This is a genomic window from Vibrio sp. 10N.286.52.F8, assembly GCF_041468745.1.
In the GTDB taxonomy this organism is placed as follows: domain Bacteria; phylum Pseudomonadota; class Gammaproteobacteria; order Enterobacterales; family Vibrionaceae; genus Vibrio; species Vibrio crassostreae_C.
On the sequence record NZ_JBFRJF010000025.1, the window covers coordinates 1 to 57,671 of the forward strand.

55 protein-coding genes and 1 tRNA gene (1 of these 56 running past the window's edge) are annotated in these 57,671 nt (G+C 44.5%); 23 read left to right on the forward strand and 33 right to left on the reverse strand.

Going from position 1 to position 57,671, the window contains the following annotated elements; genetic code table 11:
- Positions 1 to 117 precede the first annotated feature (117 nt).
- Together AB4133_RS13210 and AB4133_RS13215 are read left to right on the forward strand one after the other, a co-directional pair.
- A tRNA-Ser gene (locus AB4133_RS13210) sits at positions 118 to 208 on the forward strand.
- Positions 209 to 399: 191 nt separating this feature from the next.
- Positions 400 to 627, forward strand: a complete 228-nt coding sequence (locus tag AB4133_RS13215; protein ID WP_029236461.1) for a hypothetical protein — start codon at positions 400 to 402, stop codon at positions 625 to 627.
- 108 nt (positions 628 to 735) lie between these two features.
- Here the strand turns inward: AB4133_RS13215 and AB4133_RS13220 are convergent, their stop codons facing one another.
- Both AB4133_RS13220 and AB4133_RS13225 read right to left on the reverse strand, forming a co-directional pair.
- A complete protein-coding gene (locus AB4133_RS13220; protein ID WP_017069196.1) occupies positions 736 to 2,070 on the reverse strand; it encodes an MATE family efflux transporter in 1,335 nt (444 codons plus the stop codon).
- Between the two features lie 262 nt (positions 2,071 to 2,332).
- Entirely contained in the window at positions 2,333 to 3,307 is a 975-nt protein-coding gene (locus AB4133_RS13225) for an AraC family transcriptional regulator (RefSeq protein WP_017071579.1), read from the reverse strand.
- A 92-nt stretch (positions 3,308 to 3,399) separates the two neighbouring features.
- Between AB4133_RS13225 and AB4133_RS13230 the strand changes: the two genes are divergently transcribed.
- Positions 3,400 to 4,755 (forward strand): serine hydrolase, encoded by a 1,356-nt coding sequence (locus AB4133_RS13230; RefSeq protein WP_017060556.1) that lies wholly within the window; start codon positions 3,400 to 3,402, stop codon positions 4,753 to 4,755.
- A gap of 66 nt (positions 4,756 to 4,821) precedes the next feature.
- On the forward strand, positions 4,822 to 5,613 hold the full coding sequence (locus AB4133_RS13235) for a hypothetical protein (protein ID WP_017060557.1): 792 nt from the start codon (positions 4,822 to 4,824) through the stop codon (positions 5,611 to 5,613).
- A gap of 103 nt (positions 5,614 to 5,716) precedes the next feature.
- On the opposite strand, the gene ppsA is transcribed toward AB4133_RS13235, so the two are convergent.
- Positions 5,717 to 8,089, reverse strand: coding sequence for a phosphoenolpyruvate synthase (ppsA, locus tag AB4133_RS13240; protein WP_372224719.1), 2,373 nt, complete (start codon positions 8,087 to 8,089; stop codon positions 5,717 to 5,719).
- Between the two features lie 178 nt (positions 8,090 to 8,267).
- On the opposite strand from ppsA, the gene AB4133_RS13245 reads away from it, so the two are divergent.
- Positions 8,268 to 9,101 carry a pyruvate, water dikinase regulatory protein gene (locus AB4133_RS13245; RefSeq protein WP_372155758.1) on the forward strand — a complete coding sequence of 278 codons (834 nt, stop codon included), beginning with the start codon at positions 8,268 to 8,270 and terminating at the stop codon, positions 9,099 to 9,101.
- Between the two features lie 159 nt (positions 9,102 to 9,260).
- Here the strand turns inward: AB4133_RS13245 and grxB are convergent, their stop codons facing one another.
- The 3 genes from grxB to AB4133_RS13260 all read right to left on the reverse strand — a co-directional run bounded on the left by grxB (position 9,261) and on the right by AB4133_RS13260 (position 11,544).
- Positions 9,261 to 9,893 carry a glutaredoxin 2 gene (grxB, locus tag AB4133_RS13250; protein ID WP_102394180.1) on the reverse strand — a complete coding sequence of 211 codons (633 nt, stop codon included), beginning with the start codon at positions 9,891 to 9,893 and terminating at the stop codon, positions 9,261 to 9,263.
- Between the two features lie 347 nt (positions 9,894 to 10,240).
- Positions 10,241 to 10,399, reverse strand: a complete 159-nt coding sequence (locus AB4133_RS13255; protein ID WP_004733064.1) for a hypothetical protein — start codon at positions 10,397 to 10,399, stop codon at positions 10,241 to 10,243.
- 164 nt (positions 10,400 to 10,563) lie between these two features.
- Positions 10,564 to 11,544 carry a Gfo/Idh/MocA family protein gene (locus AB4133_RS13260; RefSeq protein WP_372155757.1) on the reverse strand — a complete coding sequence of 327 codons (981 nt, stop codon included), beginning with the start codon at positions 11,542 to 11,544 and terminating at the stop codon, positions 10,564 to 10,566.
- A 219-nt stretch (positions 11,545 to 11,763) separates the two neighbouring features.
- Here AB4133_RS13260 and AB4133_RS13265 point away from each other — a divergent pair, with 219 nt between their 5' ends.
- Both AB4133_RS13265 and AB4133_RS13270 read left to right on the forward strand, forming a co-directional pair.
- On the forward strand, positions 11,764 to 12,246 hold the full coding sequence (locus AB4133_RS13265; RefSeq protein WP_372224721.1) for an N-acetyltransferase family protein: 483 nt from the start codon (positions 11,764 to 11,766) through the stop codon (positions 12,244 to 12,246).
- Between the two features lie 2 nt (positions 12,247 to 12,248).
- Positions 12,249 to 13,022, forward strand: a complete 774-nt coding sequence (locus AB4133_RS13270; RefSeq protein ID WP_017064906.1) for a murein L,D-transpeptidase family protein — start codon at positions 12,249 to 12,251, stop codon at positions 13,020 to 13,022.
- Between the two features lie 104 nt (positions 13,023 to 13,126).
- Here the strand turns inward: AB4133_RS13270 and AB4133_RS13275 are convergent, their stop codons facing one another.
- The 7 genes from AB4133_RS13275 to AB4133_RS13305 all read right to left on the reverse strand — a co-directional run bounded on the left by AB4133_RS13275 (position 13,127) and on the right by AB4133_RS13305 (position 20,305).
- On the reverse strand, positions 13,127 to 13,864 hold the full coding sequence (locus AB4133_RS13275; RefSeq protein WP_017069205.1) for a sulfite exporter TauE/SafE family protein: 738 nt from the start codon (positions 13,862 to 13,864) through the stop codon (positions 13,127 to 13,129).
- A gap of 160 nt (positions 13,865 to 14,024) precedes the next feature.
- Positions 14,025 to 14,744, reverse strand: a complete 720-nt coding sequence (locus AB4133_RS13280; RefSeq protein WP_017067272.1) for a glycerophosphodiester phosphodiesterase family protein — start codon at positions 14,742 to 14,744, stop codon at positions 14,025 to 14,027.
- Between the two features lie 56 nt (positions 14,745 to 14,800).
- Positions 14,801 to 16,111: a sn-glycerol-3-phosphate ABC transporter ATP-binding protein UgpC gene (ugpC, locus tag AB4133_RS13285; protein WP_372224723.1), complete on the reverse strand. Its 1,311-nt coding sequence runs from the start codon at positions 16,109 to 16,111 to the stop codon at positions 14,801 to 14,803.
- A complete protein-coding gene (gene ugpE / locus AB4133_RS13290; RefSeq protein ID WP_372224724.1) occupies positions 16,101 to 16,943 on the reverse strand; it encodes a sn-glycerol-3-phosphate ABC transporter permease UgpE in 843 nt (280 codons plus the stop codon). The genes ugpC and ugpE overlap by 11 nt, the downstream gene beginning before the upstream one ends.
- 38 nt (positions 16,944 to 16,981) lie before the next feature.
- Positions 16,982 to 17,863, reverse strand: a complete 882-nt coding sequence (locus AB4133_RS13295; RefSeq protein WP_017060567.1) for an ABC transporter permease subunit — start codon at positions 17,861 to 17,863, stop codon at positions 16,982 to 16,984.
- Between the two features lie 242 nt (positions 17,864 to 18,105).
- The gene (locus AB4133_RS13300) at positions 18,106 to 19,398 is read right to left on the reverse strand and encodes an extracellular solute-binding protein (protein WP_372224726.1); all 1,293 of its coding nucleotides are present in this window, start codon (positions 19,396 to 19,398) and stop codon (positions 18,106 to 18,108) included.
- A 304-nt stretch (positions 19,399 to 19,702) separates the two neighbouring features.
- Positions 19,703 to 20,305, reverse strand: a complete 603-nt coding sequence (locus tag AB4133_RS13305) for a 2OG-Fe(II) oxygenase (protein ID WP_017071587.1) — start codon at positions 20,303 to 20,305, stop codon at positions 19,703 to 19,705.
- Between the two features lie 385 nt (positions 20,306 to 20,690).
- On the opposite strand from AB4133_RS13305, the gene AB4133_RS13310 reads away from it, so the two are divergent.
- On the forward strand, positions 20,691 to 21,479 hold the full coding sequence (locus AB4133_RS13310; protein WP_372224727.1) for an MBL fold metallo-hydrolase: 789 nt from the start codon (positions 20,691 to 20,693) through the stop codon (positions 21,477 to 21,479).
- Between the two features lie 146 nt (positions 21,480 to 21,625).
- Here AB4133_RS13310 and AB4133_RS13315 read toward each other — a convergent pair whose 3' ends face one another.
- Positions 21,626 to 22,054, reverse strand: a complete 429-nt coding sequence (locus AB4133_RS13315; protein WP_004740039.1) for a RimK/LysX family protein — start codon at positions 22,052 to 22,054, stop codon at positions 21,626 to 21,628.
- 32 nt (positions 22,055 to 22,086) lie between these two features.
- A complete protein-coding gene (rimK, locus tag AB4133_RS13320) occupies positions 22,087 to 22,992 on the reverse strand; it encodes a 30S ribosomal protein S6--L-glutamate ligase (RefSeq protein ID WP_004740040.1) in 906 nt (301 codons plus the stop codon).
- Between the two features lie 602 nt (positions 22,993 to 23,594).
- On the opposite strand from rimK, the gene AB4133_RS13325 reads away from it, so the two are divergent.
- A complete protein-coding gene (locus AB4133_RS13325) occupies positions 23,595 to 25,379 on the forward strand; it encodes an SgrR family transcriptional regulator (protein WP_372224729.1) in 1,785 nt (594 codons plus the stop codon).
- A gap of 187 nt (positions 25,380 to 25,566) precedes the next feature.
- A complete protein-coding gene (locus tag AB4133_RS13330) occupies positions 25,567 to 26,628 on the forward strand; it encodes an MBL fold metallo-hydrolase (RefSeq protein ID WP_029235615.1) in 1,062 nt (353 codons plus the stop codon).
- 111 nt (positions 26,629 to 26,739) lie between these two features.
- Here the strand turns inward: AB4133_RS13330 and AB4133_RS13335 are convergent, their stop codons facing one another.
- On the reverse strand, positions 26,740 to 27,165 hold the full coding sequence (locus AB4133_RS13335) for a MarR family winged helix-turn-helix transcriptional regulator (protein ID WP_017060573.1): 426 nt from the start codon (positions 27,163 to 27,165) through the stop codon (positions 26,740 to 26,742).
- A 97-nt stretch (positions 27,166 to 27,262) separates the two neighbouring features.
- On the opposite strand from AB4133_RS13335, the gene AB4133_RS13340 reads away from it, so the two are divergent.
- The 4 genes from AB4133_RS13340 (at position 27,263) to AB4133_RS13355 (ending at position 30,612) form a co-directional block, all read left to right on the forward strand.
- Complete coding sequence (locus AB4133_RS13340) at positions 27,263 to 27,754, forward strand: DUF2798 domain-containing protein (RefSeq protein ID WP_017081271.1); 492 nt, start codon at positions 27,263 to 27,265, stop codon at positions 27,752 to 27,754.
- A gap of 34 nt (positions 27,755 to 27,788) precedes the next feature.
- Complete coding sequence (locus AB4133_RS13345; RefSeq protein ID WP_017060575.1) at positions 27,789 to 28,094, forward strand: DUF3861 domain-containing protein; 306 nt, start codon at positions 27,789 to 27,791, stop codon at positions 28,092 to 28,094.
- A 205-nt stretch (positions 28,095 to 28,299) separates the two neighbouring features.
- The gene (locus tag AB4133_RS13350; protein WP_017060576.1) at positions 28,300 to 29,064 is read left to right on the forward strand and encodes a hydratase; all 765 of its coding nucleotides are present in this window, start codon (positions 28,300 to 28,302) and stop codon (positions 29,062 to 29,064) included.
- 189 nt (positions 29,065 to 29,253) lie between these two features.
- A complete protein-coding gene (locus AB4133_RS13355) occupies positions 29,254 to 30,612 on the forward strand; it encodes a Na+/H+ antiporter NhaC family protein (protein ID WP_017064890.1) in 1,359 nt (452 codons plus the stop codon).
- A gap of 201 nt (positions 30,613 to 30,813) precedes the next feature.
- Here the strand turns inward: AB4133_RS13355 and AB4133_RS13360 are convergent, their stop codons facing one another.
- The 3 genes from AB4133_RS13360 to AB4133_RS13370 form a co-directional block, all read right to left on the reverse strand.
- Positions 30,814 to 31,974, reverse strand: coding sequence for a multidrug effflux MFS transporter (locus AB4133_RS13360; RefSeq protein WP_065677369.1), 1,161 nt, complete (start codon positions 31,972 to 31,974; stop codon positions 30,814 to 30,816).
- Positions 31,975 to 32,283: 309 nt separating this feature from the next.
- On the reverse strand, positions 32,284 to 32,664 hold the full coding sequence (locus AB4133_RS13365) for a hypothetical protein (RefSeq protein WP_017060579.1): 381 nt from the start codon (positions 32,662 to 32,664) through the stop codon (positions 32,284 to 32,286).
- Positions 32,665 to 32,819: 155 nt separating this feature from the next.
- Complete coding sequence (locus AB4133_RS13370) at positions 32,820 to 34,532, reverse strand: RluA family pseudouridine synthase (RefSeq protein WP_017072196.1); 1,713 nt, start codon at positions 34,530 to 34,532, stop codon at positions 32,820 to 32,822.
- Positions 34,533 to 34,823: 291 nt separating this feature from the next.
- Here AB4133_RS13370 and AB4133_RS13375 point away from each other — a divergent pair, with 291 nt between their 5' ends.
- Positions 34,824 to 35,276 (forward strand): NUDIX pyrophosphatase, encoded by a 453-nt coding sequence (locus AB4133_RS13375; protein WP_016769103.1) that lies wholly within the window; start codon positions 34,824 to 34,826, stop codon positions 35,274 to 35,276.
- Between the two features lie 17 nt (positions 35,277 to 35,293).
- On the opposite strand, the gene AB4133_RS13380 is transcribed toward AB4133_RS13375, so the two are convergent.
- From AB4133_RS13380 to AB4133_RS13420, 9 genes are all read right to left on the reverse strand, one after another.
- Positions 35,294 to 35,731: a bifunctional diaminohydroxyphosphoribosylaminopyrimidine deaminase/5-amino-6-(5-phosphoribosylamino)uracil reductase RibD gene (locus AB4133_RS13380; RefSeq protein ID WP_017060582.1), complete on the reverse strand. Its 438-nt coding sequence runs from the start codon at positions 35,729 to 35,731 to the stop codon at positions 35,294 to 35,296.
- Positions 35,732 to 35,886: 155 nt separating this feature from the next.
- The gene (locus AB4133_RS13385) at positions 35,887 to 36,441 is read right to left on the reverse strand and encodes a nucleotidyltransferase family protein (protein WP_372224732.1); all 555 of its coding nucleotides are present in this window, start codon (positions 36,439 to 36,441) and stop codon (positions 35,887 to 35,889) included.
- On the reverse strand, positions 36,441 to 36,728 hold the full coding sequence (locus AB4133_RS13390; RefSeq protein ID WP_017085393.1) for a putative quinol monooxygenase: 288 nt from the start codon (positions 36,726 to 36,728) through the stop codon (positions 36,441 to 36,443). Before AB4133_RS13390 ends, AB4133_RS13385 begins: the two co-directional genes overlap by 1 nt.
- A 970-nt stretch (positions 36,729 to 37,698) precedes the next feature.
- On the reverse strand, positions 37,699 to 38,556 hold the full coding sequence (locus AB4133_RS13395; RefSeq protein ID WP_108180493.1) for a hypothetical protein: 858 nt from the start codon (positions 38,554 to 38,556) through the stop codon (positions 37,699 to 37,701).
- A complete protein-coding gene (locus AB4133_RS13400) occupies positions 38,556 to 39,410 on the reverse strand; it encodes an ABC transporter ATP-binding protein (protein ID WP_108122013.1) in 855 nt (284 codons plus the stop codon). The genes AB4133_RS13395 and AB4133_RS13400 overlap by 1 nt, the downstream gene beginning before the upstream one ends.
- A complete protein-coding gene (locus AB4133_RS13405) occupies positions 39,407 to 39,778 on the reverse strand; it encodes a GntR family transcriptional regulator (RefSeq protein ID WP_017079597.1) in 372 nt (123 codons plus the stop codon). The genes AB4133_RS13400 and AB4133_RS13405 overlap by 4 nt, the downstream gene beginning before the upstream one ends.
- A 223-nt stretch (positions 39,779 to 40,001) precedes the next feature.
- The gene (locus tag AB4133_RS13410) at positions 40,002 to 41,747 is read right to left on the reverse strand and encodes an EAL domain-containing protein (RefSeq protein WP_017066680.1); all 1,746 of its coding nucleotides are present in this window, start codon (positions 41,745 to 41,747) and stop codon (positions 40,002 to 40,004) included.
- Positions 41,748 to 42,582: 835 nt separating this feature from the next.
- Positions 42,583 to 43,062: a type II secretion system protein gene (locus tag AB4133_RS13415; RefSeq protein WP_017060589.1), complete on the reverse strand. Its 480-nt coding sequence runs from the start codon at positions 43,060 to 43,062 to the stop codon at positions 42,583 to 42,585.
- A gap of 250 nt (positions 43,063 to 43,312) precedes the next feature.
- Positions 43,313 to 44,824 carry a putative bifunctional diguanylate cyclase/phosphodiesterase gene (locus AB4133_RS13420; protein ID WP_372224734.1) on the reverse strand — a complete coding sequence of 504 codons (1,512 nt, stop codon included), beginning with the start codon at positions 44,822 to 44,824 and terminating at the stop codon, positions 43,313 to 43,315.
- Between the two features lie 59 nt (positions 44,825 to 44,883).
- Between AB4133_RS13420 and AB4133_RS13425 the strand changes: the two genes are divergently transcribed.
- Together AB4133_RS13425 and AB4133_RS13430 are read left to right on the forward strand one after the other, a co-directional pair.
- Complete coding sequence (locus tag AB4133_RS13425) at positions 44,884 to 45,573, forward strand: response regulator transcription factor (protein WP_372224735.1); 690 nt, start codon at positions 44,884 to 44,886, stop codon at positions 45,571 to 45,573.
- The gene (locus AB4133_RS13430) at positions 45,566 to 46,915 is read left to right on the forward strand and encodes a sensor histidine kinase KdpD (protein ID WP_017064877.1); all 1,350 of its coding nucleotides are present in this window, start codon (positions 45,566 to 45,568) and stop codon (positions 46,913 to 46,915) included. Before AB4133_RS13425 ends, AB4133_RS13430 begins: the two co-directional genes overlap by 8 nt.
- A gap of 137 nt (positions 46,916 to 47,052) precedes the next feature.
- Here AB4133_RS13430 and AB4133_RS13435 read toward each other — a convergent pair whose 3' ends face one another.
- Positions 47,053 to 47,589: a GNAT family N-acetyltransferase gene (locus AB4133_RS13435; RefSeq protein WP_372224737.1), complete on the reverse strand. Its 537-nt coding sequence runs from the start codon at positions 47,587 to 47,589 to the stop codon at positions 47,053 to 47,055.
- A gap of 226 nt (positions 47,590 to 47,815) precedes the next feature.
- Between AB4133_RS13435 and AB4133_RS13440 the strand changes: the two genes are divergently transcribed.
- Entirely contained in the window at positions 47,816 to 49,081 is a 1,266-nt protein-coding gene (locus AB4133_RS13440) for an HD-GYP domain-containing protein (RefSeq protein WP_029235617.1), read from the forward strand.
- A gap of 134 nt (positions 49,082 to 49,215) precedes the next feature.
- Here the strand turns inward: AB4133_RS13440 and AB4133_RS13445 are convergent, their stop codons facing one another.
- The 4 genes from AB4133_RS13445 to AB4133_RS13460 all read right to left on the reverse strand — a co-directional run bounded on the left by AB4133_RS13445 (position 49,216) and on the right by AB4133_RS13460 (position 51,959).
- On the reverse strand, positions 49,216 to 49,665 hold the full coding sequence (locus AB4133_RS13445; protein WP_017069228.1) for a PTS sugar transporter subunit IIA: 450 nt from the start codon (positions 49,663 to 49,665) through the stop codon (positions 49,216 to 49,218).
- Positions 49,662 to 50,918, reverse strand: coding sequence for a PTS ascorbate transporter subunit IIC (locus AB4133_RS13450; RefSeq protein ID WP_017069229.1), 1,257 nt, complete (start codon positions 50,916 to 50,918; stop codon positions 49,662 to 49,664). The genes AB4133_RS13445 and AB4133_RS13450 overlap by 4 nt, the downstream gene beginning before the upstream one ends.
- A 10-nt stretch (positions 50,919 to 50,928) precedes the next feature.
- Complete coding sequence (locus tag AB4133_RS13455; RefSeq protein WP_017064872.1) at positions 50,929 to 51,198, reverse strand: PTS sugar transporter subunit IIB; 270 nt, start codon at positions 51,196 to 51,198, stop codon at positions 50,929 to 50,931.
- 284 nt (positions 51,199 to 51,482) lie between these two features.
- Positions 51,483 to 51,959, reverse strand: coding sequence for a hypothetical protein (locus AB4133_RS13460; RefSeq protein WP_029235263.1), 477 nt, complete (start codon positions 51,957 to 51,959; stop codon positions 51,483 to 51,485).
- Between the two features lie 613 nt (positions 51,960 to 52,572).
- Here AB4133_RS13460 and AB4133_RS13465 point away from each other — a divergent pair.
- The 5 genes from AB4133_RS13465 to AB4133_RS13485 all read left to right on the forward strand — a co-directional run.
- Positions 52,573 to 53,781, forward strand: coding sequence for a NupC/NupG family nucleoside CNT transporter (locus tag AB4133_RS13465; protein WP_017060598.1), 1,209 nt, complete (start codon positions 52,573 to 52,575; stop codon positions 53,779 to 53,781).
- 321 nt (positions 53,782 to 54,102) lie between these two features.
- The gene (locus tag AB4133_RS13470; RefSeq protein WP_017060599.1) at positions 54,103 to 54,372 is read left to right on the forward strand and encodes a hypothetical protein; all 270 of its coding nucleotides are present in this window, start codon (positions 54,103 to 54,105) and stop codon (positions 54,370 to 54,372) included.
- A 114-nt stretch (positions 54,373 to 54,486) separates the two neighbouring features.
- Positions 54,487 to 55,905 carry a TolC family protein gene (locus AB4133_RS13475; RefSeq protein ID WP_017060600.1) on the forward strand — a complete coding sequence of 473 codons (1,419 nt, stop codon included), beginning with the start codon at positions 54,487 to 54,489 and terminating at the stop codon, positions 55,903 to 55,905.
- A complete protein-coding gene (locus AB4133_RS13480) occupies positions 55,902 to 57,131 on the forward strand; it encodes an efflux RND transporter periplasmic adaptor subunit (RefSeq protein ID WP_017060601.1) in 1,230 nt (409 codons plus the stop codon). Before AB4133_RS13475 ends, AB4133_RS13480 begins: the two co-directional genes overlap by 4 nt.
- A gap of 2 nt (positions 57,132 to 57,133) precedes the next feature.
- Positions 57,134 to 57,671: the beginning of an efflux RND transporter permease subunit gene (locus AB4133_RS13485; RefSeq protein ID WP_372224740.1), read on the forward strand. Its footprint extends 2,651 nt past the window's final position; the window shows 538 of its 3,189 coding nt (coding positions 1–538); its start codon is at positions 57,134 to 57,136; its stop codon lies off the right edge, out of view.

Sequence of the window (57,671 nt, forward strand, 5' to 3'; positions counted from 1 at the left end):
ATCGCCAGGCTTTAAATTTATTTTCACTTTTTTGAAAGGTGAAGACAAAAGGTATCGTTACTTGCATTAGCAAATAACAACCTCAACAGTGTACTAATCTGTTGATGACAATTTGTTGGAGGGATGGCTGAGTGGTCGAAAGCACCGGTCTTGAAAACCGGCAACCGTTAATAGCGGTTCTAGGGTTCAAATCCCTATCCCTCCACCACCATTGAAAAGCCCGCTGAGAAATCAGCGGGCTTTTTTTGTCTGAAAATCATATGAAAACAAGTGTTTATCTTTCAATGCATGTATTAGCATAGGGAATTCGGGTATTTAAAATAACTTCCTTTTAAAATGGTCCCGAATGAAACTGAAGTACTGCAGTTTTAGGCTGGTGAAGTACTTTGATACAATGGAATGATTAACTCATTTATGTTGATTGTTTTCGTTGGCAACCGCTGCTTAAGGCGTGCCGCCATACTCGATTGCGTTTGGCAACTGCGTCCTCGGTTTGATGCTCCTAGCTATGCCGGGCGATTAGAAAGCTTTGAATGGTGGCATTGGGATGATGAAACACTAGCAGAAATATTGCCACCATTCCAAAAAGATTGCGGTGAGTTTTTGGCTTACTTTGAGCAAGTCTAACCCCAATATATTTTAAGTCTGAAACTAAAAAAGCAGCCTAAGTGGCTGCTTTTTCGTTTAATAACTTTATAGCGGTTTAGCTGGCAAGCCGTTTAGTTCGCTAACTGATTAATTAGAAAGCTTAGCCTCGACTTGCCCAAGTGCGCGTTGGTACATAAACCAAGCACATGTACCGGCAAGCACATTACCCACCATGGCACCCCAGAACAGGCCTTCAATACCAGCAAGCTGCGAACCAATCCACAAGCAAGGCAAGAAGAAGGCGAACAGGCGCAGTGCTGATATCGTTAAGGCAGTATAAGACTTACCAAGCGCATTCGAGATAGAAACCATCAGCATACAGATACCCAACGGCCCTAAACTGATAGGAACGATAAGTAAGTGGTAGTTCAAAATGGTCGAGACTTCGTCTTCGCTGGTCATGAGATTTGCCAACCCGCCAGAGAACATCCAAGTTACCAGTGCGATCACCAATTGGAATCCTAATACAAACATCACGGCAATCTTCACAAGACTACGTATGTTCCCTAGGTTCTTTTCTCCCAACATTCGGCCAATCATAGGTGGCATCGACATAGTCAGAGCAAGCACTGCAACAATCGAAAAGAACTCAAAACGTGAACCTAGCGCCCAAGCTGCAACGGCTGCTGTGCCGTAGCCTGCAAGCAGTTTGGTGGCGAGCATCGAAGAGACTGGTGGCAGTAGCTGACTGATCATCGCAGGCCCCATGATGTTTCCTATAGAACGAATACTCTTGCCGATATCAAGATCGTGCCAGTCGAATGTCATCCAATGCTTCTTAGTTACCTTAGGAGCAACGATAAAGATACCCGCACCGAACGCCAAGATGGTCGCAATCGCGGCTCCGTTGATGCCCATGTCGAGCGTGAATATGAAAATCGGGTCCAATATCAAGTTGATGATGCTGGTCGCGATCATCATCGAACCGGGCAGCATGGTATTACCATTGGCACGACACACACTGTAGAAAAAGTAGAGCAGTGCGCCTGTCCAAGAGCTTACCAGCCAATAGATCCAGTAATAATCAATGATCGGTAGTACCGTCGGTGGTGCATCGAGGAGTTGTAAAATAGGACCACGCAACAGATAGATGATGACCGAGAACAGCGCGACACTCACACTGCCCATCGCAACGACTAATCCGCCGAGCTGTTTGGCATAGCGTATCTCGTTAGCCCCAATAGCTCTCGCGATCACAGCCGTTGTCGCGATGCCTAGTCCGACTTGAATCCCGATAATGATCATCTGAATTGGTAGCGTGAAGCCTTGAACCGCGAGCGGCAGTACGCCTAACTGGCCAATAAAAGCACTGTCTACAAGTTGGAAGCTCATCAGGGAGAGCACCCCAAACAGCATTGGCCATGTCATTGTATAGAGTTGTCGGCCAAGAGAAGGCGAGGGAGTTGCGGTCGTAGAATTCATAACACTCTTATCAGTCTTGAAGGTAGGTTTGTCGTAGTGACAATCCACTCAATGAAGAATTGCGTAAAGGATAACGTAACGTTAGCTCGATACCAATAAATGTCATTAAATCTATCGATATTACCTTTACACAGTTTCATCGGTATGTGAGCATTGTGCAATGTAACTTTATGCGTTCGCTTATTGAAATTTAAGGTGTCGTATCTTGTTTCTGAGTTTTATATTAGCGGATTGGGTCTAAAGGTTTTCCATTCGACTATTTCTAATGTTTCGCTTTATCCCGATAACTTGGTGGCGTGACTCCAACCCAACCTTTGAATGCACGATTGAAATTACTCAAGTCGCTGTAACCCACTTGCCAACTGATGTCTTGAACAGAAAGGTTGGTCTCTTCAAGTAGCTGTTTTGCTTTAGCTTCCCGAACTTGTTCTTTGGCTTGTTTAAAGAGAATGTTTTTGCTCTTCAGGTTTCTCTGCAGCGTTCGTTTTGTCATGCCGAGCATGGTCGCAAACCACTCAATATTGAACCAAGGTAGAGTCGCATAGGTGTCTATTAATATCTCGACAGCGTGATGCCAATCTTGGGTACTATTTCGTTCTGAAATGGCACGATAATCATCGGGCAGCGGAATCGAGAACGCACCGTATTGCTCTTCAAACTGAATATCAGAATCAAAGAAATGCTTAGGTAATTTACGTGCGCTGTTGTTCTTAGAGACCAACTTGGCGTGTGATGGTTGCCAGCGACTGTCAATGAACTTACGGCATAGGCTAATCACGGTCAGGGCGCGAAACCATTCTGCTTGTTCAAAACCTGAGGTCGATGGGTGATAGCAACTTCGATGACACAGCCACCACAATCCATCGCTTTTTTCCGTCCATATGGTGACGTGATTACTTAAGGTCGATATTTCAGTAATCAAGCAGCGTACCGCTTGCTCGAGAGAAGTGCATTGTTCAATTTTTCGGTCTAGCTCAGGTGACAATTGCTCTAGAGAGGCCTTACGTCCAACCTCAATCCCTATCGAATAGCCAAACTTACGCTCAAGGCCATGAATGAAGCGAATCACGTCTTGTGTAGGAAGCCATTGATTGGATTGTGTCAGTTCAATGGGTAGACCGCACGCAACGGCGACGGTGCGCCAATCCAGTCTATGTTTGTCACAATACTGAATATATGGAGCAATGTTACTGGTCGAAGTGAGCAGTATGCTGGTGGTGTTCGATGATGCTTTCATTGTTTTGTGCCTACCATTAAATGTCATCAAGTGACCTAATTAAGTGTAGCGCATCTCCCTATACTTTTCCTAACCCAAACAGGAGAACAATTATGAAACTTAAACACATTGCCGTTCTAGTATCGTTAGCGACCCCATCATCATTTGCTCTTGCAGCAAACCCAGTTGAAGAAGCTCTGAAAGTTGAAGGTGCTCAAGTTACCTTGACCGTGAAAGAGGCGAGCACAGCATTTACCCCAAGTTTTACTGACTCAGCTCGTGAGTTATTCAATAACTTTCATTGGCAGATGGGCGGCGACCACAGCGTTTACTACAACATGCACATGAGTGAGTTTCTACCAACGGCACTGGCGGCTCCAAACGAAGAGTACAAGCCTTTAGTCAAAAATATCGACCCACGACTCGCTGCACTGAAAGTTGATACTGAAAGCAAAGGTCAGTTGACAATGGATGAGTACTTGGCGGATGAACAGTTCCGTACCCAAGGCTTTATGTTGATTCACAAAGGGGAGATCGTTTACGAAGCTTACCCAGGTATGAAGCCGACAGATACGCACGTTTGGGCATCTACAGCAAAAACGACGGTTGGCACAGTGATCGCAATGTTAGTGGAAGAGGGCAAAGTCGACCCTGAAAAAGAGATCGCTGAGTATGTTTCTGAATTGAAAGGAACGAACTGGGATGGCATCACAGTACACCAAGTTCTGAACATGTCGACCGCGCTAGACAATGAAGAGACATTAGAGTCTATCTTGAACCCAGACTCTGATGTGGTGCGTTTCTTTGCGGCATCGTTTAACTCACCTCGTGCAAAAACGGGTGAAATGGAAACTTGGATGGAAGTGGCTCAAGGTGCACAGAAACTGGAAGGTGAAAAAGCCGGTGACCATTTCCGTTACGCATCTATCAACACCATGGTGCTGACTAAGTTAGTTGAAAACGTTGAGAACAAAACTTGGACTCAAGTATTCGAAGATCGTGTTTGGTCAAAAGTGCACGCACGTCAACCAATGCAATTCAACTTGACGCCAGATGGCATGGCGATCGCGGTTGGCTTGGTTTCATCAACGGTAGAAGACATGGCTCGCTGGGGAACACTATTTACACCTAGCTGGAAAGCGGTGGCTGATGAGCCAGTGGTGTCACAAGCTGTGATTGATCGTATCCGCAACGGCGGTGATCCAAAAGCATTCGTAGGTACTAGCAAAGAGAGCAGTTCACTGCACGCATACAACGAAAAAGCAGACTACAACGCATACCAATTTGATTTCATTTTCAATGACGGTGCAATGTCGAAAAGTGGCAACCTAGGCCAATTTATTTACATCGATCCTGCACGTGACTTTGTGGGTGTGATGTTCTCAACCAACCCATACCACTCAGGTTTTGGTGAGAATAAAGGCCCTGCACTAATGCGTTCGGCAGCAAAACTACTTGCTGACAAGTAATCTATTTATTACCTAACAGGATGTTCCAGGCTTCAAGGAGGAAGCAAACGACTTTCGAGAGATATAATGAAAAAGTTTGCTCTATTAATCCCGTTGAGTTTAGGTCTAGCCCTTCCTGCACATGCCGATTCAGATTCCGAACGTGTTATCGATCCTGCTGATGTCACTAAAGTTTATACTCAAGCTGCATTGATGCTGAATGGTAGTTCAGATATCCAATTTCAAGGGCAAGTTTCTGGCGGTTTAGAAAACGGTCAGCAGTTTGCCCTACTGGCCGAAGGGACGTTTGTCGATGAAAGCAACACAGCGCTTCGCGATCCAGACAAATTCGGTACAGAGTACAGCAACTCTAGAATTCAGTACTTCCACGTCTTTGAAACAGGGACGAAAGCTACGCCTAAAGTGGGTCTTTCATTAGATTATATTAATACGCGCAACAGTATTAAAAATGACTTATTGTCGGTTGGCGGTGTTGTTGCGATTAATCCAGCTTATACCGGTGGATTCCTGGTATTTCCAAGAGCAGGACTGATGACTGGTAGTATGGAGATCCCTGGCGTCACTTCATCTAAAGATGATTTAACGGGATACTCGCTTGGTTTGATTACCGCGAAGCATCTCGGTGACTCTGGCGCTTATGTGTCTTTGGTTCCTGAGTGGCAAGATCTTTCTGGTGATGATATCGACATGCAAAACTTCTCATTTAAAACATCGTTAAATGTGCCGATGAACACTGCAAGAACTTGGTGGTTGAATACGCGCTATGACATTACCAAAGCGGATGTTGATGTGAAAGGTGTGCCAATGCCGAATGGTTGGCAAACCGAAGCTTGGGTTGGTGTGAGATACTACTTCTAGCGCTCTAGCCAGCTAATTTGCAAAGAACCTAAAAAAGCCAGTCAACGTGACTGGCTTTTGTCGTTAAGGTACCGCGTGAAGCGTTACTTATTTACTTATTTACTTATTTATTAGCAACGTTACCTAGCTTCAACCACGTATCGATAACCGTATCCGGGCTTAGTGAAACAGAGCTGATGCCTTGCTCCATTAACCACTCTGCTAGGTCGTCATGGTCAGATGGGCCTTGGCCACAAATGCCCACGTATTTACCCGCTTTGGTTGCTGCATCGATCGCCATTTTCAGCATTGCTTTCACGGCTGGGTTACGCTCATCGAAGAGGTGTGCCACGTCACCTGAATCTCGGTCTAGGCCAAGCGTCAGCTGTGTCATGTCGTTTGAACCGATAGAGAAGCCATCGAAGTACTTCAAGAACTCATCAGCCAAGATTGCGTTCGATGGTAGCTCACACATCATGATGACTTTCAGACCTTGGTCGCCACGGCGAAGGTCGAATTTAGCCAGAATGTCGATAACCGATGCCGCTTCGCTTGGAGTACGAACGAATGGGATCATGATTTCAACGTTCTTAAGGCCCATTTCGTTGCGAACGCGTTTGATCGCTTGAGTTTCTAGCTCGAAACAGTCTTCGAATACTGGTGAGATGTAACGAGATGCACCACGGAAGCCCAGCATTGGGTTCTCTTCATGCGGTTCAAACGTTTTACCGCCGACTAGGTTGCTGTACTCGTTCGACTTAAAGTCAGACATACGTACGATCACACGCTTAGGCCAGAATGCAGAAGCGATAGTCGCGATGCCTTCTGTTAATTTGCTTACGTAGAAATCGATAGGATCTTTGTAGCCACGAATACGTTCGTTGATTTCCGCTTTTAGCTCATCCGTTTGTGCATCGAAGTTAAGCAGCGCTTTAGGGTGAATACCGATCATCTTGTTGATGATGAATTCTAGACGAGCAAGGCCAACACCTTCGTTCGGGATTTGTGCAAAGTCGAAGGCACGATCTGGGTTACCCACGTTCATCATTACTTTGGTTGGTAGCATTGGTAGCTCATCAACCTCAGAACGTTTGATTTCAAAATCGAGTTCGCCGTTGTAAACGTAGCCTGTTTCGCCTTCTGAACATGACACTGTCACGGTATCGCCATCGTTTAGGCTGCTTGTTGCTGTACCACAACCAACAATCGCTGGGATACCAAGCTCGCGAGCAATGATCGCAGCGTGACAAGTACGGCCACCACGGTTAGTCACAATCGCAGACGCTTTCTTCATCACAGGTTCCCAGTCTGGGTCTGTCATGTCAGTTACCAGCACGTCGCCTTCTTGAACCAGTGACATTTGGTCTAGAGAATCAACCAAGCGAACAGGGCCAGAGCCGATACGCTGACCGATAGCGCGGCCTTCAACCAAGACATCCGCCTTATTGTTTAGCTCGTAACGCTCGATAACGTTTTGATCGCTTTGAGAACATACGGTTTCTGGGCGAGCTTGAACAATGTATAGCTTGCCGTCGATACCATCTTTCGCCCACTCGATGTCCATCGGACGTTGGTAGTGCTTCTCGATGATCATCGCTTGTTTTGCTAACTCTTTGATCTCTTCATCGTTGAGTGAGAACTGGTTACGCTCTTGCTCGTCAGTATCAATGATGTCGACTTGCTTACCGATCTCTTGATTGGTCGAGTAGATCATCTTGATCAACTTAGAACCAAAGGTCTTCTTCACGATAGGCTGGTGGCCTGCTTCTAACATTGGCTTGTGCACGTAGAACTCATCTGGGTTCACTGCGCCCTGTACAACCATTTCGCCAAGACCCCAAGAAGAAGTGATGAACACGACTTGGTCGAAGCCTGACTCAGTATCAAGCGTAAACATCACACCTGAAGAGGCTTTGTCTGAGCGAACCATGCGTTGTATACCCGCAGACAATGAAATGCCACGGTGGTCAAAGCCTTGGTGTACACGGTAAGAGATAGCGCGGTCGTTAAAGAGTGACGCGTAAACGTGCTTGGTTGCTTCGAGTACCGCATCGATGCCTTTCACGTTAAGGAAGGTTTCTTGCTGGCCTGCGAAAGAAGCATCTGGAAGATCTTCTGCGGTTGCCGATGAACGAACCGCTACAGACAATTCTTCGTTGTCTTCAATTAGCTCACGGTAGTTCTCACGGATATCTTGCTCTAGTGATTCTGGGAAGGGGGCATCTAGAACCCATTGTCGAATCGTTGCACCTGTCTTACGCAGTGCGTCAACGTCTTCAACATCAAGTTCATCAAGTAGTTGGTGAATGCGCTCATCAAGACCTTTGTAATCAAGAAAGTCGTTAAACGCATAAGAGGTGGTAGCAAAACCATTAGGTACAGAAACACCAGCATTGGACAGGTTAGAAACCATCTCGCCCAGTGAGGCGTTCTTACCGCCGACTTTGTCGACATCTTCCATGGATAGGCCATTGAACCATAGGGTATTATTTTGCATTTATTTCTCCAGAAACATAGCAAGCATTGTAGGGATTTAAAGGCAAACGATTACGTATCAGTTTAAAAAAATGTAAATTATTTTTTAAAGCTGTGGGGGACGTAATAGTCAGCAGGGTTTCGTTATATATATTATGGTTCCCATCCTACTCAAAATAATTTTAAACATTAAATAAAAAATGCAAATTGATATCCAAAGTCGTGATGTATTCTATGTTTCTGATGGAACGGCCATAACATGTGAGACTTTAGGGCATGTTGTTCTAGGTCAATTCCCTTTCAAAGCCAATGAAAAAACCTTTCCGTTTGTGGAAAGTGAGGACAAACTTTCTGATTTATTAAAAGAGATTGAAATTTCGTATCGTGATACCGGATTAGAACCGCTAGTGTTCTTTTCGATTGTGATACCTGATATCAAAAACAAATTGCTAGAAGCGCCCGCGCACTGTTATGACGTGTTAGAGAGCATCGTGCAGAAAGTACAGGATGACATTCAGATGGCGCCTGTTCCTAAGTTGCAGCGCTCACGCAGTGTAAACAAGGACTCGGTGAAGTATTTCGACCGTATTGCTGCGATTGAGTACACGCTCGCGCATGATGATGGCATCACGCTAAAAGGGCTGGAAGAAGCCGACATCATCTTGTTGGGTGTTTCTCGAAGTGGCAAAACACCAACAAGTTTGTATATGGCGATGCAGTTTGGCTTACGCGTAGCAAACTACCCATTTATCCACGATGACTTGGCACGCTTAAAGCTGTTGCCAGAGTTTGAGATTTACCGACATAAGCTGTTTGGTTTGACCATTGATGCAGAAAGGCTCACTGAAATTCGTGAGAACCGCTTAGCAGGCAGCGAATACGCCAGTGACTCACAATGTTTGTATGAATTGCAAACGGTAGAGGCGATGTTCCGTCGAGAAGCGATACCTTACATCAACACCTCTTCACTATCGGTTGAAGAAATTTCGACACGAATCTTGGAGCGAACAGGTTTGAGAAGGCGTCTGCTGTAAGACAAAGCCTTAGAGAAATAGAATGGCCAGATAAAAGAAAATCGAAGCTCGCAGTTTACACCTGAGAGCTTCGATTTTTTGTTTGTGCTCGTTGTAGTCGCTTGCGAGTCAGAGCTTGTTTTCTTAATCAGAGCTTGCTTTCTTAATCGAGATAGCTTTCTAGCGAAGTAAAGACAGCTTTAGCGTTTCACTTTTCTTTTCTAACCAGCGTTCAAGTGCTGGTGGCCATGTGATGCTTGGTTCTACGCAAAAGCCACGAAGCATCGAGAAATACACCGCTTGATCGACTAGAGGCAGTGATGACTCACCATTCTCTAGATCCAGTAAGAGTTCGGCATCTTTCAGTAATGGGTTAATCAGTTGAACGAACTGAGGCGTCTTTTCTAACAGTTCTTCAAAGTTAAAACCTTCGGTCTCTTTACTGGCACGCCAAGCTTCTTTAGCTCCAGCAGAGCGATATTCAGCCAAGTCGAGGTTCCACCAACGTGGGCGTCCAATCTGTTGAGTAAGAGGGAATGCGCGAGTTTGGAACACAGTCACTTGCTCAGATGGCACACGCTGTTCATCGCTTGATTTCAAGTCCATGAAGTACGCGATGATATCTAGGCTCTCTGCCATGATAGAGCCATCGTCTTTTTGTAAGACGGGTACCATCTTTTTACCGATCAGATCGATAAGGGTTTGGGCATCATCATAATCGACAGAAACAAGCTCAATGTTCAAGCCTAGCGATTGAGCAATGTAGGAGACTCTTGCACAGAAAGGGCAGTGATCGTAAATGTAAAGCTTCATAGCTTCCCTCATTCGGGTCTTTCTTAGTATAAGATGATGCTAATGTACCAGAAACTTTCGCAGACAATAAGCCTTTGTTAACAAGAACTATTCACTGCGATTAAGTGCACGGGAATATCAAGAGAACGATGAGAATAAGCACCTAGTGTAGAAACTCGTTGCCTAATTCTATTGTCAGTTGAGTGCGGTTTTATTGTAACGAGTAAGCTAATGAGAAAGCTGGTGGGTAAATGACGGGCATAAAAAAGGCTCTGGCTGCTTACTCTAATGCAGAAGAGTGAAGTCAGCCAAAGCCTCAATTTTGTTACCTTTAGTAGAGTGACTACTAAAAGGGCAGAGTGGTTAAACTATGCTTTTTTAAGATCTTGCGCTGGGTAAGTAAGCGTCATTGCGCCTTCTACCGTTGTAACGTGAACGTAGCCGCCACCAGCACTTAGGCCAGTTACTACCATTTCACCTAGTTCAACACCTTTTGTTGCTACAACGCGATCATCAACTGAAAACACTTTACACACCTTCAATAAATTAAATAAATACGATAGATATCGAACGCGGATTTAAACAGATGGGACCTCAATCAACTAATCCGGTTATTTGTCGTAAAGATTAAATTCAGTTATGTATAAATAATTATGTATTAAAAATCAGTTTGTTAACTTACGCTGTGACGTTATTTATCCGCTGGATACACTACACCAACTTGTTGGCGCATCTCTGTAATTAACTTCGCAACCGTTAAAGCGCGCAGTTGGGCCTGCGCTTGTGTTGCGTTGTCGCCAGTAATGCAGCTAGCAAAGGCCTGCGCTTCGTAACTCATGGAGTTTTCGCTTTGTGCTTGAGTAAGGTTTTCTACCGTGCCATCGCGGTAGCGGATCTTAACGTCAGTACATTCAGCGATGTGATCGATGATGATCGCCCCTAATTCACCTTGGATCTCGCTTGGCGCATAAGAGTCGCTGACTTTGGAGTGCGCAAGGGTCACATCAAACTCAGGGTATTGGAAGATCGCACAGCCATGAGCATCGACACCTGAATCAAGTAGCTTTGCAGAAGCCTGTGCGTTTTCAGGTTTGCCAAATAGCGCGACTGTCGCGGCAACACAGTAAAAGCCAATATCGACCAATGAGCCGTTAGAAAAAGCTGGGTTGAAGGTATTTGGGTTCTCGCCGTTTAGGTATTTTTGGTAGCGCGATGAATACTGGCAGTAGTTGATGTGTGCTTTATGTACCTTGCCAATCTTTTCTAACCCAAGTTGAACTTGCTTAAAGTTCGGTAGGAATTGAGATTTATACGCCTCAAACAGCACCACACCGTTTTTCTCAGCGACTTCGAACATGCGTGTTGCTTCATCAATATTTGATGCAACCGGCTTTTCACAGATAACATGCTTGCCGTGTTCCATCATGAAGATAGATTGCTCGCAATGCAGTGAGTTAGGGGAAGCGATGTACACGGCTTCTACAGTGTTGTCATTGGCCAATGCGTCGAGTGAGTCATACGTGGTTTCAACGTCAAATTCTTGGGCGAACTGTGCCGCGCTGTCTAGATTTCGAGAGTAAACCGCAGCAAGTTGCATCGATTGAGATTCGTGCGCAGCTTGAACAAACTTTTGTGTAATCCAATTGGTTCCAATTACAGCAAACTTAATCATAGTGGTTTCCAGTCGTTAGTCGTCGTTAGTATATTGATTCTGCAGAGATAGTAGCACTCAACGGCTGGCAATGTGCCTGAGATTTACGGAACAATTTCCCTAAACATAGTGCCTAATATTAATGTTCAGCCTTCACAGAGCGTCTGAGTTGACCAGTGTAACGGTGCACAACTAAGCCATTTTTGCTAAGGTGTTATTGAATTCAAACAAGGTGATGATATGCAAATCCGGACGGCCAAGGTAACTGATATTAACGCGATCTTAGCGCTCTCTGAGCAGATAAACCGTCAACATCATCTTGGTGCGCCTATGGTATTTGCACCAGCGTCACAAGGCTTGGCCGACAGTGAAGAGTATTGGTTAGGTTTGATGCTTGACCCACTTGGCGCTTTCTTGGTTGCAGTAGACGACAAGCAAGTCGTTGGCTTTTTAGCGGGTAAGGTAACGCAGAACAAAGGCGTCAGTTTTATTCAGCCGCACAAGGTGGCAAGGGTCAATACGATTGTGGTGAAAGATCAGGTTCAGAGCAAAGGTGCTGGTCGAGCGTTAATGAAGTCTTTTAATCAATGGGCGCAGGCGAGAGGAGCGATAGAACTTAGGTTGGAGGTAATGGAGTTTAACCAACAAGCTCAGGGTTTCTATGAGTCGTTAGGAATGGAAACTCAGTCACGAACCATGTCCATGCGTTTTGAGGAGATCTAAAGGTGCGTCTGTTTCTGCCTTTATCACTGTGTTTACTGTTTGTGGCTTCGAACGCGAATGCTGAGCAAGTCGTGGTCGAGAAAATAGTCTCTGACGCGACCGCTATCGAAACCATCGTATTCGAGTCTGCACCGGCTCATTCTCAACGTGTCTCAACGTCTTCATCTAACTCAACCTCTTCCACGAGCTCAAACTCCGAGCATGTGATTATTGTGGATGATGTTCTTAACAGTAGCCCTGATGAAAAGGTAGCTCAGTTTTCTCAAGGGTCATCGAAACGTCCACCTCAAAGTTCCTCTCGACAGTTTTACAACGTACCGGATAGCGCATCTGAGATAGATTCGCTGTCGCAAGTGGTTACGTTAGTTAAAGTCGATAAATCGAAACGTAGGATGTATCTGCTAAAAGGTGAAGAGGTGATTCAGGAGTTTCGTATTGCGCTAGGCAAACAACCGAAAGGGCATAAACGCTTTGAAGGGGACAACCGAACGCCGGAAGGGGAATACCAGCTCGATTATGTGATGGAAGAGTCGGACTTTTATCGCTCAGTACATATTAACTATCCGCAACCTTCGGATATGCAATGGGCAGAGCAAAATGATGTAGATCCTGGAGGAAACATCAAAATCCATGGCATCAAAAACGGCGAGCGTCGTTCGCCGAGCTTTATTCAAAGTTTTGATTGGACGGATGGCTGTATCGCGTTAACCAATCAAGATATGGATGAGTTTCTCCAACTTGTAAAAATGGGTACCCCTATCCATATCGAATGGTAGTCATTGGTACCCAGTTTTCTTAATCACTTTCCGCAGTCAATTAGCGCAATCAATTCGCGAAACCAATTCGTAAAAGCAACGTCCAAAATTAAACGCTAAAGCCGTTACAGTAAGACTCGACCTGCACTGAATATTGCAATCACAATCAGCAATGCAATGGTGACTGGCTTAAACTTCGCTCCACCAAATCTTTCGAACAGTTTAGAACCCACATAACCGCCAAACATGCTGCTTGGTAGAAGCGCGAGAGTCAGCCAAACTACATCGCGGTCGACTAACCCAGCGATAGATGCCGAAACAAACGCAGTGGAATCAGCCAATACAAAGAAGGCTATCAGGCCTGCTCTGGCAATGTGCGGAGCGACTGGGCTTGCTAATGCATGAGTGCCAATTGGAGGCCCTGACATCGAAGCCGCGCCGTTCATTACACCCGCAAGGCTTCCTAGAATATAGGGAGTAAATCTAGGTTCGCTTTTGTACTGGAAACCTTTGTAGATCATAAGTGCAGACGCAAAAATGAAGGCACTGATGATCAAGATGATCGTGTCTTGGCTAACGGATTTTAGCAGAAGTAAGCCGACTGGTGTGAAGGCAAAACAAGGGATAAATACCTTTAAAACCCAGCGCCAGTTAACATGCTTTCGAACTTTAGGCAGTAATTGAACATTGCCTAGGAGATCGATCAACATGAAGACGGGAACCAGTTCGATAACAGGCTCGAATAACGCACTTAATGGCAATGCCACTAAGGTGAAACCGAAACCTGAGAAGCCACGAACAATAGCGGCGAAAATGAAGATTGCACCCAAAATTGGGAAGGTTGGACTAAAAATGAGATCCATAAATTAAGTAACCAATGAAGCTGTCTGTATAGAGCGAGCTAATGAAACCAAGTGAGTAGCGGAATGTACTCCTACTCACTTGTGTTTGCTACCTAATTTTAAGGTTTCCCGAGAGTTAATTTTAAAGTCTCTCGGGGTTGTTTTTGCGGTATTTGTTTGGTCAATTTATAGAGGTAAATTGATTCGGAAAATCAGTGAATACGGCATCTACTTTTGAGATGAATTTGAAGTGAGACGGATCGTTTACTGTGTAGCACCAAGTTTGAATGTTTGCTTCACTCAGTGTATCAAGATCGCTCTGATTCACATGCTCGTAGTTCATGTGACAGCTGAACGCTTTAACCTCGTCAATCAACATCAAGTCGGCTTGAGTCAGTTGCTCGGTGATCAGACCTACGCGGTATCTCGGCAGGTGACGAGCCATTTCAGAAACGACTTGATGGCTGAAACTTGAAAGCAGCACTCTGTCGGTGTCTAGATTTGAACGAATCAACTCGGTATGCAGCAAATCAACGACATGAGGCGCTTGATGTCGACTGTCGACTTTGATCTCTAAGTTCACGCTGAGATCATGCTGTTCAGCAAGCGCGAGCAACTCTTCCAACGTCAATATTCTTTCACCAGCGAACTGCTCAGACTTCCAACTGCCAAAATCGAGCTGACGCAGTTCTGCAAGGGTGTGTTCGTCGACACGACCCTTGCCATCGCTGCAGCGCTCAAGGGTGTGGTCGTGGCAAACCACAAGTTGATCATCCTGAGTTGGCTGAATATCTACTTCAATCCATTTCAAGCCGAGTTTAGCGGCTTGTTCAATGCTTGCTTTGGTATTTTCTGGGTGAGTACCTGCTACACCCCGATGACCTACGATGATAGACGACATAATTAATCCTTCTTAAAGACGCACCGTAAAAACGCATTAAATATCAGTGTACTCGATTAAGCGAGAGCCGTCGTTATGCTTGTCGTCTCTTCGCGTGACTCTTGTGAAGTAAAGTTATTCGGCTGAATACGCTTCCCACGACTGTCAAAAATATGCAGGTTGGATTTATTAATGCTTACTCCGAGCGGCAGTACTTGGCATAGTGTCGTTTCTGGCGTGACGGCGATAAAGGGTTGGTCGTTCACCAGGCCATGAACCAATTGATTCGGCCCCAATGGCTCAACCACACTGATACGCAGTTCGAGAGGCAAGGTGTTCATTTTTAATTCGGAACAAACCTCAGAGTGTTCAGGGCGAATGCCAAGCGTGATAGTCGCGTTCTTAACGTGCGCGTACTCTGGCAGGTACATTTGTTGATCACCGATTTCAAGATAGCCATCATCGAGCGTGGCAGTTAGGAAGTTCATCGCGGGGCTGCCAATAAAGCTTGCCACAAAGGTACTGGCAGGCTGGTGGTAAACTTCTCTTGGTGTGCCGACTTGTTCTATCTGACCTTTGTTGAGAACCACGATTCTATCTGCCAGTGTCATGGCTTCGACTTGGTCATGAGTCACGTAAACACTGGTTACGCCTAGCTCGCGTTGTAGCTTTTTGATTTCTAACCTCATGTGAGCGCGCAATGAGGCATCTAGGTTAGACAAAGGCTCGTCAAACAGGAACAGTTGAGGGTCGCGTACAATCGCTCGTCCCATAGCAACGCGCTGGCGCTGACCACCCGAAAGCTTGGCTGGCTTGCGATCTAGGTATTCTTCGATCTTTAGTGTCTTGGCGACTTTCTCAATCTTCTCTTCAATTACGTGTTGGCTGACACCTCGGTTCTTTAAACCATAAGCGAGGTTTTTGTATACCGTCATGTGAGGGTAGAGTGCGTAATTTTGAAAGACCATTGCGATATCTCGTTGAGCTGGCTTTTCGTTATCAACACGGCGGCCACTTAAGTGAATCTCTCCGCCAGAGATACTTTCCAGCCCCGCTATTGAACGTAGGATAGAAGACTTGCCGCAACCCGATGGGCCAACCAACACAAGAAATTCACCCTTTTCGATATCAAGCGAGACATCTTTCACTGCACGATGACCGTTCTCATAAGTCTTTACCAAGTTTTTGATGCCGAACATGGTAGGTGCTTTGTGCGTATGGTTGTGAGTGGCTTGGGTGTGCCCTAACGTTTGTTTTAACTTTGGCATCGGGGTGTCCTCTGTATTTTTGTGGATAGCTTGGTGAGAATGCAGGTGAGACATCTTGTACTCAGCGAGTGATTGAATGCGGTTATCGTTCATTTGATTTTTGTCGTTATTATTTTTCACTTTCTACTAGCCCTTTTACAAACCAACGTTGAAATACAACCACCACTAAAACGGGTGGCAACATAGCTAAAATCACCATGGCAAAAACATAGTCGTAGCGCGGTAAACTGGTTTCATTGATGTTGTTGAGTACTTGTTTGATACCCATCACGATGGTGTTGTAGCCTTCGTCCGTGGTCATCATGATTGGCCACAGATATTGGTTCCAACCCACCACAAACATGATGATGAAGATTGCGGCAATCATGGTTTTAGACAGTGGCAATAAGATGTCGACAAAGAATCGAAATGGACCTGCGTTATCTAGCTGAGCGGCTTCTAACAATTCATCGGGGATGGTTTTGAAGAACTGCCTAAAAAAGAACGTCGCGGTGGCTGAGGCGATCAAAGGCAGAATTAAACCTGTGTAGCTATTAAGAAGCCCAAGCCCAGCGACAACCTCATAGGAAGGGATAATGCGCACTTCTAATGGCAGCAAAAGCGTCACGAAGATCAACCAGAACCAAGCTGTAGCATAAGGCAGTCTGAAGTAGACCAAAGCATACGCAGCCATCATCGAAATGATGATCTTACCGACCGCAAAACCTAGCCCCATGATCATCGAGTTGGCGATCATTTTGCTGGCGGTGACTTCGCCACTGAAGCCCATGCTTTTGTTCCAAGCTTCGCTATAAATGGCCGTAAAGTTATCGCCTGGTACCCATTGCAGGCCTTCGCTGACAATGGTGTTCGGGTTATGCGTCGAGCTGGCGAAGATTAGCCAGATAGGGACCAACATGAACAGCATCCCAGCAATTAGAATTAGGTGGTCATAGACCTTATTACTTTTCATAAATAACTCCTGTCGCGTTAAAACCTAGCTGTGGTGGGCTAGTAGTGAACACGCTTTTCTACAACGCGAAACTGGATAAATGTAAGAGTGAGTACCAGTAGCAACAACACAACTGACTGCGCAGAGCTGCCGCCTAAATCTGCGCCAACAAACCCGTCTCGATACACCTTGTACACCAACGACGTTGTGCCGCCACCTGGGCCGCCATTGGTCATGGTGTCGATCACGCCAAAGGTTTCAAAGAACGAGTAGGTGAGGTTGATGACCAGAAGAAAGAAGCCTGTAGGTGCGAGTAGCGGGAAAGTAATGGTCCAGAAACGTTTTGAGTCGCTGACACAATCGAGCATCGCCGCTTCTTTTACGGCGTAAGAGATCGATTGAAGCCCAGCCAGAAAGTAGATGAAATTCACCGAAACCTGTTTCCAAACCGAAACCAAAATCAGAGCAAACGTGGCATCCAAAGGGTCGGTCTGGAAGCTAAAGTCCCAACCTATAACCGCAAATATCTCGGCAAACACGCCAATATGTGGGTTAAACAAGAAAGCACCGATTACGCCTGCAATCGCAGGGGCAACCGCGTAAACCCAAGTGAGAGTGACCTTGTAAGCGCCTTGTCCGTGAATGATGTTGTCGGCTTTAACCGCGAGCAGTAGCGCTAAGGCAAGCGATAAGAAAGAGACCACGATTGCGAACATTAATGTGAAGCCAATCGAGTTCAGATACTCGCTCGATTCGAATAGCATCTGATAGTTTTCGAACCATACGAATATCGATGAGGTGCCCCAAGGGTCTTCTAGCATGAAGGACAGGTAAACTGCCTTTGCCGCAGGGTAGATAAAGAAAACCGCAATGATGAGTATCTGAGGCGCCAAAAATAGGTAAGGCAGCGGAGAGTGAAAGAATTGCTGACGTCGTTCCACAGGGTAATCCCCAAAAATTAGTGACTGTTATCACTGTTAGTTACGGTGAGCACTAGCGCTATAGCAAAGGAATGCATCCAGTTGAGTTGTAGTTTTTGGAGCAAGAAATGGCGCTAGTGAAGAATCTCCTCACTCCTTGCCATTACGTTTTTAATGACGCAGTGACAAGTGGTGAGGAGCAATGAACGGCTTTGGTTTGTTAAGCCTTTAGCTCAGTAATCTGCTTTGGTTAAAAAGCCAAATTAGTTCATCGTACGAGCGAAGCGTTTCAGCAGTTTGCTGCTCTCATCTTCGACTTTATCTAGGCTATTCTCGACGCTAGAGCGGTCAGCGAAGATATTGTCGAACTCACGATGCATCACTTCACGAATTTGAGGGTAGTAACCTAAGCGGTAGCCCTTAGTCCATTCGCCCGATTTTAGGCTTAGCTGCTTAACGCCCACTTCTGCATCTGGTTGTTCGTTGTAGTAGCCAGACTCTTTCGCTAGCTCATAGGCAGCCGTTGTTACAGGTACATAACCAGTGGTTTTGTGCCAGTAGACTTGAGTTTCAGGCTTAGTCAGGTAATCAAAGAACGCTGCGACACCTTTGTCTTGTTGTTGGTCATGGCCATTGAGTGCAAACAGAGCTGCGCCGCCAATGAAGGTTAAGCCTGCGTCTGGGTTAACCGATTTCCAGTATGGAAGGTATGTGGTGCCGAGTTCGAAAGGTACGCGGTTACGTAAGCCACCGAATGAGCCTGAAGAACCCATCCACATCGCCACTTCTTGGCGCTCGAAAGGGGTTTGGTTTGCATCCCAGTCGCTGCCGTAATACTTGTAGTAACCTAGATCTGACCACTCTTTCATCTTGCTAACGTGCATCATCATGTCTTTGGTGTTGAACATGATCTTAGTGGACAAGCCATCGTAGCCGTTGTTTTGATCTGCGACTGGCAGGTTGTGGCGAGACTTAAAGTTCTCGAACATGATCCACGGCGTCAGAGATTGAGAAAACGCGATGTGTCCTTCAGCCTTCAGTTTCTTAGCGACCACTTCTAGTTCTTCATAAGTTTTAGGCGCGTCTGCACCCACTTCCGCGAGAAGATCTTTGTTGTAGTAAAGAACCGGTGTCGAACTGTTGAAAGGCATACCAACCATCTTGCCTTGGTTGTCGGCATAGAAGTTACGAACGCCCGCTAGGTAGTCGTTTGAATTAAAGTTGTAACCCGACTCAACCAGAATATCCTGTACCGGTTTCGCGACGTCTTTCGCGTTCACGATGGTTGCTGCGCCTGCATCGAAGACTTGCAGAATATTGGGTGCTTCACCTGCTCGGTATGCCGCGATACCGGCTGTTAAGGTCTCTGTGTATGAACCTTTGTAGATTGGCGTGATCTCGTAATCATCTTGTGACGCATTAAAGTCGGTCGCAATTTTGTTTACTGTTTCTCCAAGCTGGCCGCCCATTGCGTGCCACCAAGTGACTTGAGTCGTTGCGAACGCTGGCATTGCCGCTGTCGCAGAAAGAACGCCTGCCAAAATTAGCTTATTCATCTTCGTTTCCTTTTGGATGAAATCGATGTCGAGGTATTGGATTAGAGTGTTAACGAGACGGTAGGGGTGTCGTTTGAAGCTATCTTGAACAGGGCGTATTTCACTTAAGTGGCTAAACCGTTTCACTGATATGAAAGATTCATTTCGATTTCATTTAAGAGAAAGTTATTGATGGTTTTAATATTTATTGCGTGCGGTTTTTAAGAGGTATGTTGTTCAATACTCGCTCAATATTTGTTCCATAAAAAAGCCTCTCGAAGGAGAGGCTTTGAATAAGCTAGAGCTTGTTATAATCGGCTTTGTTCTAGTGTGCGATATCGAGTTGGTTGTCTTTCACGCCGTTAATACGGAACCAACCTGCAATACTGAATCGCTCTGTGTTTGTCGGCAGTACCTCGTGTGGGAACTGTTCAGATAAGAACACAAATAAGCGGCCTGACTTTGGTGGAATGGTCGCGATGTGGTTGTCTTTTAGGTCGTAAACCACAAGTTCACCAGCGTCTTCTTCTGTCCACTCATCATTCATATAGAACACAGTGGTCAGGCGGCGGTTTTCATTGCCCTTGAAACAGTCTAAGTGCTTCTGGTAGAAGTCGCCTTTTTCGTATTTAGCAAAGTGCGCTTCGTACTCGAACAGACCCAAAAAGAACGCTTGGTTTGCCGCTAAACGAATTTGTTCCATTTTGTCTAGGAACAGAGATGCTGGCTGACCCATATCGCGGCGCACCCATTGAATCTTGTCACTACGAATGGTCGACTCTCGCGTTACTTCATCGTTACGGCCAATCCTAGCCTTTTTCCAGTTCTCTGGAATGCAATCCCTCAATGCCACCACTTCTTCTTGAGTTAAGAAGTCATCCCAAACGAAATAACCTTGGGTAGAAAGAGCATCGATTAATTGGTTCATGTATAGCACTCAGACAATAAATTAGAGGCGCATATATAGTCCTAATAACTCAGGCCAACAAATCACATGTTTTGTCGTCACGATAAAACATGTGGAGGCTAGAGTAGCAAGGCCTATAGAGTAAGGTTTACGGCAATGCGGGCATTCGATAATGCTGAAAAATATCGGATGAAATTGATGGCAATCTTTGGAATTTGTTCCTGTGCACTGAGTTGAATTGGAATTGAGTAATTGAGTAATTGAGTAATTGAGTGAATACCAATAGAAATCTTGATTCGGGTTCTCTATCCGGTTTTAGATTGTTGTCTTTAACAAAATGATCACAATTGAAGTTGAATTTGCTATTGTATAGGTCTGACCAGTTGTTTTATCACAAGGAGCGGTTTTGCAGCTGCATACCATCAAAGGCTATATCCAAGACATGTATCTCGTAGAGTACCCAGATAGGTTGCTGTTACTTGATGGTGCGTGCCGTGCGGATATTCCTCATCTTAGGGCTTTCATTGAAGATGAGCTTGGCCGTGAATTTAGCGACCTACATACTGTGGTTGTTACACACATGCATCCGGACCACGCAGGGGCAGCGCATACGCTCAGAAAGCTGACTAATTGTCATTTGGTGGCAGCAAACAGAGACAAAGATTGGTATCACGGCATCGATGGCATTTTGATGCACCTGACCGACTTAGCGCTTGCTAGGTGGATGGCGAACCGCTTAGGCAAGCCTAAAGCAAACCTATGGTATTCAAGAAAGTTAAAGCCGGACTACAAGCTGTCTGATGGGGATAGTATTCCAGGGTTTGATGATTGGTTGGTTCTTGAAGCACCGGGCCATACCGACCGTGATCTCTCGGTCTATTGCCCATCACACAGCGTGGCTTATGTTGCCGATTTAATGGTCGAGGTTAAGAAGAAGCTGATTCCGCCGTTTCCTATCTTTCACCCTAATAAGTATCGAGCGTCTGTATCGCGCATTTATGACATGCAGCTCGATACCTTGCTGGTGGCGCATGGTGGGCAAGTCGATTTCAGTCAGAAGGCTTTTGAACACCTGCTGATGAGTGCCCCAAGAAGGCCTGTTACACATTGGCGAGTGACGAAAATCAAAACCAAGAAATTACTTTTATCGATTGGGCGATTTGGTTTTCAATCTCATGGTAAATCGAAGAAATAGATCAGAAGTCTGAATGCAAAGTCGTGTATTCAGAGCTGAAAGTAGAAATAGAAAAATAGATAGCAATAAGGCCAGTCATGAGACTGGCCTTATATCGTTGTGAGTAGCTTTAGTTATAACCTGTGGAGCGGTTACGATGACTCGGATTAGTGAGTCAGCAGGAATTCACCCGCAGGGTCAACAATCACTTTGTCACTCATGCCTTGACGTCCAAGCAACATCATGTAAGTCATGTCTTGACGGTTGCTTAGCGTGATATCGATCGGCCATTGTTGGCCACCGATTCTTAGCATGGTTTCAATCACGCAACGGTGTTCAACTTCGCCGTTAGATGATTTAATTTTCTTACTTGTTTTCAGTTTCGCCTTGCAGCGCACCGTCTCTTCTAGGTGATAAACGTCTGGGTGAAGGTCGAACTCTACGAATTTCTCACCATTTGATTTAACACATAGTAGATTGTCTACGTGTAGAGAAGAGGTTTTAGCCCCTGTATCAACACGTGTATGTAGTCCAGTTATCCCTAACTCTGGTAAGCAAAGTGCTTCGGTATTCCCTATGATCATTTTATTGTTCATTTTCTTTCCAATCATGAGTTATCGGTATTCAATCAGCCCTTGCCACGAGTACGGTTAGCGTTTGGTTTTGCATTCTTCTCGATGAATTCGAAAATCATGTCTGCTACATCTTTACCCGTTGCTTTCTCGATGCCTTCTAGGCCTGGAGAAGAGTTTACTTCCATTACTACTGGGCCGTTCTTAGATTGTAGGATATCTACACCACATAGGTTTAATCCCATGATTTTCGCTGCATTGATTGCTGTTGCGCGCTCTTCTTTGGTTAGTTTAACCAGCTGAGCAGTGCCGCCACGGTGCAGGTTAGAGCGGAATTCACCTTCACCAGCTTGACGCTTCATTGCAGCAATTACTTTGTTGCCAACAACAAAACAGCGGATGTCTGCGCCATTTGCTTCTTCAATGAACTCTTGAACCAAGATGTTCGCTTTTAGGCCCATGAACGCTTCGATAACGCTTTCTGCTGCTTTGTTTGTTTCTGCTAGTACAACGCCGATACCTTGAGTGCCTTCAAGAAGCTTGATCACAAGTGGCGCGCCGCCTACGTTTTTGATCAGGTCTTGAATCTTGTCTGGGCGGCTAGCGAAACCTGTTTTTGGTAAGCCAATACCTTTACGAGACAACAGTTGTAGTGAGCGCAGTTTGTCGCGAGAGCGACTGATTGCTACTGACTCATTGATACAAAAAGTGCCCATCATTTCAAATTGGCGAACAACCGCAGTTCCGTAAAAGGTAATGGAAGCGCCAATACGTGGAATAACAGCATCGTATTGAGGTAGCTCTTCACCCATGTAGCGAATCTTCGGATTGTTACTCGCGATATCTATATCACAGTGCAACGTGTCGATAACATCGACCTGATGACCACGTGCTTCTCCAGCCTGCTTTAGACGAGCGGTAGAGTATAGATTTTCGTTGCGAGAAAGAATTGCGATACGCATGGCGTTTCCTTAGTTAATACCTGATTGGTAACTGCAAATAAATTAGTTGTTAGCTGAGCTTTCAGTTTTTTCTGAGGCTCCTTGCTTGCTTCGGGGCGAACCTTAAGGCTTTTCGTTCAACTAAGAAAACGAATTAAATTTGTCGAGTCGACAACGGAAATTTATCGATTGTGTGAGCTATTGGTACAGCAGGCTTGAGAGGGGAATTGGAATGGAAAAGCGAGTTGAGACCTAACTCATATTGGGGGTAGGAGCATATTAGGTTGTACCCAACTCGCGTTTACTCGGTGCTAAAAAGTGTACTAATAACGCCAGTTACATAGATCTAAAAGTGTTCGTAGTGCTTCTCTTTCGAGCTTACTGCAGGTGCTTTTTAGCTTGTTAAGATAGTATTTTCTCATGGTCATTACTCTCTCTGGTTAGGCTTTATTTACAACCTATGGTTTGTTGCTGACCCGTTCATTATGGATAATTAAGAGGAACTAAAAAACAGATGTTATTTTTATTGGTTGTTCCTGTTTTGGTCGCATTACACTACTTTTTGATGAATGTGTTTTATAATGGGCTTAATTAGGAAGAGCTATCTTTAAAAGGTTCATTATTTGTCTGATCTAAACATGATGCGTTACTACACGCGGCTAGAGTCGTTCGAGCCAAACATTTCTCATTCAGTCACCCTAGCCGAAGTAGCGGATATGCTGTTTACAAGCTTGCGTCACGCTCGAACCTTACTTGGTAAGATGCATCAAGCTGAATGGGTGGTGTGGGAGCCAAAAGTTGGCAGGAATCAACGCTCTAACTTAACACTGCGTTTTAGCAATTCAGAGTTGGCGCAGCATGTTGCAAGTAAACTGATAGAGCAGGGCAAGTACGGAAAAGCACTTTCCATATTGGATAATGACCGCGCTGTGTTTGGTTCTTTACTGCAAGAAACTTCCGGCGCGACCATGCGTGAAGGGCTGCTGCACGTTCAATTAACCTATAAGCGTAAGTTTGAGGATTTGTTTCCGCACCATATACACCGCAGTAGCGAACGATTTTTGATCAGACAGGTTTTTAGCTGCCTAGTGACGTGTAATGGTAAAGGTGAGTTAAAGCCTGAATTAGCTCACCATTGGGAATATAACACCGAGCAACTGGTTTGGACTTTCTATCTGCGCCCCGGTCTGACTTTTCATGATGGTCAGCCAGTAGATGCCAAGCAGCTGGTTGCTTTGTTTACTGCTTTACAAGCTCTGCCTTTCTATCAAGCTGAGTTAGATCATGTCGCTTCCATCTACAGTGAGCAGCCATTAAGGATCAGTTTTAAATTAACCCAAGCGGACACAGGTTTTGCGGGGTTGCTTGCTGGTGTTAAGTATTCGATTCAACCCGCCGAGCAAGTGATGCGTGAACCATTACCATTGAGCTCAATGTCTCATGCTGTGATCGGTACTGGCCCTTTCAGAGTGGTTGAAACCAATAGTGAGCGCATCAAGCTCTCGGCATTCGAACACTTTTACGGGTGTCGCTCTTTAACCGATGAAGTGACTATTTGGCAGTTTGAAGAGTCGATGACTGGTAGTGCTCGATTCGATGATAGCCAGATGCAGGTGTCACCTTATGAAGACTCCGCCTGTTTTCACCAATTAGGGAAAAGCGACACCGAGCTAGTCTCGGCTGAAACTGACGGGCTTCGTAGTCGAATCGAAGATGGTTGTTTGTTTGTTCTGTTCAATCAAAACTCAGCAGTGAATCCGTTAAGCGACGAGCAACGTAAGTACCTATCAGCCCTTGCAAACCCTCAGGCTATTTTGGCGCAACTGGAGCAAAACCAAGGATTATTCAGTGTCTCTTTGGCTCAGAACATATTGCCAAGTTGGCAGAAGCTGTATCGAACGCCTTCCAGAGAGAGCGAGTTGCCTAAGAAATTGAGCATTGCGGTATATAACTACTATGCCCTTTATCGGTGTGCCATTTCCGTGTCGGACATCCTTAAACGACATGGAGTGGAAGTTGAAGTGAACACCTATAGCTTTCGAGAGTTGGCGCTGCTTTCTCAGCGGGGCGATTTAAAAGAAGATTTGGTATTGTGTAACCTGAATCTCGATGATAATGCGCCATCTTCGCTGTTCTCGTGGTTGATGAATGACCCTGTATTGCATTCCGCGCTCGGAGAGATGAACAGTGATTGGCTTAAACAGCGCTTAGATCATCACAAAGCCTCAGTTGAACTGCCGAATTACTTGGCAGAGTTGGAGCCTGTTGCATCGACGTTGATTTCTGATTATTGGCTAGTGCCTATGTTCCATCACCTACAAACCGTGCGTTTTCAAGGCATTTTGAAAAACGTGGCCATTACCAACTGGGGATGGCCAGATTTCAAGAATGTATGGTCTGCTGATTAACCTTTCTTACTAGCTAAATAACTAAGTTAACTCGTTGCCAAAATTGGTTTTTCCAAAATCGACTTTGACACGCTTACGTCTAGATAAATTAAAAATTACACTCGGTGGTTTACTTTTTGGTTTTGGCATATAAACTAGTCGGTGTAGTTTATGTGTTGGGTCTATCCCAACGGTTAAAGAGATACCAATGAAAAAATATCTATTACCGATTTTAGGAGTACTTGCCGTGGTCGCTATCGTAAGCACAGGTTCACAATCAAACGACAATCTAGATAAGCTTCCAAAGAAGTTTGCTAACAGTGAGTTAGAGTACAAATCGGGCATGTCTGATATTTTTTCAATCTTGAAAGCGTATGTAACCGTGGAAAGAAATGAGCCAGTGCCACGTGCTGCATTGCCTTTGATTCCGATGACAGCCGAGCAATTGATCGAAGAGACAGAAGACGTTGCGTACCGCTTAGGTCACTCAAGTGTGATGATGAAGCTAGATGGCAAGCTAGTGATGACTGACCCTGTGTTCAGTGATCGAGCATCACCAGTGCAATGGATGGGGCCAAAGCGCTTTCACCCAACCCCAATCTCACTGCAAGATCTACCTGACATCGATGTGGTAGTGATCAGCCATGATCACTACGACCATTTAGACAAAGGTGCCGTGAAGGTATTAGCCGACAAAGTAGGGACGTTCTTAGTGCCATTAAGAGTGGGCGCACTGTTGGAAAAGTGGGGCGTGGATAAAGAGAAGATCATCGAATTGAACTGGTGGGAATCGGCAACGGCCTCAGACATTGAGTTCACGTTGACACCGACACAGCATTTCTCTGGTCGTGGCTTGCTTGATCGTGACCAAACACTGTGGGGCAGTTGGGTTATTAACGCTTCAGACAAGAAAGTCTTCTTTAGCGGTGATTCTGGTTACTTCAATGGCTTTAAAGAGATTGGCGACCGTTTTGGGCCGTTTGATTTAACCATGGTTGAAACGGGTGCGTATAACTCACTTTGGGCGGATATTCATATGTTCCCAGAACAGAGTGTTCAGGCACACATTGATCTGCAAGGTAAGGTGATGATGCCAATCCACAACAGTACCTTCGACCTTTCTATGCATGATTGGCAAGACCCAATGGAACAAGCACTGGCGATAAGCAAAGAGCGAGATGTACAAATGGTAAGCCCGGTGATGGGTGAACGTTTGGTGATCTCAGAGCCTGTACCTGTTCAGGCATGGTGGAAACTAGCATCGAATTAGAGCTGTCATCCAAATAGACATAGCTAAACCACTAAGCTGTACAACCCAACTTATACACGAAACGCCACCGATCTTACGATTCGGTGGCGTTTTTTCGTTTTATTTTTAAGATCAGCTTTCTAAGTTCTGCGCCATTTTCTTCGCAATTTTTCTGAATTGTTCTAACTCGTCTTCGGCCATGCCTTTGGTCATTCTCTTCAGCATGTCTCGATCGATATCCGAGACCTTACTCATGATCTCTTGACCCTTATCAGTCAGAACCAATAACTGGCTGCGCTTGTCTTCCGGGTTCGGAGACTTCTTCACAAGTTCCTGATTGATCAAGGCATTAATGAGCCGAGTGACCTGTGCTTTATCACGATCTAGGAAGTGTGCGATATCGATAGCGGTACATGGAGACTTCTTAGTAATGATCTTCATGACACGAATGTTCATAGGTGCGATCTCTGAGTCTAAGCTCTCAATCTGTTCGCTCATTTGACGTTTCAAAGAGTGCACTAGACGAAAGATTGATTCTAGCGATGTGTTATCAGACATAAACTATCCTTAGAAATATAGTTGACATTATCAACTACTGTATTTATAGTTGACATTATCAACTTAATTGTTCGTAAATTCAAGACAGGAAATAGATATGACGATTCAAGCAACTCTAACGCCAACTCTTCCTGAGCAAAAAGGCACACCGGTTTTATACAAAGTTTTGGTCATGATGAGCTTAATGCTGACGATTGGCGGCAGTTTAACGGCTGTGATGACTTACATGAATGTCGGATTCGGCGAGGAATTTATTGGCAACTGGCTTTCTTCGTTAGCCCTTGTTGTCGTGATCATGATGCCAATGGGCACGGTGATGATGGCTTTAGTCACCAAAGCCGTTGCTAGAGTGTTCACAACTTATAGCGAGAAAGTTCGCAACCTGATCGTAGGACTGATCATGGCATTCATAATGGAGTCCATGATGGCATTTGTAACAGCGGCAAATAACATTGGATTTTCGGATACATCGGCGTTTACCAGTGGATGGTTTAATGGATTTATTGCCGCACTTCCCATTGGCCTTGCGATCATGGTCGTGATGTCGATGACGGTTAAACCTAAGCTCGAACGATTCATGAAGAGCTAACCAAAACACTTTTTAAGCATTTTAGGAGGTCCAAATGAAAGCATTCACAGGCAAACACAATAACTACCGTATCACTATCGAAGAAGTGAACATCAAAGAAGATCGTGAACTTCAAACCATGCAGTTTGAAATTGAAGACAGAGAAGATATGTTCGCGATTGTTGAGAAGATCAAACATGACAGCGGCTTAGATGAGCAATCAGCAGCGCGACTAGGAGTGAGCATTCGCTTGTTAGGCCCATTGATGATGCAAGATAGAAAACACCCTCTGTTTGTTGATTTTATGCCTCACTTCAGAAACTTCATGCAGAATTTGAAGAAGACGTTGAAAGGGCAGTAAAGCCTAACCATCAGCAACACATCGAAAAGCCAGTAACGAACTTACTGGCTTTTTTACATTTAAATCAAAATAGTTTCAGTTGTTTGCGTCTAGAATATGCGAAAATTGATGGCTGAATTTTCGGTGTAGCACCGTTGTTGAATTGTCTATTCAAGCTTTAAGAAATCCGATATTATACTGGTCATAAAACTAAAGGTGGTATTATATGACAAATGTATTTAAACAAGCAGCTGAAGAACTGTTGAGTCGTCGTGTTGCTGGCACCAAAGCACCAAGATTGGACGAACAGTACCGTCCGAATAACTTGGAAGATGCGCTAAAGATCCAATCTTCAATGATCGATTTGAAAAGCGATAAAGTCGGCGGTTGGAAGTGCTTACTTCCTCTGGCTGAAGACAAGTTTGTTGTTGCGCCAATCTTCTCGGGCAGCGTTCAACAAGGCGAAGTTTGTGAACTGTTTGCTGACAACGGCGTAGTACGCGTTGAGCCTGAAATCGCATTTACGCTTGCTAAGAGCCTGCCTGCAAGCCAAGAAGGCTACAGCGAAGAGCAAATCAACGAAGCGATTGGTTCTTGCCACATGGCACTTGAGTTAATGCAGTCTCGTTTTGCGGATGACAGCGGCGCTGAGTTCTATGAAAAGCTGGCCGATGGCCTAGTAAACCAAGGTCTATTTATTGGCTCTGAGATTGATCGCGAAAAAGCGTTCACTTCTGCAGAGATCAGTATTGAAGTGACTCAAGGCGAGCAAGTTCAAGCATTCGACGGTAAGCACCCGAATACACTGCCACCAAGCCCAATTTACTGGCTGATTAACTACATGACACGTCGTGGTGTTGATTTCCAAGCGGGTGAAGCCATTATCACGGGCTCTTACTGCGGTATCGTGGAAATGGAATTCGATAAACCAACGACCTTCCACTACGAAGGCATTGGTGAATACCAAGTAACGTTCAAGCAGAAACGCTAACTTCTAGCGGCGCACTATCTGTTATCGAAAGGCTGTTTACTGATGAGTAAATAGCCTTTTTTATTACGTGATGCTCAATAGGGTTCTTATTACTTTGCATTAAATTAGGCGTTTAGACGTCTAGACGTTGACAAGTTCTAAGTGTGACATTAGTCTGCTCACCTTCCTGTTCTATTGTGTTGTCGTTCCATGTCCAATTCAAAAAATTCTAACGCGGTAATTGCCCCTTCTGCAGTGGCGCTTATCCCTCTGATCGTTTTCCTTGCGCTGTTTATTGGCGTGGGTACATACCTGTCGCTACAAGGCGTCGATTTTGCTTTCTATCAACTTCCAGCTCCGATTGCGGCTCTGCCTGCTGTGATGTTAGCGTTGCTATTGAGCAAAGATAAATTGAACCGTGCGATTGAGCAGTTCTTAGGTGGCGTGGGTCACAAAGACATTATCGCAATGTGTATGATCTACCTATTGGCGGGTGCTTTTGCTGCTGTGGCTAAAGCTTCTGGTGGCGTGGACGCGACGGTAAACCTTGGTCTATCGGCTATCCCAACGAGCATGATCCTACCGGGCATCTTCCTTATTTCGGCGTTCATTGCGACAGCAATGGGCACCTCTATGGGTACTATCGCTGCGGTTGCTCCTGTTGCACTAGGCATTGCTGACTCAGCTGGTATGAGTATTCCTCTAACCGCTGGCGTAGTGCTAAGTGGCGCTATGTTTGGTGACAACCTTTCTATCATCTCAGATACCACGATTGCCGCGACTCGCTCGCAAGGCTGTGAGATGAGAGACAAGTTTAAAGAGAACATCCGTATAGCACTTCCTGCTGCACTTATCGCGATTGTTATCTTTGCTTTCAACAGCACAGCAACTCAAGTTCCTGAAACAGGCCCAATTGAATGGCTGAAAGTCCTTCCGTACATCACTATCCTAATCCTTGCGGTATCGGGCATGAATGTGTTCGTTGTGTTGACGATTGGTATCTTGCTAGCGGGTGGAGTGAGCCTAGGTTCTATTGAGAACTACGGTATGACGGATTACGCTCAAGATATCTACGCAGGCTTTGGCAACATGCAAGAGATCTTCTTACTGTCGATGCTGATTGGTGGTTTGAGTGAGCTGATGCGTCGCCAAGGTGGATTAGCATTTCTGACTAACTTAGTGAGCGGTTTGATTCGTGCATTTGGTTCTTCTCACTCTAAGCAAGCGAATGGCCGCGCAAGTGAGCTAGGCATTGCAGGCTTGGTATCAATGGTGAACCTATGTACGGCAAACAACACCGTAGCAATCATTGTTTCTGGTAGTGTGGCTCGTCAATTGGCGGAAGAGAACAATGTGTCTCCACGTCGTTCTGCAAGCTTGTTGGATATCTTCTCTTGTGTGATTCAAGGCGTGTTGCCTTACGGTGCGCAGGTATTGCTGTTAGGTTCGGTATTTAACCTATCGCCTTTGGATATTGTAGCTAACTCTTACTACTGTTTTGCTCTTGCAATCGTGGCTGTGGTTGCTGTGTTTATTAAACACCCAGCACGTCAAGTGGCTCAAGCTTAGTAACAATTGACCAAACTGAGTGCTCACTGGCTCTGATAAGAAGGCTCCTTAATAGGAGCTTTTTTGTGCGTGAAACTCATGGCTTGAAAATTCAATGTACGTCTTCAAATACAAGAAAACCGCCTATGTAGACGGTTTCTAATTTCGTTATAGCGGTTTTCAAGTTTATTGTAGTGTGAATGACAATTAGGCTTGAGAGCTTTAATTCAGCTTATTAGTCACGAACTCTTTGTTTCTGACCATTAGCCACATCAGGCCGCCTAGCGTACCGATGGATAATTGGATAAAGCCTAGGTTTTCAATCAGTGACTCTGGGCGGATTGAAACTAATACCATGCCAAGCGAGCCACAAATCATGCTGAAGAACTGTATCAGTGCGACGGCAGAGCCCGTGTCATGATCTTGTTGATTCAACATCAAGTTGGTCCCCGGTACTCGCATGATGATCGCCATTAATGTCGCTGGTGCAGCGATGAACATGAAGAACCAAGGGGACAGGTCGCCAATGGTTAGGGTGAAGATTCCCGCAAGCGCTAATAAAGCAAAACATCCTGAGATGACCTTTTGAACCGGCATTCGGTAGGACAACTTCATGTAAATTGTTGGACCAAATGAGGCGCACAGTGCATTGAATGCGAACGCGTAACTAAACTGTTGTTCGGTCAATCCAAAGTGATCGATGTAGATATAAGAACCCGCCGCAAGAAAGCCCATCAACGCCATCGGTATGATAGAGAAAATGACCAGCAGCTTGACGAACGAGCGGTTTTTCATGACCACGCCCATTCTTCCCCATGATCGGAATATAGAACCTTGGTATTTGTTTTCGAGTGTTTCTCGGTAGCAGCAAGCTAATACTGACGCAAATGCACCAAAAATGGCGAGCGTGACAAACATCATTCGCCAAGAAGCAATTTTCAGTAGAAAGGCACCAAATACAGGCGCAACCATTGGCGCGATGATCACCAGTGACATGATAGTCGCCATGATCTTTTCACGTTCTCGGCCGTCATAAAGATCTTTGACAATGGCGGTAGCGATAACGGTGATGGCGCTACCCGCAAAGGCTTGGAATACACGAGCGCCAATTAACTGTTCGATGCTATTGGTCATCGCACACAATATGCTCGCGACCATATAACCCGCTAATCCAATTAATAGGATCGGCTTACGACCAAATTTTTCGCTGAGCGGCCCCCAGAACAAAAGACCGATGGCGTAAGTAACGAAGTAGCTGCTCAGGGTTAGGTTGACCATTGATCGGTCAGTATTAAACACCTCGACCATCTGCGGAAGCGCAGGTAAGTAAAGGTCGATGGTCAATGGAGGGAAAGCACTTATTATGACGAGAAAAAATAGCATACCGGTCTTTCCCAGTACTGGTTGTGGTCTCTTCAAGGTGGCTCTCCGTTGTCCAAGATAGGTTTCTAATTGATGTGATATTGATATACAGAAGACTAAGGCACGTCAGACAAGAAGGATAGAGTCGTTCAAGAATATGGTGAAAGTATCGATGAACTTATCTCTATGAGTCCGAATCTACGAAGTCGGTCTGCGCACTGAATTGTATTACAAAACATTATTACTTTTATAGCTAACGAGTTCAATCAGTTAGTAGCAGGGTGGCTTGTAATCGCCAAAGACACATTGTAATGATTATCGACTTGCTTGTTATCTTTTCTTTGGCCGTTTTTCGACTAAACCGTTACGCTCTAAACCGCGTCTAACACTGCTGCATAGCTTACCAAAACGGCGCAGTTCTTCGAAGTTGGGGCCTTGGCCAATGGAAATACTGTGCTCCCAGTACATCAACTCACTGTCGACCATCTCTAGTAGCTTCTTAGAGCAACCCGAGCAGTTTCCTTTTGGCCCACAGATAAACGTCTCCGACTCATAAAGAGGGAGTTCATTTTTAACTTCTTCAATTAAGTTAAGCATTGCCGAGTTTAAGTCTGGCTTTTTGGATGTAATTGGCTTCAAGCTTGGTGCTTGAGTTGCAATTAATGGGGAAGTCAGTTTGTTAGGTTGTAAATTCAAAGCAGCTGATGACATATCAAAGGCCTCAAGGAGAGAAGAAGGTGGGCATGCTACTCTTCACAACAAAGTGAATCTTGATGTAGTGCAATAAGCGTGGAGATATACCCAAAAGAGGTAGGAGCCACAAGCGGTTGTGACTCCTTATCAAAGCTCGCTACTAATGAGAGATTTTAGAATTCGGCGTCGAACTGGAATTCCATCCACTCTTTGGTGACTGGGTGGTGCAGCGCAAGTCTTTCTGCGTGTAAGTGCAATCGGTCGGCTTTATTGCCATACAAGCCGTCACCGACGATAGGCATGTTAAGGCCTTCTTGGTGTGAACAGTGAACACGCAACTGGTGTGTACGCCCTGTTTTAGGATGCAGGTAAACCTTAGTGGTTTGCCCGTTTCGCTCAATCACTTCCCATTTGGTTTCTGCTGGCTTGCCGTGTTCGAAGCAGACAATTTGACGAGGGCGGTCATACAAATCACCACGCAATGGCAGTCGAACATAGCCTTCATTTTCTGTTAGAACGCCTTCAATCATTGCCACGTAACGCTTTTCGACTTCACGAGTAATGAACTGCTTCTGTAAGCTCTTGTTCGCACGTCGTGTGAGAGCGAAGATTAGAATGCCAGAGGTCGCCATGTCTAAGCGATGAATCACAAATGGGCCTTCAACATCGGGATGCATTTCTTGAACACGTGTGTAGGCGGAATCTTTGATGGTTTTACCCGGCACGGATAGAAAACCTGCTGGCTTGTGTACTACCACGATGTGCTCATCTTGGAACAGAATATCCAGCTCTTTGCCTTCTGCTGGGTTCTCTAGCAATGGGTTTGGATCGACTTCTAGGCCTTTCATCATATGGCCTAAAATCGGCACACATTTACTCTGACAAGAAGCGTAGTATTTCTTGTGCTTGCGGATTTCCGACTTTGGAGAGCGGCCCCACCAAAATTCAGCCAATGCCAGTGGCGTGTAACCATGTAAGTACGCGTATTGCAGCAATTTAGGCGCAGCGCATTCACCAGAGCCAGCTGGTGGTATCTTGTTTGGCGTGTTTTCAAAGATCTGGTTAAGGTCTTCAACGTTTCCTTCCGCATTTTGGAAAGCGTATTGTGAAAACAACTTGTGTTGAAGCTGATGAGAAATGTGTGCTCTTTGCTCTTTTAGCTCAGCCAGTTGAGTGTTGAACACATCAACTTTAGCTTGCAACACTTGCAGGGTCTGTTCCCAGTTAAGTTTTAGGTACTTCTGCTGGTTCTTGTCGGCAACACTGGCTTTGTTTAGCTCATTATTTAGCTGTTCGAAAGCTTGCTCATCAAGGTTTTCTTTACCTTGTTCACGTTGTTCTTTACGCGTTTTTCGGCCTTCAATAATCAATAGACGTTGAGCTTCAATCTCTTGCTCGGCTTGCGCTTTTTGCTGTGCCAGTTGCTCGCACAATTCAAGGTATTCAGTATTTGCTTGCAGCGCTTTAAACTCAGCGTTGACAGCCATCATGTCGGCTGTGTCTTGATGGAAAAAGCTGTCGCTGCTGAGCATGTCGAACACGGGCGGTACAAAGTGAGGCAGTAGGTTTTGGTCGGCGATTTTCCCTGAAAAAGCAGAGAAGTACCCCAATTCACCTTCAGGGCTTTTCACCAATAACACACCAAACATTTTGCCGCGACCAGCGTCAGAATCCAGTCCGAAGTCATGCTGCCAGTCGGTTTGAGTTTCTAGATATTGTTGAAGCTGATGAGAAGCGATTTCACACAGTGGGTGCGGTTCGTAGTAGAACGGGAATGTGAAACGCTCAGGCAACGAATATGACTCGATCGGCTGTTGAAAACGAGTGAAGCAATGCTCAGGTGTGTGGCTGTTTTCTGAGTCGTGCGTTGGTTTTGATGAGTGCATAGTCGTATTAATACTTATATCGTGGTGATAAATGGTTGTGAGTCTACTGTGTATGTTTAGAGACGTTAAACACAGTACAAGGCGGCGATTCTACTCTTTATCGAAAAGCGCCTCAAATAAGAAATGGTTCTATTACTGGATAGCTAAGCGAGACGGTTAATACTGAACCCATGAGTTATAGCTTGAACACCATTAATTGATGAGTAACTTCTCGTTTTTAATCATAGAAGACAATTTAACAAACCAAGGGTGGTAGCCTTGCTGCCCTCTTATGAAAACTAAGGTAACGTTATGATTCCACTCAATACTTCGATTGTTTCCGGTGTCGCTATTTCAGAGATCGACGGACAAATGAAAATGCTATTAATGAAGCGTGTTAAAGGTGAGTTTTGGTGTCATGTCGCAGGCTCGATTGAAGCGGGAGAAACAGGCTGGCAGGCTATCGTGCGCGAGTTTGAAGAAGAGACCCAAATTAAAGTGGAAGCTTTGTATAACGCGCAGTTTCTGGAGCAGTTTTATGAGGCGCACGTGAATGTGATTCAGCTAATCCCCGTGTTTGCAGTGCTATGCCCACCCAACCAAGCGATTGAACTGAATGACGAACACACCGAGTACCGCTGGTGTAATTTAGAAGAAGCAAAAGCGTTAGCGCCGTTCCCCAACCAACATGCCGTCTACGATCATATTTGGTCGTATTTTGTCGATAAGCCAGTCAATCCGCTTTATCGAGTGAAATTGAACTAATACTGGCTGTTTAAGATCTAGGACTTACCAAGGTAAGGGGCTAAAAAGGTGCTCACTTGCGCTTGGCATAACCCCACATCTACCTTCACACCGTGCGATTCAAGGATGGCAACTCCACGACCATTATTACGAGGGTCTGGGTCTAGCATCGCCACGACTACGTGTTTTACACCTGCTTTAACCAATGTATTGGCGCAAGCGGGTGTTCTGCCGACAAACGAACATGGCTCTAAAGTTACGTAAGCGGTAACCCCCTCCATTGTTCCGTCCGTTTTGTCGTTATAGTTATTGAGTGCTTCAACCTCGGCGTGGTTTCCGCCGACTTTTTGCGTGTATCCAACAGACACCACCTTATCGTCTTTCACCAAAACACACCCTACTGGCGGGTTTGGTTGGCAATCAGGTAAGGCTTGGCGCGAAGCTTCGAGTGCTTGCAGCATGTATTGTTGGTTCATGGTCGTTACTCAGTATGACGAGAGAGCGTAGCAGCTAGTCGCCACGCGTGGTTGATGAGTTGGTTAATTACTAACTTAATAAGCTAATAAGTGGGGCATGTTCGATCTGATTGGACTTTTAGTCAATGGTTTTAGCGTTTGAATTCGACTGCTAGTTAACTGTGACTCATCGTTAACTTGGGCCACTGGGTTAGCCAACCTTTGGATTGCACTCTTTGATCAAAGATATCTCGGCTACGCTTTGGATTGGGTGTGATTTGCAAATCAAACAAACTCTCTAAGCCAAAGGCAGAAATACACTCGATGTTTCCATGGAGGCTTTGTTTCACGGCGACGGCGGTTTCTTTCTCTGGCCAATAACTCATCGCATCCAATGAGCCTTGGTAAGGTTCATCCCCATTTCTAGTGTGCATGTAGGCTTGATTGCGAACTTGCCAATTCAGTTCGGGTAACCGTTGTTTAAGCTGAGCCTCGTATCTAAGATCCGATTCGTAAGAGGTATCAATGGGATCAAAGTAGATCACATCAATATCATTGAATGGAGTCGGGGAGGCATAACCATGTAGGTGATCCCAAACGAGGTTTCTCACAAAGCCCGCAGCAACATAGCACTGCGGCAAATCCAGCTGAGCGACACAGTCTAAAACCTGCATTCGTAAGGGATCTTGCTTGATCAACGTGACGATACTGTTGGCTAGCGGATGTATCATTATGATGTCGGAACATCGGTGACTTGGTAATGACGTGTCACGTTCTTGGAGGTTTCACCCCATTCAGACGTTTTTACTCGCTGTTGGTGCGCTTCGAATGCTTCTCGGCTAGTGAATTCTTCATACACTTCAAAGCGATTAGGTTGAAGCGTGCTTTGACTGACTCGAAACACAATACAACCAGGTTCTTCCAGTGTCAGTTCTTTGTGCACAACCAAGGCTTGTGTCACGGCTTCTAGGTCGTTGTCTGGCACGAGAATATGCCCTTGCAGAATTACTTTACTCATAATTACGTCCATTTAATTACGTCTATTTAATTTTGTCCACTACGGCTTTTTTCTATAAAAAGCTTTACCCGTTACAAACATAATCCCATTTTGATGTTGTGACGTATAGGCTAATGTGGCGATTATTTGCTCACATCGAATGCATTCATGGTTACACTGTAACTTCAAGGGCGGTGTAATCAATAAATGATAAGACACTGGAACTAAATCAGCGTTGGTCCGGTCTATTAAATTAGTATCATTGAACTGTATTGATACTGAAATGAATTTGTCATCTGAGAGAACTAACCTTAATTTTGAAGAGCGGCTCATAGGATTGAATTGAGCCATAGTTGATATCTAGGTCATACTTTGATGTAAATGGTACTCAAAACTCTATAAATTTTGTGATTTGTATCATTGATCTGGACATCAAACACCGTTAGATTCGAATGGTTGGCAATAAAAATAGCTCATGAAGAGCAGTTAAAGAAAAGGAAATATCCCTTATGAAAAAAATGAGAAGAGCACAGCTTCATCGCGTTCGCATCCAATACTGGAAAGACACAGCGAAAGAAGCTTCAAAGAAATAAGCTTTAAATCGTAAAGCTTTAAGATAAAAAAAAGCTGAAAAGCTTAATCAAATGTAAAACGCAACAAATCGATTTCATTAGCACTCTCAAGGACCTTCATCTGGTCGGCGACTAAAGAAATCATCCCCCAAAGAGCTGACAGGCATTAACAACAATGCATTCAATGTCAGCTCATTAATACCTCCTCTTAGATTCTCTTGTTGCTTCACTCTATTACTCCTACTAAAACCCTTTTGTCCTTTTGTCCTTTTGTCCCTTTGTTCTTGTTACTCATTTCTGTATTGGCAAAGTCGTGATCAAAAAAAGCTCCCGATTTCTCAGAAGCTTTGATTTAGATTTTGATATCTGGTGTGGTTACCTGCTCGGGAGAGATAACACCAACGTCAGGAGCGAATGCGTTAACGTTGGAAGAGCGTCTTCAAACTGACATCATCGGTTCGGTTCAGCTTTAGGCTCAAAAGATAGCCACCAACACCGATCAGTGCGTAAATACCTAGAGATAAAATCGGCGCTTCTGCAATCGCACTTAATGGGTTGCTTGCTATGAGCACATTCATTGGTAATGACGCGATGAGAGATAGGAAGTCATTGATGCCATAGAACCCAAACACGGCGACAGAGAGGAACTTAATCGCATAGCTTGAGATGAAAATGACAAGCAATGGAGAGTTTACCAGCTGGGAAATCGCTAGAGTGACGGTTGCCAGTGGCAATAAAACCAGTGCAACTAACATCATTCGTCCAAAAAACACGACCCAGTTGCTCAGCACATAAAACAGAGATTGCTGCTCAACCAATAGCGCCAGTTGTTGTTCACTTGAGGCGTTCAATATCCAGAATAGAAAATCTGCGAACAGTACTAACAATGCACAGATAGCCGGAATAACCACTAAACCGAAGCCGAGTTTCACGCCGTGAGTCATTGCGTTAGATACCGGCATACTTCTCCAAAACATCGAACTGCCTTCTTGGCGCTCTTTACGTAGCGTTTTAGGGATATATAGCGTCGACAGGATCAGTGAAATAAGGCCCGCGCCAAAGTAGATCACTGAGTTGAGATCTTGTGCGAACTCTCTGTGGATGTCGCTCACGTCACCGTTCACTTGCATTTCAAAGAAAAACTCATGTTGTGCTGCGCCATTAAAGAACAGACCAACGAACAGTAAGAAACCACATAACGCGACAAACAGAGGCAATCGAGTGTTAACTTTGTGCTCGATGAGTTCTTTTTCTAGCATGTAAAAACTTGGATGCATTATGCCTTCTCCGTCTGTGTTGCAAGGAATAGATCTGCGAGACCAACGTTATAGATGTTACCCAGTGATTCAACCTGCGCTTTGTATTGACCTTCTAATAACCACTTAGTAGTGCCTAGCCCTGATTGTGAGGTCAGTGGGTTGAGTTTCTGAATCTCGCTTGAATGGTTGTTTGCGACTTCAAGAATGAAATAGTCGCTCTCGATGTCTTCCATGCTTTTTTGCAGGACACAATGACCTTGCTTCAAAATCAGTACATCCGTTAATAGGTGTTCAATTTCTGAAACCTCATGGCTTGCAATGATCATGGCGCGTTCGCCGTCGTGGAACCATTCTAGTAGGTGGCGATAAAAAGTATCGCGGTACAGCAAATCTAAGCCCAGTGTAGGCTCATCTAAGATCAACACTTGAGTGTCAGTCGCGATGATGATCGCAAGGTGAAGTTGTACTTTCATCCCTTTAGAAAGCTGCTTGATAGCAGAAGACAACTTAATATTGGTGCTGCTTAACGTCTGTTCTGCTTTTTGCTTGTTGAAGCTAGGATGCACACCTTGTGTGTATCGAAGCAGTTGTTTAACCGTCATCCACTCTGGTAACACGTTAACATCTGAGATGTACGACAAGTGCTGCATGAGCTCTGCGTGCTGGTGGATAGGGTGGTAGCCGTTTACTTCAATCTCACCTTGATAGTTGTGTCCACCAAGCAGTGATTTGATCAGAGTCGATTTACCCGCGCCATTGTGGCCCAGCAGACCAAGTACTTGTCCTGGCTTTAACTCAAAGCTGATGTTTTCGACACCCACTTGATTTGAATAGGTTTTGGTTACGTTTTTCACGGAAAGTAACGTACTCATGACTTGTCCTTTATATGTTGTGCTAGCTGTTTCACGAGTTCTTCGACACTCATATCAATGATGCCTAGCGTCTCAGCGATGGCTGGGATCTGTGTGTTGATGAATGATTGGTGTGCAGACTCTTTCAATTTTTGAAGTGCCCCTTCGGCCACATACATGCCTTGTCCGCGTTTTTTCTCTACCAAGTCTTCATCCACCAGTAACTGATAGCTTTTCATGACAGTAAGATGGTTGATCTTGAGATCGGCAGCAACCGCGCGCACAGAGGGTAATGCTTGTTGCTCTAACCAAACACCTTGAAGAATTTGGTCACTGATCTTTGAGGCAAGCTGCCTAAAGATCGGTTGGTCGTCTTTCCATTCGGTCATAATTAAAACTGCATGGTGATATACATGTGTATAACACTAACCTTTTTATACGAATTGGCAAGGGTTTTATGAAAATGGATCGGATATTTTTATTTTTGGATAAAGCATGTTTGGCGGGGAGGGTACTTGAAGCCTACGTCCTTGTGGGCTTTCAAGCAGCTGTATGAGCGATGATTATTTGAATAGGGAATGGTTGCTGATCAAGATTTCTATTAGGCTGGGCCTATTGCTCCTTTGAGTCATTAGGCCGGCTATATAGGTAACCTTGATGTAAGTTGTAGCCTAACTGACACAAGATATATTGCTGCCTACGCGTCTCGACACCTTCATAAATCATTGTGATATTTGATAGGCGTCCAATCTCCGAGATATTGAGCAATACACCCTGATGATGCTCTCCTGACTCGATATCCTTAACAAAGCAACGATCCAGTTTTAGATAGGCCGGAGAGATAACATTGATGATTTCGATGTTGTTATTGCCCGTACCAAAGTCATCCAGAGCGATAGTGATACCAAGCTTTTTGATATCCTTAATGTTATCGATAACCTCACACCCATAGCCAATGTTCGAATATTCAGTAATCTCTACGACAAACTCATTCGCTTCCATCGCGGCTAAATGCTCTCTGAGCCTTGCGAAGTTCGACCCTACCAAAGCACTTGGGCACACGTTGACACCATAGATCTCATGGCTGTTGTTTAACTTCGCTTTTCTGACTGTCTCGATGAGTAAAATAGTATGAAAGGTGAGTAAATTGGTGCGTCTCATGGTGTTGATGAAGCTTAAAACGCCAACGTTACGCACACGAGATAACAACTCGTAGTAGAGAACGCAGTTGTCTTCGGTGTTGATGATCGGCTCTTCTTCAAAGGAGATGTGTTTCCAACGAAACAGGTAGATCACGAAACCCAGAATATAGGAGCGATAAAGCAGGGTGGCGAGTATCAGAGAAAGCGCAATCCATAGTGCAACAATGTCGTCACTGTAGAAGGTGATGGTTGCACCCGTTGGTAGGGAGGTTTGATAGATAGATTTACTCTCTTCGCCAAGGTTTAAGATGTGGTAACCATTCTTCTGGATGGAAATCGAATCGACTAATAGAGGCAATAGTGAGTTCTTGTATCGAGCTTCGATAGATCGTTTAGATATTCGAGCAACCATCTCAATGTCGTGCTCGGTATCCATGAAGCGTGAATAGGCAAAGTCAGCACTATCGTAGAAGTCGTCTAATTGATTGAGCTCTATCATCTTAGAACGTGTTTTAGAGATATAGCAGGAGTCATAAGGTGTGGTCATGACGACAGAATCAAGGTTGAGCGAGTGCCTTAGCGAGTGCACAGCCCCGTGGCTATCGCAACCGTAGTCCATGACTTCTGCGGCAATGTGTTTGGTGTTCTCACTGTATTCATTCGCAATCTTCGTCGTATAAAGGATTTGGGAAAAGTAGACAACGAATAGGAAAAAGGAAGAGATGGTGAACACGGCTATCAGAGCCTTAATCAGCTCTCGATGATAGGTGTTGAACATCAGTTTCAACATCTCGAACTGGCTGGGCTTGAACTGGTTGATGTCGTACTTAGGTGCGATACGGTTGGTTGAGCTTTTATCGAGATCGATAAAGTAACCTACCTTATAAAGGTTAGAGATAAGTTCGCTATTATTATCTACCTTCGCTTTCTTACATAAGCTTCGATATTTCTTTCTTATAGAAGCAATAATATTTTTTAACGCGTATAAGCTAAACTCTTCGTCAAAGTGTAATTTAAAAGATTCTTCAACATCTCGTGCAGATTGAGGGTTTGATATTGACGAGTGTTCAATAAGGTATTTGAAAACAAAACTCTCTTTACTATTAAGAGTTTCCTCTGATATCTTATTACTGTCTCTTTTTATGTATATTTTTTCTTCATTGTAGATCAGTTGCAAGCTCTCATTATTGTTATTTATATTGAAAGAACAGTGCATAGCTCAACTCCTAAGCGATAGTTATTATATTTGTGTGATGGATATGTGATGGCTGGGATTGTCATTCAACACAAGAGTTCGATCTAAATAATATAACCAAAATGTCACCATTTCCTCTTAAGATGTTGATACTAATCGCAGAATTTGGGCTTTAATGAAAGGTTATGGAGATGTTCACCCAAAAGTTGAATTTATAAATGAAAGCCAATGATTTACAAGGGGTAAAGGGGATTTATCCATTTGTTTTGGTATTTATCCATTTCACAGCTTCTACGCGGTAGGTTTAGCGACTGGATTTAGAGGTTTCTAATGTAGCTTCTGGTGGTATTCATTCAGCTTATCGATGCGTGAGATTTATCAGAATTTTTCATGATAAAATTAAATTATGTCATTTTATGTGATATTAATATAATTTATGTGGCGTATTGTTTTGGTGATTTAATTAAAGTAATCAATGATAGAATTAATTATATTTGTTGAATGATTGACTTTAATTTATTCTGTTACGAAATTTAAATAATTAAACTTTAAGGTGGGATATTTAAAATAGGGAAAGGATGATTTTTATCATGATGTGTTGATTAAAGAATTTTAATGGAATTATTATTGACATATGTATCAAATATGTGTCTATGTAAATATTAATCGGCTAGTGATGAAAATAAGATATGAATGAGATTGGTGTTATACCATGAGCACTGCCTAAAAGTATAAGCAGCAACAAGTTAGATCAATTAGTGTTATTTTTGAGCAAATGTTAGCGTAACCACATGATATTCAAAGATCTGTTGCGGTGGCTTTGTGTTAACTATGGAAGCGTGCAATCGTTGAGTATTTAACATGCACCATCAAGCACCACGATCTGTGGTTCTTTTTCTGGCTGATAAAGCACCTGACAAAAGTCTCCTTCTGGCGAATAGGTGTAGTTTTCGGTGTCGAAAGAGATGGCGGCTACTCTTTCTGCATTGCTGCCAGAGTCTACTTCTTTGTTGATGACATGAAGCTCTGTTGCGTCGATATTGAGCAGTCTTCTTAGTGAGTCAACATAGGCGATTGGGTAACCATGACAAACGTAGTAGGTCTCAATCTCCGTCTTTTCAACATAGTTGCACTCATCCTCAACGCCAGCAATCGCTGACTTCGCGTAGATCATATCGATACCCGTGCGAAGGTTACCAGCCACATCATGTATTTTACTCGCCCGAGCACTTCCTTGAACGTCTAAGAACTTGACCATAGCTGTCGCCGAAACGATCGCTAAAATTAATACAGAGATGATGAGTTCTAAAAGAGTGAAGCCGTTTTGTCTGTTCATGGTTACCGATTATTTGCTCTGCTAAAGGGACGGAATGAGGGTAATCTAAATACCAAAGTCATTACAGTTAGTGGGTATAATGGTTTGGTGTTTTATTGTGTGAATTTCTAAGTAATTTTCTTTATAAACAATAGCTTAATTATTTCCTCTTACTGTTAAACGCTATGTAAGCATACGTAAGCGTACACACCCACAGCAGCCGATTGTTTAGGAAGCATTCAAACGACTTAATTTATTGATAAATAAGTCTTTAATTGTAGGATTGTCGACCATTCAAAAACTGACTTTCGACTTCATTTGAGGGAATTGGTTTACTAAATAAAAATCCCTGAAGATACTGGTATCCACAATCGATTAAGAACGCTTTTTGCGTTTCGGTTTCGACACCTTCAGCAACCACTTTTAGCCCCAATTTTTCACAGATAGCATGGGTGGCTTGGACAATCGCTTTGCTCCCTTTGTGTGAACCGTGGACGAAGCTTTTATCGAGTTTCACGGTGCTAATCGGTAAGTCATGCAACATCGACAGTGACGAGTAGCCTGTGCCAAAGTCATCAAGGTGAAGCTCTACGCCCAATTTAGAAATATCGCTTAACGCTTGCCTGACTTCACCATGCTTGAAGATCATGGAAGATTCGGTGATCTCAAGGGCGATGCTTTGAGGTTGGATATTGTAGAAGTTCAACATTGCTAATAGCTGCTCGGCAAAGGTAGCGTGCATCTGAATGCTCGAGATATTGATGCTCATCATCAACTCATGATCAAACTCTCGTTGCCACATCGATAACTGTTTGAGTGCGGAATTGAGAACCCATTTTCCGAGAGGAACTATTTGCCCACTTTCCTCTGCTAAGTTAATAAATTCGTCAGGAGCGATGTCACCTAGTTCTTCGTCCGACCATCGAAGTAAGGCTTCAAATCCTTTCACCTTGTCGCTGTTAGTGTTCATTATCGGTTGGTAATGAAGATTGAGGTCGTCGTTCTCTAAGGCATGCGTGAGTCGATGACGGATCTCTACCTTACGGTGAAGGGTTTGTGCTAAGCAAGGTGTAAAAGTTTGAAATCGATTTCGTCCATTTGCTTTGGCCATATGCATCGCCATACCCGCTTGCTTGAGCAGTGACTCTTGATCGACGGCATTATCAGGGAAATGAGCAGTACCAATGCTGCAACCAACAGACAATGTGCCAATTCCTCTGATGTGGAAACTCCTGTTCAAGGCTTCAATAATACGCGAGCAGAGCAGTGGGATATTGTGATTTCGACAGGCGTGGGCAATCACAATAAATTCGTCGCCACCAAATCGACCGATCATGCACGTCTCGTCGACGAGGTGTTTAAGACGTTCGCCAACCTGCTTAAGTAGTTGGTCGCCGACACTGTGTCCATAAGTATCATTGACCAATTTGAAGCCATCAAGGTCGACAAACATCAACTCAAAGGGCGAGCGATAGGCAATACTGGTTTCCAAAAGGTTGGTGATACCGCGGCGATTATAAAGCTCAGTTAAACAGTCGTGCTCTGCGTTGTATCTGGCTTTTATCAGCTTCTCTTTTTGCTTTGTTGTACAGGTTAGGTTTAGCAGCAGTTCGCTTTTATCAAAGAGCCACTTTCCTTGCACATCAAAATGGTGTGCTCTGAAGGAGGAAACCTTGATAAACCAAGGCGCACCGGTTGTTGGTTCTCTATTCTGTAAACGTGTATGTACAAAAGTGATTACTATGTTTTGCGTACGGTAAATGTAGGGCTCTGATTCCAACATTGATGATCTATGATCAGTATATATACTGCCTTCGCTTTTAATAAATACTGGTGATAGGAATGTCGAAAACCAAAGTGCTCATTGTTGAAGATGACCAAGAGATAGCTCGTCTAACGACGCTTTACCTCGAAGCTGAAGGTTACAATGTTAGCGTTGTTCATGAAGGGAGCTTGGCACTTGAAGCGATCCGTAGTATTGAACCTGATTTAGTGCTGTTGGACTTGATGCTTCCAGGGATGAGCGGCGCGCAAATTTGCCGTCAAGCCCGTGAGTTTTACAATGGAATGATTTTAGTGCTAACGGCTTCCGCCGATGAAATGAGCGAGGTCAGCTTGTTTAAATTTGGTGCGGACGATTACGTTGCCAAACCGATTCGTGGCCATGCCTTGTTAGCGCGAATTGAAGCGTTATTGCGTCGAGCGACTCCCGTAAAAACTGCGCAAGAAACTACGGCTGAAAAACAGTGCGATATTGTAATCAACAGTTCTGCTCAAAGTGCCACGCTCTACGGCCAAAACCTCAAGCTTACTTCTGCTGAATTTGAAATCTTAAACCTTCTCGTTAATAACATCTGTCAGGTCGTGACTCGAGACCAGTGCTGTCAGTTATTTAGAGGGATAGATTACGCGTTCAACGACCGCTCGATTGATATGCGCGTGTCTGGGTTACGCCGAAAGCTGCGCATTCACGCAAAAGACAAACAGTTGATTCGTACGGTTCGCAACAAGGGGTACATGCTGGTTGCGTAAGTTCATTGCTACGAAGCTTCGCTCGGTTTCGATGTTTGCTCGCTTATACCTTGGGATTGTGACTGGGATGTCGGCAACGATATTTTTGTTCTTGAACCTTGGTGAGGGGTACATGCGACGCACCGAGATCGAAACCTTCCTCAATGATGGCATCTACTTTGCGGAGCAGTATGTTCGTCAACACAATCAAGAAAACTCACTCTATAAAGAGCTCGATAGAACAGGCTACCAACAATTTTATATCTTCAATTTACGCCTGTTGGAGAATTGGTCGGGCGAGGCGCCTTGCCAACAATGTGAGTTATACACAACCTTAAACGGTGTGCCGATATATCTAAGTGATGACAACCTCTATTCGACCGTGTTTCAGCTACCAAACTCTAAATTCAGTTTTGGGTTCAGTGAGGTAGGGGACTTTTTCTCTCCTGACATTGAATGGTACGAAGACTCAGAACGACACTTTTTGTTAGGGCTGTTGTTGGCTGTGATTGTGGCGATTGGAGCAAGTGTTTACTTACCTGTGAGGCGTTTTCAAGAAAGAATAGAGTTGCTCGTCGAGAAGCAGAAACAGTTTGGTAAGGGCAAGCTTAGTACTCGATCTGACATGGACGACATCCATCCTGTTTCTGATTTGGCCAGCAGTTTTAACTTCATGGCTGAAGAGATCGAAAGCAAAGTAAAACAAAGTCATATTTTCGCTCAAGCTATCCCACACGAAGTACGAACTCCGCTAAGTCGTATTCAACTGGCGACCGATATCCTAAGAAGGGGAGCCCCCGATAATCATCAGGTTCTTTTCGATGACATTGATACCTACATTGAGGATATCAACGAGCTCACGTCAGAAATCATCATGCTGTCGAAGTTGAATGTCATGGATAACTCTTTCTTTGAGCTCGTTAAAGTGACCTCCGATCTTCGTGAGTATTGCCTAGACCGAATTCGTTACTCGAAACTAGACAATGCCACCTTTGAATCTAAGGTACAGCTAGAGTGCAAGATTAAGTGTGATTGCTCAATGGCACGCTTGGTGTTCGATAACGTTCTCAAGAATGCGGGTAATTACACACAAGACAAAGTGTGGATGACGCTGGATGAGAACTCAGAAAACTGGCTGGTGGTGATTGAAGACAATGGTTCTGGAATACCAGAGAATAGGCGTGATGAGGTATTCCTTCCGTTCTCTCGACTAGACTCAAGCAGAACGTCGACCAACGGTGGATTGGGGTTGGGCCTCGCGATTGCTCTATCGGCGGCTAAAAAACTTTCTTGGGATATCAAAATCGACGACAGCAACCATGGTGGTGCCAAGTTCAGTATCGTGATTCCTAAGATCGCATAAACTGTAGCTTTAAGAACTCTTCAGGCTCGTCAAATAACAAAGCCACCGACTAATACCGTGGCTTTTTCATATTCCGATTTACAAGCTAGTGACTTCTTAGTACTACTGCTTAGAGCTTAGAGCTTAGAGCTTAGAGCTTAGAGCTTAGAGCGATGAAGGCCATAAATAGCGTGGTCAATGATGCGACCATTCAAGTTTTCGTTACGCGTGATGATACCTTCTAACGTGAAATGTAAGCGCTCACAAACCTTACGGCTGCTTTGGTTACCGGTTGCGGCTGATATCTCTACCTTTTCCATATCTAACTCATTGAAAGCAATATCAATCAGCTTCTGGACAACGCGCGTCACAATCCCCTTTCCTTGGTATGTCTCAGATAACCAATAACCTATCGTCACCTTTTGCTTATCATGATCAATAGTATTGAAACTGCAGTTACCGACGACCTTGTCTTGATACACGATCGCACAGGTCATGCTTTTCCCTTCCGCATAATCGTGTAGCGAGCGTTGGATGAAGATCCTAAAGTCTTGCTCGGTTTTACAATGTGGCGGCCACACGAGCCATTGACTTAGGTACTCATTCTGGCTTTGTGAGATTTCCGCGTAGTGAGAAGCGAAGCTCTCTTCAGCCAATGCGATGGAGAGTTCGTTGTCGATAACCGTTTTAAACATGTCTTTCCTTTTCTTATGGCTGCTTATTTAAGCGAATCTTAGTCGGCAGGCTATAATGTCGCATGATTTTTAATATGCAACCATTTGTAGCACGGATTTTTCGTGATACGTTGGTTCTATCACGAAACTCATTAAACCTTACAATAGTTGTGTATATAATCATTAGCTATGCATTAGTATTAGCGGCCTAAATATATAAAAAATATAAAAATGCTAGGCTTAAATAATGAATCAACATTGCCAGGACGTGACCGTGGACCTAAGGAAGGCTCTATTCGGTATTGCTAAGGCGCTTGATAACGTCGGTTTCGAAAGTAAAAATCATGGACAGAGGGTGGGTTACATCGCGTATCGGTGTGCTCTGAGTGTGGGGTGGGAAGAAGAGCAAGCGCAGCTCGCGTTTTCGTTAGGCTTGATTCACGACTGTGGTGTCTCGCAAATTGATGAACAGCTCAGTTTAACGTCTGGGTTTGTACCTGACTCAAGCTATCACCATTGTCAAAAGGGCTACCAAATCTTAAAAGAGTGCCCAGTTCTTTCTATATTTGCTAAGCCGGTTCTTTATCACCATACTCCGTGGTCTGAGCTAAGGGCTATTCATATCAGCGAGTTAGAAAGAGAACTAGCTGCCATCGTGATGCTTGCCGATAGAGTCGATTATCTATACGGCATAACCTCTTCTGATCGTTATGGAAACCTAACACCAGATGGCAAAGCGAGCATCATTGAACGTTTGACTGAACAAGCGGATGAGATGTTCGAAACCAACCTTGTGCAACACATGTGCGAGTTGGTTGATTTGGATGACTTCTGGTTTTCTATGGAGATTCCATACATCGAGAACATGAGGGATAACTTTGAACCTGTGCCATTTTTCTCCCAGCAAATGTCGCTGGATGAGACGGTGGCCTTTGCCGAGTTTATCGCCAATGTTGTTGATACCAAAAGTTCGTTTACCTTTAAGCACTCTTTAAAGGTTGGGCAGCTTTCAGAATACCTCGCCAAACAGCTGGGTTATTCCTACACCACTCAGCGCAAACTCTATCTGGCTGGGTTAGTCCATGATATCGGTAAACTGCAAACCCCTAATGACATTCTGCATAAGCCGGATTTACTCACTGAAGAAGAGTATTGCTGTATTAAACGCCATGCAACGGACACTCGATTCGCATTGCAGGAGTTGTTCAGTTCACCTCAGGTTTGTCAGTGGGCATCTAATCACCATGAAAGGTTAGATGGTTCGGGTTACCCAATGGGAAAAACGGCGGAAGAGTTGGATCAACCCAGTCGAATTGTTGCTGTGGTGGATGTGTTTCAAGCGCTAACTCAGTCTCGACCTTATCGTGGAGGCATGACGTTAGAAGAGACTCTCGCTATTTTGAGGGACCACGTTGATAACTTTAAGTTGGATCGAGAAGTGTTTGAGTGCCTTAATAAACACGCGCAATATTGCTTTGAATTATCGACAGACAAACGAATGTACGCGTTTTAACGCCACTGAATGCTTTCGAGGTGTGACGCCTAAACTCATACTCGGTCGAAATGACTAAACACCAGAAACAGAAAAGCGATAGCCGAGGCTATCGCTTTTTTTAATGGGGGCTTATCAGGATTTTTAGATCGAGATTAGTATCGCTTTAAGATCTCGATGATCGCTTGCTCAGTTTCCGCTGCGATGATGGCATCAATGTCATTATCATTTTGGAACAACTCTGATAGCGCCATAATCGTGTGGATGTGGCTGTCTGAGTCCATTGCCGCCAGAGTAATTGAAAGATAAACGTCACCGTTGTCTTCCGACTCTAAATCAACACCCTTCTTGAATACTGTCACTTGCAGTGATGCTTCGTTCACACCATCCTCAGGACGAGCATGAGGCATCGCAATTTTTGGTGCTAGAACATAGTACGCGCCGATGTCCTTGTGCTTTTGCTTGATAGCTTCAACATAGCTTGCTTCGATTTTGTTGCTCGCTAGCAGTGTTGAACAAGTCACATCAATCGCCGCATCAACCGTTAGGTTTTCTTCAGAGTTGATGATAACGCCTTGGTTACCAATTAAATCGAATAAGCTCATGAAACAATCCACCCTAGGATAAGACCAACAACACCGAAGTCGAAGTCAGCAAACGTTGTCGCTTCAAGACCAAGGCCACCCAGTACTGGAAGCAGTAGCATTGGTAGGAAAGAGATACACAGACCTTGCGAGAACGAACCTAGAATTGCACCGCGTAGACCGCCTGTCGCATTACCGTAAACGCCTGCTGCACCACCTACGAAGAAGTGTGGAACGACGCCAGCTACAATGATTGTCCAGCCAAGCGCACCTTGAACTGCCATTGCTAGTAGGCCAGCAGCGAAAGAACAAAGGAAACCGATAAGTACCGCGTTTGGTGCTACAGGGAATACCATAGGGCAGTCTAGAGCAGGTTTTGCGCCCGGTACTAGCTTGTCAGAGATACCTTTGAATGCAGGAACGATTTCAGCAATCAGCATCTTCACACCTTGCAGTACGATGTAAACACCACCGGCAAACACAAGAGATTGCATGAAGGTGAATACTACCCAGTTTTGACCGCCTGATACTGTTTCAACAAAGTCACCGCCAGCAACAATTGAGGCAAACATAAAGAAGATAGCCATTGTTGTTGCTACAGCAACTGGCGTATCACGCAGGAACATTAGGCTCTTAGGTACGTTGATGTCTTCTGTTGATTTTGAAGTGTCACCAAACTTGCTACCAATGTAACCCGATACTAAGTATGAGAACGTTGAGAAGTGACCCATCGCCAACTGATCAGTACCCATCACTTTCTCTGTGTATTTTTGAGCAAGTGCAGGCATGATAACCATCAGTGAACCCACAATGATCGAGCCGATTGCAACGAGAGCAGTGCCTTCGATGTTAGCTGTAGACAGGATTACCGCTACCAGCATAGACATGAACATTGTGTGGTGACCCGTTAAGAAAATATATTTTAAAGGTGTTAAACGAGCCAATAAAATATTCACAACGAATGCGAAGAACATAATTAGAGCCATTTCATAACCGAATGCTTCTTGTGCTAATGCAACAATTGCTTCGTTATTTGGAATAACACCACTTACGCCGAATGCTTCAGTAAATACAACAGAGAAGTTATTTAGTGCGCCAACAAGAGCGCCAGCACCAAAACCTAAAATTAGGAAACCCATTACGGTTTTAATTGTGCCTTTTAGAATGGTAGAAACATCTGCTTTTTGTGCAACCAGGCCGATAAAAGCAATTAAACCTACCATGATCGCCGGCTCTTTTAATAAGCCGAGCATGAACTCGAAAAAGTTTTGCATAATTTTGACCTTACATGAAAGTTTTTAGTTGTTCTTCAATAGATGCTTTGTCAAAAATATTTTTAAGGCTGATGATATTCTCTTTACCAGCGTCTTTTAGTTGGTTTGCAACGTCTGTTGCTGCAACCCAAATATCCGCATTGCTTGATGCTGCAGATGATAGATCTTCGTGATCAACTTCTGCTTCGAAACCGATTTTTTTAGCGACTTCTTTTACTGCCATTTCCATCATTAGAGAAGTACCAAGGCCGTTACCGCAAACTACAAGAATCTTTTTCATAATATTTGTCTCAATTGGATTTTAGGGGTTGAGAAACTTCGTTCTCTTATTGTGTGAGAGCATAGTAATGTAAGTATTCAGATTTCAATAAGATCCACATCACAAAACTAAAATGAGATTGTGATGGAGATCTCGTTAATTTGTGGTAAAGATCCAGAGTGAGACTTTGATCAAATTTAACTTTTCACTCGAATATGCAACGTATTTTATTGAGAAAGGCAGGCTTAACTAGTTTTTATATTAGAATATAAATCTATAGAGGCTTTATTGTTGAAAACAGAGAGTTAATCGTATCGACCGTAGTCAGTAAGCATTTTCTTAAGCATGCTATTAACGTCTTTGGTCTTTTTATTTCTTTTAGTCAGTTCGCTAAGAGAGGTTGGTTTTGGGGAGGCAATATTTTCACTGTCGACTTCTTCTGTTTTATCTTTCATTTTCTGTACGGCAGGCAATAACATTCTAATTTCTTCGTTATTGGCATTGGTCAGTACCACAATATTTTCAGATTCAACTTGAGTAATGGTTAGTATCCCGTGTTTAACCGATTCAACCTTTTCACCAATCATAATTGATTCAGGCGCGACAGAACGATCGGTGAGTTGACCTGTACGTAATTTCGCCGCACTGATAGCGCGGATATTTCCAGTATTTTCAAACGCGACAATAACAGTATAGGTATTATAATATTCAACTACTGTCACATAGCCGTGTCTATTTGTTTTGAATCTAGCTCCATTGTTCATGTCGTGCGGAGCTTCCATTTTCTTCACGTGTTTCCTCTCTTAGTCTCGATGGCTGTTATATCTAATCAGCTCTATTGGTATTTTATAGATAATTATTTGGTGAGGTCATACAAAGTATATACGCATCTAAACTTAAGATGAATCTTGAAGTCTCGGGAAATGAGGCAGAGCACAGAAAAGTAGTAAGAATCACACAGAATTAACCGAGTGATTACGCTCACACACTTAAAGACTTAACATTACAAATTCAACTCCCTACAGATTGTTTACAGTTTTGAAGCACGAAAACGACGATAAACAATACGTTTTGGCTAATCCTTGACCGCGCGATCGTTTGCGTTAAAAAATGTGATGAAAGTCTCACTTAACTGTTTATACTTCTTTTCCGGTTTTAAGCCGGTGCTTAGCCAATACAAGCCGTCACATGGATATGTGAATGACCCCACGGACCGGACCAGCTACGTTCCACTGCTTGTATAAGGTGATTTTTTACATGAACAACTCGTTGTTACATTCGCTAACCCTGTTAGCTCCTTCATCGCGTAGCGTTTTGCTTGCGGTTCTTTGTCCTGTTCCTTTGATGTCATTTGCTTGGCTCATGTTCACTCTTTAAGGGTTACTAGGACACATTATGAATATTCTATTTGGTTTTGTCGGTGTTCTTGCACTGATTGCTTGCGCGTACCTGTTATCTGAAAGTCGTTCTTCAATTAACTGGAAAACGGTCTCTCGTGCACTATTACTTCAAATCGGTTTTGCAGCCTTAGTCTTGTATTTCCCATGGGGACAATTGGCGCTAACAAGCCTAAGTAATGGTGTTTCTAGCCTGCTTGGTTTTGCAGACGTTGGTATCGCATTCCTTTTCGGTGACCTTGCTACTGAAGGCTTCATTTTCGCGGTTCGCGTGCTTCCAATCATTATCTTCTTCAGTGCTTTGATTTCTGCGCTTTATTACTTAGGCGTTATGCAAAAAGTGATTCAAATCTTGGGCGGAGCGGTGCAAAAACTGCTGGGTACAAGTAAAGCTGAATCTCTGGTTGCTACAGGTAATATCTTCCTTTCTCAGGGTGAGTCTCCTCTTCTTATTCGTCCCTTTTTAAAGTCTATGACTCGTTCGGAACTGTTTGCTGTAATGGCAGGTGGTATGGCGTCGGTAGCGGGTAGTGTACTTGGTGGTTATGCTGGCCTTGGTGTTGAGCTTAAATACCTTATCGCTGCAAGCTTTATGGCGGCTCCGGGTAGCCTGTTAATGGCGAAGATCATTGTTCCTGAGCGCAGCACACCAAGTGACTACGACCACATTGAGCTCGATAAAGCTGACCAAAGCAACGTGATTGATGCATTGGCAAGCGGCGCGATGAACGGTATGAAGGTTGCAGTAGCGGTTGGTACAATGTTGGTTGCCTTCGTGAGTGTGATTGCGATGGTCAACACTGGCCTAGAAAGCCTAGGTGAAACGTTCGGTTTTGCGGGCATTACGCTGCAAGCTATCTTCGGTTACCTGTTCTCGCCTCTTGCATGGCTGATCGGTATCCCGAGTGATGAAGTATTGATGGCAGGTTCTTACATCGGTCAGAAGATCGTTATGAACGAGTTTGTTGCTTTTATCGACTTCGTTGAGAACAAAGCTCTGTTATCTGAACACAGCCAAGTGATCGTGACTTTTGCTCTATGTGGCTTTGCTAACATTGGTTCTATCGCGATTCAGTTAGGTTCAATCGGTGTTATGGCACCAGAGCGCCGAGCTGAAGTTGCAAACTTAGGTTTGAAAGCTGTAGCTGCTGGTACGCTAGCAAACCTAATGAGTGCATGCTTAGCGGGTATTTTCATCCTGCTTTAAGCTATATTCAGTTAAAGCGGACACTTTACTTACGGAGTTAACGTAAGGAGGGTGTCCGCTTTTTTGTGCCTGTTAATCAGGCGAAATCAGGTTTTGGCCGTCGACTGTGATTTGTCTATCGTGAGTAAAAGCTCACTCGGAAGAGTAATAGAGCCAGTTCCTTTTATCCGATATACTTGAATATCATCAGGTTGCGATTAATAACATTCGGCTTCGATTAAGAACATTCGATTTCGATTGAGAATATTCGGTTCCGACTAAGCATATCCGCTTTCGATTAGGAACAATGGCAACCAAGCTAAATTAATCAAGGGTCTCTCCATGAACATTCGCGTTCTCATCGGTCTTATTGTTACCTTCATTGGCTTGTTTGCGATGGTTTACCTAATTGCTGGCGGCGCTCAGTTTCCTATCTACCAGTGGCCAAAAGAGGCTTATCTCGGTTTGGTGTTCAGCGTGGTGTGGGGGGCTGGTGTCGCAGCGTCTGTAGCGTATTTCTTTTCGGCATTAGTTTTTGTTACTGTCGCCGTGGTTTGTTATGCGATCGGTTATAAAATCGGTGGGCTCTTTTCAAGCAAGTCAGAAGCGTAAAGCTGAAGTTTAAACGTACGCTTTTTGTATTTTCTTTTGGGGTTAACGTTCGCCTTAACCCTCTCTTAACCCCCAGCTCGTTATCTTGTCTCCATTCTTACAGGAGACAAGAAGATGAAATTGAATCTTCCTTTAAAACATTCCCTTATTTCACTTGCTCTAATCGGATTGATGGGTTGCACGACAACCAGTCAGGCCGACTATGTTTCACTCGCTGAGCAAAGCACTAATCAGACACAACAAAGCTTACTCGCAGAGCTGATTCAACAGGCTTCTACTCAACAAGATCTAGACGCAGAGAACGTACAACTTACCGATTTAGTGAATGCACCGGAGCTCGACCTCTATATCGAGCGCGCTCTGCAGAACAGCCCAAGCATCCAACAAAGCATTACAGCACTCAAAATAGCTTATGCGCTGCAAGGTGTAACTTCAGGTGATCGCTTACCAACTGTCGATGCGAGCTTTTCTGGTCAAGCTGACGAAGGCACTGACGGCTCAAGCACGACTGAAACCTACACCACTGATGTCACGGTTGGTTGGGAGCTCGATCTATGGCAGAAGCTTGCAGACACAAACAACGCCGCTTTGAAAGACATTGCGACGTCTCAGGCTAACCTTCAGGGCGCTCAAGATCTTTTGGTCGCGAGTGTGATGAGAGGTTGGCTTGATATCAGTTTGAAGCAACAGCTTGTCGATATCGAATCGCAACGTTTGGTGATTCTAGAAAACAATGAAGAACTTGTTTTAGAACGTTATCGCGCAGGGCTAGGTAGCCTTGAAGATCTAGATAATGCAAAAACGAGCAGCGCATCGACTCAAGCAACCTTAGCTGATTACCGTGAGCAGCTTGCACAAAGCCGACGTGAATTGGTTTTATTAACGGGTCAGTGGAGTGGTGAATCTGATGAGCTATCCCTTGCTGAGCTAGGTTCGTTTCCAACCATCATTAATCCACTAGACAATATGCCGACACAAGATCTAGCAGGTCGACCCGATCTTCAAGCGGCTTTCTTCAATATCGAAGCAGAAACATTGCGTGCTGACGCGGCGTACAAAGCGATGCTGCCGTCGATCAGCTTATCTGCCAGCCTAACCGATATGGCGGATTCTCCGAGCGAAGCGCTGCTTACCGGACCTTTGTGGAGTGCGCTTGGCCAAGTGTCAGCACCACTGTTTCAAGGTGGCAAGCTAAAAGCACAGGCAGAAATTGCTGACCTAACCACAGAAACCAGCTACTGGGCTTACCAAGAGACACTGCTCAATGCGGTGAATGAAGTGGAAAATGCAATGGGGCAAGAGTCCTCATTAACGCTTCAACAGCAACACCTAACGAACGCCTTGGTAAGCGCACAACGCAGCTTCACTAGCTATGAAGAGAAATACCGTCAGGGTTTGGTCGACATTTTTGATCTACTTACTGTTCAGCAGCAAACCTATGACCTTGAAGCGCAGTTAACACAAACCATTTATAACCGTCTCGTAAACCGAATTGATTTAGGCCTAGCTCTGGGCTTGGGAGTATCTTCATGAAACTGAACACCATCACAATTGCAATCACCTTAGTGGCTGGTTCAAGCATTTTTGCTGCCCTTGCTTACAACGATTCACAAGTGGCTCCTGCTCCTCAAAAGACGAATGAACTAACGGTTTCAGAACCTCAAGCTACGCCTATTCAAACCAAGTCTATTGATACGACGACCTTACCTGCTTCACAACAACAGCAAGTGTCTGTGGTACTTGCCACTCTCGGTGACTACCAAGCAGAAGTGGTGGGTTACGGGGAAGCGAAGTCGCGTTACGAATTGATGTTTTCGACGGAAGTTGGTGGCCGAGTAGAAACGATCAGCTCGCAGTTTGAAACTGGGCAAGTGATTGGCCAAGGTGAAGTGATCGCTAATATCGATTCGACCAGTTACCAACAAGCGGTAACCCAAGCGAAGGCAAATGTGGCTCAAGCTCAACTGGATTTGTTGGAAGAGCAGAGACAAGGCGAACAAGCTAAGTCTGAATGGCAACGCTCTGGTTTGTCTGGCGAGCCGGATTCACCTTTAGTATTACGCGAACCACAACTGGCACAAGTAACAGCAGCCTTGGAGAACGCCAAGCTTGAATTGGTGAAGGCTGAGCAAGACCTCGAAAAAACAACCTTGGTTGCCCCTTTTGATTCGTTGGTCGTGAGCCGTGATGTTCAACCGGGAAGCTACGCACAAACGGGCGCTCAGATAGCCACGTTATACAGCGTTGATGAGGTTGAAGTTTCTGTCCCCCTTTCTGAAAGCCAATGGTTGAGCCTACCCAACAGCGATAACACCCAACTGAAAGAGCAGCCGTGGCCAGTGACTCTATCGAGTTCTGACGGTCAATTCCAATGGCAAGGTTATGTCGAGCGTGTTGAGCAGCACTTACAACAAGATACGCGTCAGCGCTCATTGATCGTGAAAGTCGATAACCCTTTGGAGCAAGAGAAAGATCTTTATCCAGGCACGTTCGTGCAAGCGACGATCTCGGGTAAGCAACTAACTCAATTGTGGGAGCTTCCGGCTTCTGCACTTTCGCAACAAGGTGACCTGTGGTTTGTGGATGACAACGGTCTGCTTTCTAAATCAAACGCGAATGTTGAATTTGAAAAGGGTGGTTTTATTTACATCGATCCTACCAAATTGAACTTGGAAATTGGTGACGGTGTTCAAGTGGTTAAGCGTCCGTTAAGTAGCTTTAAAGCGGGCATGGTCGTTCTGGCTAAGGCGGAGGGGTAGTCATGTCTCATGAGTTGAAACCGAATAACCAAGCGGACAGTAACCAGAAGCCAACTAAACCACACACTGGCACAATCGCATGGTTCGCGAATAACTCTGTAGCAGCGAATTTGTTGTTAGTGGGCGTGATCATCATAGGCCTGTTATCACTGAACTCATTGCGTAAAGAAGCATTTCCAAGCCTTGAACCCGATGTGGTGACAGTGTCTGTGACCTATGACAGTGGTGACCCTATTCAGGCGGAAGAAGGCCTAGCGATTAAGATTGAAGATGCGTTAGAAACCGTACCGGGCATTAAGCGTATTACGTCAACTTCTGATGCGAATGGTAGCCATGTTTCGATTGAAAAAACGAGCACCTATGATCTTGATACCCTGTTAACTGACGTTAAAACTAAGGTTGATGCGATCAATAACCTGCCTTCTGGCGCTGATAATCCTGTGATTGATAAAGCTCGCATGCAAGATCATGCCTTATGGGTGCAGATCTATGGTGACGCAGACCGAGCAACGCTTCAAAGCTTAGCCGAGCAATTGAAAT

Coding starts and splice junctions, on each gene's coding strand:
- AB4133_RS13215 (WP_029236461.1), top strand. CDS start 400: ATGATTAACTCATTTATGTTGATTGTTTTCGTTGGCAACCGCTGCTTA.
- AB4133_RS13220 (WP_017069196.1), bottom strand. CDS start 2,070: ATGAATTCTACGACCGCAACTCCCTCGCCTTCTCTTGGCCGACAACTC.
- AB4133_RS13225 (WP_017071579.1), bottom strand. CDS start 3,307: ATGAAAGCATCATCGAACACCACCAGCATACTGCTCACTTCGACCAGT.
- AB4133_RS13230 (WP_017060556.1), top strand. CDS start 3,400: ATGAAACTTAAACACATTGCCGTTCTAGTATCGTTAGCGACCCCATCA.
- AB4133_RS13235 (WP_017060557.1), top strand. CDS start 4,822: ATGAAAAAGTTTGCTCTATTAATCCCGTTGAGTTTAGGTCTAGCCCTT.
- ppsA (WP_372224719.1), bottom strand. CDS start 8,089: ATGCAAAATAATACCCTATGGTTCAATGGCCTATCCATGGAAGATGTC.
- AB4133_RS13245 (WP_372155758.1), top strand. CDS start 8,268: ATGCAAATTGATATCCAAAGTCGTGATGTATTCTATGTTTCTGATGGA.
- grxB (WP_102394180.1), bottom strand. CDS start 9,893: ATGAAGCTTTACATTTACGATCACTGCCCTTTCTGTGCAAGAGTCTCC.
- AB4133_RS13260 (WP_372155757.1), bottom strand. CDS start 11,544: ATGATTAAGTTTGCTGTAATTGGAACCAATTGGATTACACAAAAGTTT.
- AB4133_RS13265 (WP_372224721.1), top strand. CDS start 11,764: ATGCAAATCCGGACGGCCAAGGTAACTGATATTAACGCGATCTTAGCG.
- AB4133_RS13275 (WP_017069205.1), bottom strand. CDS start 13,864: ATGGATCTCATTTTTAGTCCAACCTTCCCAATTTTGGGTGCAATCTTC.
- AB4133_RS13280 (WP_017067272.1), bottom strand. CDS start 14,744: ATGTCGTCTATCATCGTAGGTCATCGGGGTGTAGCAGGTACTCACCCA.
- ugpE (WP_372224724.1), bottom strand. CDS start 16,943: ATGAAAAGTAATAAGGTCTATGACCACCTAATTCTAATTGCTGGGATG.
- AB4133_RS13300 (WP_372224726.1), bottom strand. CDS start 19,398: ATGAATAAGCTAATTTTGGCAGGCGTTCTTTCTGCGACAGCGGCAATG.
- AB4133_RS13305 (WP_017071587.1), bottom strand. CDS start 20,305: ATGAACCAATTAATCGATGCTCTTTCTACCCAAGGTTATTTCGTTTGG.
- AB4133_RS13315 (WP_004740039.1), bottom strand. CDS start 22,054: ATGAACAATAAAATGATCATAGGGAATACCGAAGCACTTTGCTTACCA.
- rimK (WP_004740040.1), bottom strand. CDS start 22,992: ATGCGTATCGCAATTCTTTCTCGCAACGAAAATCTATACTCTACCGCT.
- AB4133_RS13330 (WP_029235615.1), top strand. CDS start 25,567: ATGAAAAAATATCTATTACCGATTTTAGGAGTACTTGCCGTGGTCGCT.
- AB4133_RS13335 (WP_017060573.1), bottom strand. CDS start 27,165: ATGTCTGATAACACATCGCTAGAATCAATCTTTCGTCTAGTGCACTCT.
- AB4133_RS13340 (WP_017081271.1), top strand. CDS start 27,263: ATGACGATTCAAGCAACTCTAACGCCAACTCTTCCTGAGCAAAAAGGC.
- AB4133_RS13345 (WP_017060575.1), top strand. CDS start 27,789: ATGAAAGCATTCACAGGCAAACACAATAACTACCGTATCACTATCGAA.
- AB4133_RS13350 (WP_017060576.1), top strand. CDS start 28,300: ATGACAAATGTATTTAAACAAGCAGCTGAAGAACTGTTGAGTCGTCGT.
- AB4133_RS13355 (WP_017064890.1), top strand. CDS start 29,254: ATGTCCAATTCAAAAAATTCTAACGCGGTAATTGCCCCTTCTGCAGTG.
- AB4133_RS13360 (WP_065677369.1), bottom strand. CDS start 31,974: ATGCTATTTTTTCTCGTCATAATAAGTGCTTTCCCTCCATTGACCATC.
- AB4133_RS13365 (WP_017060579.1), bottom strand. CDS start 32,664: ATGTCATCAGCTGCTTTGAATTTACAACCTAACAAACTGACTTCCCCA.
- AB4133_RS13370 (WP_017072196.1), bottom strand. CDS start 34,532: ATGCACTCATCAAAACCAACGCACGACTCAGAAAACAGCCACACACCT.
- AB4133_RS13375 (WP_016769103.1), top strand. CDS start 34,824: ATGATTCCACTCAATACTTCGATTGTTTCCGGTGTCGCTATTTCAGAG.
- AB4133_RS13380 (WP_017060582.1), bottom strand. CDS start 35,731: ATGAACCAACAATACATGCTGCAAGCACTCGAAGCTTCGCGCCAAGCC.
- AB4133_RS13385 (WP_372224732.1), bottom strand. CDS start 36,441: ATGATACATCCGCTAGCCAACAGTATCGTCACGTTGATCAAGCAAGAT.
- AB4133_RS13390 (WP_017085393.1), bottom strand. CDS start 36,728: ATGAGTAAAGTAATTCTGCAAGGGCATATTCTCGTGCCAGACAACGAC.
- AB4133_RS13395 (WP_108180493.1), bottom strand. CDS start 38,556: ATGCATCCAAGTTTTTACATGCTAGAAAAAGAACTCATCGAGCACAAA.
- AB4133_RS13400 (WP_108122013.1), bottom strand. CDS start 39,410: ATGAGTACGTTACTTTCCGTGAAAAACGTAACCAAAACCTATTCAAAT.
- AB4133_RS13405 (WP_017079597.1), bottom strand. CDS start 39,778: ATGACCGAATGGAAAGACGACCAACCGATCTTTAGGCAGCTTGCCTCA.
- AB4133_RS13410 (WP_017066680.1), bottom strand. CDS start 41,747: ATGCACTGTTCTTTCAATATAAATAACAATAATGAGAGCTTGCAACTG.
- AB4133_RS13415 (WP_017060589.1), bottom strand. CDS start 43,062: ATGAACAGACAAAACGGCTTCACTCTTTTAGAACTCATCATCTCTGTA.
- AB4133_RS13420 (WP_372224734.1), bottom strand. CDS start 44,824: ATGTTGGAATCAGAGCCCTACATTTACCGTACGCAAAACATAGTAATC.
- AB4133_RS13425 (WP_372224735.1), top strand. CDS start 44,884: ATGTCGAAAACCAAAGTGCTCATTGTTGAAGATGACCAAGAGATAGCT.
- AB4133_RS13435 (WP_372224737.1), bottom strand. CDS start 47,589: ATGTTTAAAACGGTTATCGACAACGAACTCTCCATCGCATTGGCTGAA.
- AB4133_RS13440 (WP_029235617.1), top strand. CDS start 47,816: ATGAATCAACATTGCCAGGACGTGACCGTGGACCTAAGGAAGGCTCTA.
- AB4133_RS13445 (WP_017069228.1), bottom strand. CDS start 49,665: ATGAGCTTATTCGATTTAATTGGTAACCAAGGCGTTATCATCAACTCT.
- AB4133_RS13450 (WP_017069229.1), bottom strand. CDS start 50,918: ATGCAAAACTTTTTCGAGTTCATGCTCGGCTTATTAAAAGAGCCGGCG.
- AB4133_RS13455 (WP_017064872.1), bottom strand. CDS start 51,198: ATGAAAAAGATTCTTGTAGTTTGCGGTAACGGCCTTGGTACTTCTCTA.
- AB4133_RS13460 (WP_029235263.1), bottom strand. CDS start 51,959: ATGGAAGCTCCGCACGACATGAACAATGGAGCTAGATTCAAAACAAAT.
- AB4133_RS13465 (WP_017060598.1), top strand. CDS start 52,573: ATGAATATTCTATTTGGTTTTGTCGGTGTTCTTGCACTGATTGCTTGC.
- AB4133_RS13470 (WP_017060599.1), top strand. CDS start 54,103: ATGAACATTCGCGTTCTCATCGGTCTTATTGTTACCTTCATTGGCTTG.
- AB4133_RS13475 (WP_017060600.1), top strand. CDS start 54,487: ATGAAATTGAATCTTCCTTTAAAACATTCCCTTATTTCACTTGCTCTA.
- AB4133_RS13480 (WP_017060601.1), top strand. CDS start 55,902: ATGAAACTGAACACCATCACAATTGCAATCACCTTAGTGGCTGGTTCA.